Source organism: Paracoccus aurantiacus (assembly GCF_007993065.1).
GTDB classification, from domain to species: Bacteria; Pseudomonadota; Alphaproteobacteria; order Rhodobacterales; family Rhodobacteraceae; genus Paracoccus; species Paracoccus aurantiacus.
This window is the reverse complement of the sequence record NZ_VOPL01000004.1, coordinates 111,143-165,309: the sequence shown is the minus strand read 5'-3', so window position 1 is coordinate 165,309 and position 54,167 is coordinate 111,143. Positions and strand designations below refer to the sequence as shown.

Here is a 54,167-nt window from a genome sequence, read left to right as displayed (position 1 = left end):
ACCGCCGCAAGCCCTGCCATTGCAACGACCATGTGAATCACGGTGGCGATGGTGCAGCCGACCGAGGCCCAGAGCCCGGCGCGGAAGCCGCCGCCAAGCGTGGTCGACAGCGTATAGACAACACCGATCCCCGGCGCGAGGCAGACAATGAAGGCAGTCAGAAGGTAATCCCAGCTCATTCATTCAATCCCTTGTAACCCGGCAGCGCGGAAATGCGCTGGATCCAGTGATTGATGCCAGGAAAGCGGCTCATGTCAAACCCGCCGCGTTCGCCCGCCGTATGCGTGTAGCCGTAAAGGCAGATATCGGCGAGCGTCATGTTATCGCCCGCCAGCCAGTCATGGTCGGCCAGCCGGTTTTCCATGATCTGCAGATTAGCGTGACCGCTGGTCAGCAGCTCGGCCATCCGTTCGGGCGTCGCAAGATGGCGGCGTTGGGGATAGAAGCTGAGCGCGGCACGCACGGCGACGGTTCCTTCATGCTGGTTCTGTTCCCAGAACATCCAGGACAGCATCTGCGCATGGACATAGGGGTCAGTCGGGACGAAATCGGTGCCCGCGCCGAGGAAGCAAAGAATTGCATCGGATTCGGGCAACAGCCGGCCATCGTCCAGTTCCAGCACCGGCGCCTTGCCGAAGGGAAGACGACCATCCGCCTTGGCGCGATCCAGCGCATCGGTCTGGTATTCGACATCAAGAATCTCGGCGTTGCGGCCCAACAGCGCCAGCAGCAGGCGCACCTTGTAGGAATTGCCGGAAGACGGCATCGAATACAGCTTCATCGCGTTCACCCCTTTTGTCCAAAGCGGACTCGGGCGCGATAAGGCCCGATCAGGCGGGTTCGCGCAAGACGCGCGGGACCTTGAATTCGACATTTTCCTGCGCCGTTTCCACGATCTCGACTGTCACGTCGAAACGGGCGCGGAAGGCGTCGATGACCTCGTTTATCAGCACCTCGGGCGCGCTGGCACCGGCGGTGACGCCGACGGCACTGATGCCTTCCATGGCGCGCCAGTCGATTTCATCGGCGCGCATGACAAGCTGCGAATAATCGCAGCCGGCGGCCTTTCCGACCTCGACCAGACGGCGGGAATTGGAGCTGTTGGGCGCACCGATCACCAGCAATGCGTCGATCTTGGGGGCAACCGCCTTGACCGCCGCCTGCCGGTTGGTGGTGGCATAGCAGATGTCTTCCTTGGCCGGGCCGATAATGGCCGGAAAGCGTGCCTGCAGGGCGGCGACAATGGCGGCGGTGTCATCGACCGACAGCGTGGTCTGGGTGATGAAGGCCAGCCGCGACGGATCGCGGGGTGCGATGCCCGCCACGTCGTCGACGGTTTCAACCAGCAGAACCTCACCTTCCGGCAATTGCCCCATGGTGCCCAGCACTTCCGGGTGGCCGGCATGGCCGATCATCACCATCTGCAGGCCGTCGGCGTGATGACGCTCTGCCTCGACATGGACCTTGCTGACCAGCGGGCAGGTCGCATCGACAAAGATCATCTCGCGCCGCTTCGCCTCGGTCGGGACGGCTTTCGGCACGCCATGGGCGGAAAAGATCACCGGGCGGTCGTCGGGGCATTCGTCCAGTTCCTCGACAAAGACCGCGCCCTTGTCGCGCAACCCGTCCACGACGAATTTGTTGTGCACGATCTCGTGGCGGACATAGACCGGCGCGCCCCATTTCTGCAGCGCCATTTCCACGATCTTGATGGCGCGATCGACGCCCGCACAGAAGCCGCGCGGGGCGGCGAGATACAGCGTCAGGGGGGGCTTTGCGTGTTCCATGGCAGGGACGTAGCGCGCCCGGCGCGAAAAATCCAGTGGACCCGATGCGCGACCCAAGGCGTTGTGATGACCAAGACCAACGCGACGTTCAGATATGGAGACGACATATGAAACGCCTTCTCTCGACAAGTGCCGCCGCGATTCTGGCCGCAACTGCCCTGCAGGCGGAGCCCGTGGCGCAGGGCGCGCCGAATACCGATTATCAGCCCGCCAGTCCCGATCAGACCCGCGCCGAGGCAATGCAGTCCGGCGTGACGCTGAAGGTTGAACCTGTGGTCGAAGGGCTTGCCCACCCTTGGGCGGTGGAACTTCTGCCCGACGGATCGGCGCTGATTACCGAACGTCCGGGTCGGTTGAAGCTTTACAAGGACGGCGCCGTGACCGAGATCAGCGGCCTGCCCGAAGTGTCCGCCGATGGCCAGGGCGGACTTCTGGACGTGGCGCTTGCGCCCGATTTCGAAAGCTCTCGCACCATCTTCCTCAGCTATGCCGAACCGCGCGAAGGCGGCAATGGCACGGCGGTCGCGCGTGCCACACTGGCCGAGGACGGCGCGTCGCTTGGCGATGTGCAGGTGATTTTCCAGCAGCAGCCGACCTATGACGGCGACAAGCATTTCGGCAGCCGGATCGTGCCGAACGACGACGGAACGCTGTTCGTGACGCTTGGCGAACGCTCGGACGTGCCGATCCGCGATACCGCGCAGGAGATGTCGCATCATCTGGGCAAGCTGGTCCGCATCAGCGCGAACGGAGAAGTCCCCGCCGATAATCCCTTTGTCGGCCAGGACGGGGTGATGCCGGAAATCTATGCCAGCGGGTTGCGCAATGTGCAGGCTGCGGCGCTGGATGCGGATGGCGCGCTGTGGACCATCGAACATGGCCCCAAGGGCGGGGACGAGTTGAACCACGTCGAAGCGGGCAAGAATTACGGCTGGCCGGTGATTTCCTACGGCGTGAATTATGACGGCTCGCCAGTGAATGAAGGGATCACCGCGCAAGACGGGATGGAGCAGCCGGTTTATTACTGGGACCCGGTCATCGCCCCGTCAGGTGCCGATTTCTACGAGGGCGAGCTGTTCGGCGACTGGCAGGGCGACCTGCTTGTCGGGGCGATGCGGCCCCCGGCCCTTGTCCGGCTGCACCTTGAGGGCGGCCGCGTTACCGGGGAAGAGCGGCTTGACCCCGGCATCGGGCGCATCCGCGACGTCAAGGTCGCCTCGGACGGCACGATCTGGGTCGTCACTGATGAAGATCGTGGCGGGCTTTATCGTCTGTCCCCCGAGGGCTGAGCCCCGAGGTATCGACGAAAGGCGCCCGCCCGGCCTCCTCCCTCCTGACACTGACCCTTCCGCGTGCGGCGGAAGGGCATTCCTTGATGTCAGGTATCGCGTGTCGGCGGCTGCGTGTTGTCGCGCGGCGGCTGGGTGCCTTCGCGCGGCGGCCGACCGATGATGTCGCGCAGTGCCTCAAGCTCGATGAAGTTGTCGGCCTGACGACGCAGGTCGTCCGCGATCATCGGCGGCTGGCTGCGGGTCGTCGACACGACCGAGACGCGAACGCCCTGACGCTGCAATGCCTCGATCAGCGGGCGGAAGTCGCCATCGCCCGAGAACAGGACGGCGTGGTCCAGCCGCGGCGCGAGTTCCATCGCATTCACCGCCAGTTCGATGTCCATGTTGCCCTTGATCTTCCGACGCCCCATCGCGTCGGTATATTCCTTCGCCGGCTTCGTCACGAGCGCATAGCCGTTATACTGAAGCCAATCGACCAGCGGACGGATGGGGGAATATTCCTCATTCTCAAGCAGCGCGGTATAGTAGTAAGCCCGCAGAAGTTTTCCGCGACGCTCGAATTCCTGACGCAGCAGGCGGTAGTCAATGTCAAAACCCAGCGATTTTGCCGCCGCATAAAGATTAGCACCATCAATGAACAGTGCGAGCCGATCGTCCTTGTAGAACACGAAATCTCCCTCGACGCGTCCCCGTCTGCGCGTCAAATGTTAAACCCAAATGCTGGAAACGATTATCGAAACCAGAATGCACAACCTATCCTTCATTGCCCTCGGGTCAAACTTGTCTTCTTCGTCAGGTTCGTCCCGGCAGACCATTCAGGCGGCGCTGAAACGCCTGTCCGCAACGCCGGAGCTGTCCTTACAGTCTGTTTCACGCTTCTACCAGACACCTGCATTTCCGGCCGGCAACGGGCCGGATTATGTCAATGCCTGCGCAGCCGTCGAAAGCGGGTTGGCGGCTGGCGAATTGCTGGCGCTTCTGCACGGGATCGAGGCCGATCTGGGCCGCGTTCGCAGCACCCGTTGGGCGGCGCGTGGCATCGACCTTGACCTGATCGCGACGGGTCAACAGGTGCTGCCGGATGACGCGGCGCAGGATCGCTGGCGCGCGCTGCCGCCACAGCGCCAGCTGATCGAGACGCCGGACCATCTTGTTCTGCCCCATCCGCGCCTGCAGGACCGGGCCTTCGTTCTGGTGCCGCTCAGCGATATCGCACCGGGCTGGACGCATCCGCGCACCGGCCTGAGCGTCGTGCAGATGCTGGAAAATCTGCCGCCCGAGGACCGCGCTTCGCTGCGCGTTCTGCTTGACAATGCGCCAAAGACTGACCACATAACCGCTTCCCGCCCCGTTTCTGATTCGAACCGATAGGTGATTCATGGCCCGCGTGACCGTCGAAGATTGCGTCGATAAAGTCCCCAACCGCTTCGACCTCGTGATGCTCGCTTCGCACCGCGCGCGCGAGATCGCGACCGGCAGCCCGTTGAGCATTGAGCGCGACAACGACAAGAACCCGGTTGTTGCGCTGCGCGAAATCGCCGACGAAACCCAGCAGGTCGATGACCTGCGCGAGCGGATGATCGAATCCAGCCAGACCCAGATCGAGGTCGACGAGCCTGAAGAAGACGCGATGGCGCTGCTTCTTGGTGCGGAAGTCGACCGGCCCAAACCGGCCGACGAAGAATCTGAGGAAAAGATGCTTCGCATGATGCTGGAAGCCAACCAGCGCTGAGGAATGTAGCGAGGTCTTCGATTGGAAAAATTCGACGTCGAAGACCTTCTCGCGCTTATCCGGAACTATAACCCGCGCACCGATGAGAAGCTGATCCGCGAGGCCTATGAGTATGGCCAGCGGATGCATGAGGGTCAGTTCCGCCACTCGGGCGAGCCCTATTTCACCCATCCCGTCGCAGTCGCCGCCATTCTGACCGAAATGCGGCTGGATGATGCGACAATCGTCACCGCGCTGCTGCACGACACGATCGAGGACACGCGATCGACCTGGGGCGATGTCTCGCAGAAATTCGGCCGTGAAATTGCCGATCTGGTCGATGGCGTCACCAAGCTGACCAATCTTGAACTGTCCGGCGCGCATTCGAAGCAGGCCGAGAACTTCCGCAAGCTTTTCATGGCCATGACACGCGATCTTCGCGTGATTCTGGTGAAGCTGGCCGACCGGCTGCACAATATGCGCACGATCCGCGCCATGAAGCCCGAAAAGCAGGTCAAGAAGGCGCGCGAAACGATGGACATCTATGCGCCGCTGGCCGGGCGCATGGGGATGCAGTGGATGCGCGAGGAGCTTGAAGACCTCGCCTTCAAGGTCATCAATGCCGAAGCGCGCAATTCCATCATCCGCCGTTTCCTGACGCTGCAAAAGGAATCCGGCGACGTCATCGCGCAGATCACCAAGGACATCCGCACGGAACTGGACCGCGAGGGCATTGAGGCGAACGTTTACGGCCGGGCCAAGCGCCCGTTCAGCGTCTGGCGCAAGATGCAGGAAAAACAGCTGACCTTTTCGCGGCTGTCAGATATTTACGGCTTCCGGGTCATCGTCGGCACGGAAAGCGAATGCTATCGCGCGCTTGGCCTGATCCACCGCCGCTGGCGCGCGGTGCCGGGGCGGTTCAAGGATTACATCAGCCAGCCCAAGGCAAACGGCTATCGCTCGATCCATACGACGGTGACAGGGCGCGACGGCAAGCGGGTCGAGGTTCAGATACGCACCCGCCAGATGCACGAAGTGGCTGAAGCCGGGGTCGCCGCGCATTGGTCCTACCGCGATGGCGAACGCTCGACAAACCCCTTCGCGGTCGATCCGGCGGAATGGATCGCGCAACTGAACGAACGTCTTGGTGGCGAGGATCACGACGAGTTTCTGGAACACGTCAAGCTGGAAATGTATTCGGATCAGGTGTTCATCTTCACCCCGAAAGGTGACGTGATCCAGCTTCCGAAAGGCGCGACCCCGATTGATTTCGCCTATGCGATCCATACCCGGATCGGAAACGGGACCGTCGGCGCCAAGGTTGACGGCATCCGCGTGCCGCTGTGGACGCGGCTGAAGAACGGTCAGGTGGTCGAAATCATCACCGCGGCCGGGCAGCGTCCGCAGGCCGCATGGCTTGAAATCGTGCAGACCGGCCGCGCGAAGGCCGCGATCCGCCGGTCGCTTCGCGAAGAGGACCGTGCGCGGCTGATCCGGCTGGGGGCGGAACTGGTGCGCATCAGTTTCGAACATCACGGGCGGCGCGTGACCGACAAGGCGCTGCGCACGGCTGCCGCGAAGCTTGCCCTGCCCGATGCAGACGAGTTGCTGGCCCGGATCGGCTGCGCCGAGATGTCCGCGCAGGAAGTCCTGACAACGCTTTACCCCGAACTGGAGGCCAGCAAGGAAACCGTCGATCCGACCCGGCCCGTTGCCGGGCTTGAAGCGGATCAGACGCTTGCCCGCGCCCATTGCTGCCAGCCCCTTCCGGGAGAGCGGATCGTCGGGATCACCTATCGCGGGCGCGGCATCATCATTCACTCCATCGACTGCCCGGCCCTTGCCGAACTGGACAGCGAGGACGACCTGAAGCGTTGGGTCGATCTGCACTGGCGCGAGGGGCGACACCCCGCCGCCTATCCGGTCACGATCTCGATCACCATCCGCCACGATTCGGGTGTGCTGGGCCGGATCTGCACGCTGATCGGCACGCAGGGGGCGAATATCTCTGATCTCGTCTTTGCTGACCGCAAACCCGATTTCTACCGCCTTCAGATAGAGGTGGAGCTGCACGGGATGGACCAGCTTCACGCGCTGCTGACGGCACTTGAAGCCGAATCCGACGTCGCGCAGGTGACGCGCCTGCTGCGCCCGGAACTTGCACCGTGACGCGTTCGTTGTTGGAAGATCGTAACCAGTCCTGATCTCACCTTATCAGCCAGCCGATGTTCAAGCGCCGCAAACCACGAAGTTATTCCCAGATCGCGACCGAGATGATCTATCCACGCGGCGGCTGGATGAGGGCGGCGCAATATGTGCTGTACCGCGTGCGCCGCCTGCCCGATCAACCGCACAAGATAGGGCGCGGGGTCGCTGCGGGGGTGTTCATCTCGTTCACGCCGCTGCACGGGTTTCACTTCCTTGCCGCCGCGGGAATTGCCTGGGTCATTGGCGGCAACATCCTTGCGGCCCTTCTGGCCACCTTCGTCGGAAACCCGATCACCTTTCCCTTCATCGCTTATGGATCGACCTGGCTGGGACGAGAGATCCTTGGCACGCATGGCAAGCTGTCGGCGAAGATGATCCTGAACGAATTCGCCGACGCAACGACCCAGGTCTGGCACAATATCGGCGCGATGTTCGGCCCCGGCGTCGCGCATTGGGACCGGCTCAGTTCGTTTTTCCGCGACATCTACCTGCCCTATCTGGTCGGGGGGATGATCCTTGGAACGATTGCGGGGATCGTTGCGCATTACCTGACGGTTCCGGTCATCCGCGCCTATCACCGCCGCCGCGCGCGCAAGCTGGCCCAGCGGATCGAAAAGATCCGCGTCGGCAGCGCCCCGCGCCCGCCCGTCGCGCCGGCCCCGCCCGACGCCGGCGACCCGCCTGCCCCGGACCAGCCGGACCGACCGAATTAGGGCTTTTCATCGTGGCAAGTGATTGTATAGTCAGCGCCATGACCCGGACGCGACACATCTCTGGCACCCGCAACGCGCAGATTGGCGCGCGTTTTGCCGTGAACCTCCGCGGTCTGCTGCTTCTTACGCTGCGCTGAGCGGGTCCTGCCGGGCCGCCGCTCAGTCAGGCCAGGCGCCCGGCTTCAGAACCGAATTCAGCAAGAAGAAGCACAGCAATGACTGACAAGAACCGCGTCTATATTTTCGACACCACGCTGCGCGACGGCGAACAATCACCCGGCGCCACCATGTCCCATGCCGAGAAACTGGAAATCGCGTCCATGCTGGACGAGATGAAGGTCGATATCATCGAGGCAGGCTTTCCCATCGCATCCGAAGGCGATTTCGCCGCCGTCAGCGAGATCGCGAAGAATTCGAAATACAGCGTGATCTGCGGGCTGGCCCGCGCGCAGCTGCCCGATATCGACCGCTGCTGGGAGGCCGTGAAGCATGCCGCGCGCCCGCGCATTCACACCTTTATCGGCACCTCGCCGCTGCACCGGGCGATCCCTAATCTGGATCAGGACCAGATGGCCGAGCGGATCGAACAGACCGTCACCCATGCCCGCAACCTGTGCGACAACGTCCAGTGGTCGCCCATGGACGCCACGCGGACCGAGCATGATTACCTGTGCCGGGTCGTGGAAATCGCCATCAAATGCGGGGCGACGACGATCAACATTCCCGATACCGTCGGCTATACCGCACCGCGCGAAAGCGCCGATCTGATCCGGATGCTGATCGAGAAGGTGCCCGGCGCGGACGAGGTCATTTTCGCGACCCATTGCCATAACGATCTGGGCATGGCGACGGCGAACTCGCTGGCGGCGGTCGAGGCCGGCGCGCGCCAGATCGAATGCACCATCAACGGTCTGGGTGAACGCGCCGGCAACACCGCGCTGGAAGAGGTCGTAATGGCCATGCGGGTGCGCAACGACATCATGCCTTTCAGCACCGAGATCGACACCACCAAGATCATGAACCTGTCGCGTCGCGTCGCGCAGGTGTCCGGTTTCCCTGTGCAGTATAACAAGGCCATCGTCGGCAAGAACGCCTTCCTGCACGAATCCGGCATCCATCAGGACGGCGTGCTCAAGAATATCGAGACCTTCGAAATCATGCGCCCCGCCGATATCGGCCTGAACGAAAACAACATCGTTCTGGGCAAGCATTCCGGTCGTGCCGCGCTGCGTTCGAAGCTGGCCGATCTGGGTTTCGAGGTGGGCGACAACCAGCTGAAGGATGTTTTCGTCCGCTTCAAGGCGCTCGCCGACCGCAAGAAAGAGGTCTATGACGACGATCTCGTCGCGCTGATGCAGGACAGCAGCGCCAACACGGTCGAGGATTATCTGCAGGTCAAGCATCTGCGGGTCATCTGCGGCAGTGACGGGCAGTCAGCGGATCTGACGATGATCGTGGATGGTCAGGAAAAGACCGCCTCGACCACGGGCGACGGGCCGGTCGATGCGGTATTCAATGCGGTCAAGCAGATCTATCCGCATGACGCCGTGCTGCAACTGTATCAGGTCCATGCCGTGACCGAAGGCACCGACGCGCAGGCGACGGTTTCGGTGCGGATGGAGGAAGAAGGCCGCATCGCCACCGGGCAGGCCGCCGATACCGACACGATCCTTGCCAGCGTCAAGGCCTATGTCGGCGCGCTGAACCGTCTGCGTGCCCGTCGCGAGGCGATCGGCAAGGACGGCGACGCCAAACAGGTCAGCATGTATTCGCACTGACCCGACCTGTCGGAACCAGACATTGGGGCGGCTTTCGGGCCGCCCCTTTGCTTGATCCGATATGTCCCCGGAAATCATGGGAACGGCGCGACAAATACCAATAATTTCATTGCCTAGCGGGGACTCTGCACCACACAACAATGAAGCCTTGGCAGCCGATGCGCAAAATGGGAATGCGCCACGACTCGCACGCAGCATTTCATTCGGCGCACAAACGCAGGGGAACTGTGGCGCGGCCAAGCAAATCCACGCCATGCCCTGCATGAGAGGGGTTCCGATGGGCCGCGTCAGCCTCTATACGGGGCGGCATCCTGCTGTCCGGGGCGACTCGGGCAGCGGGGATTGGTTTGACAACAAGCCGGCGCAAGTCCGGTATCCAAGGGTTAGGCAGGATGGCATTCTTCGGGCTGTTTTCGACGGATATTGCAATCGACCTCGGGACGGCGAACACGCTTGTCTACGTGAAGGGCAAGGGGATCATCCTGAATGAGCCCTCGGTCGTGGCCTATCATGTGAAGGACGGCAAAAAGCAGGTCCTGGCCGTGGGCGAGGACGCCAAGCTGATGCTGGGCCGGACGCCCGGTTCCATCGAGGCGATCCGCCCGATGCGCGAAGGCGTCATCGCGGATTTCGACAGCGCCGAGGAAATGATCAAGCACTTCATCAAGAAAGTGTTCAAGCGCACCAGCTTTTCCAAGCCAAAGGTCATCGTCTGCGTGCCCCACGGCGCGACCCCGGTCGAGAAACGCGCGATCCGCCAGTCGGTCCTGTCGGCAGGCGCGCGCCGCGCCGGCCTGATCGCCGAACCCATTGCCGCCGCGATTGGCGCTGGCATGCCCATCACCGAACCGACCGGCAGCATGGTTGTCGATATCGGTGGCGGCACGACTGAAGTTGCGGTCCTGTCGCTGGGTGACGTGGTCTATGCCCGCTCGGTCCGGATCGGCGGCGACCGCATGGACGAGGCGATCATCAACTATCTGCGCCGCAACCATAACCTGCTGATCGGCGATCAGACGGCAGAGCGCGTGAAAACCAGCATTGGCACCGCCCGCATGCCAGACGACGGGCGCGGCGCCACCCTGCCCGTGCGCGGCCGCGACCTGCTTAACGGTGTCCCGCGCGAGCTGGAGATCACGCAGGCGATGGTGGCCGAAGCCCTTGCCGAACCCGTCCAGCAGATCTGCGAGGCGGTGATGGTGGCGCTGGAAGCGACGCCGCCCGATCTGGCGGCTGACATCGTTGATCGCGGCGTCATGCTGACTGGCGGCGGCGCGATGCTGGGCGAGCTGGATTTGGCGCTGCGCGAACAGACCGGCCTGTCGATCTCTATCGCCGATCAACCGATGAGCTGCGTGGCGCTTGGCACCGGCAAGGCGCTGGAATTCGAAAAGCAGCTGCGCCACGTCATCGACTACGACAGCTAAGCCGGGAAGGGCGCGATGGCGCGCAAGGGTTACGACTTCGCCACCCCTGTCCGCCGCATCCTGATCGGGTTGCTGGCCCTGTTCCTGTTCGCGCTGTTCCTGTTCTGGCGCATCGACAGCCCGCGGGCCGAGGCGATGCGGTCCGAATTCGTTGATCGCTTCGTGCCCGGCTTCGAATGGGCGATGACGCCCTTGACGCAGGTCACGCGGATGGTGTCCAGCCTGCAAAGCTATGCGCGGATCTACGAACAGAATCAGGAGCTTCGCCGAGAGCTGCAGAAGATGGAGGCCTGGAAAGAGGCCGCCGTTCAGCTGGAACAGGAAAACGCCAAGCTGCTGGCGCAGAACAATGTGCGGCTGGACCCCTCGCTGACCTCGATCACCGGGCAGGTGCTGACCGACAGCGGCACAGCCTTCCGCCGTTCGGTTCTTCTGAATGTCGGACGTCGTGACGGCGTGGTCGATGGTTGGGCCGTGATGGATGGTCTTGGTCTGGTGGGGCGCATCTCGGGCGTGGGCAGTCAGACAAGCCGGGTGATCCTGCTGACCGACCCGTCATCGCGAATTCCGGTCGAGATCCAGCCGTCGGGCGAGGATGCGCTTCTGACAGGCGACAACTCGACCCTGCCGACGCTGGACTTTATCGAACGCCCGGAAAACGTCCGCCCCGGCGACCGGGTGGTCAGTTCTGGCGATGGGGGGGTGTTCCCGCCCGACATTCTGGTCGGTCAGGTCGCGCAGGATTCCGAAGGCCGGTTGCGGCTGCGCATGGCGGCAGATTACAGCGGACTGGAATTCCTGCGCGTGCTGCGCAGCCACCCTGCGGAACGGCTGGAAGATGGCGGCGCACTGGTGCTGCCGCCCGAACCCGGCCTGATCGGCCCGCAGCTTCCCCCGGCACCCCAGCTGCGCCCTGAAACGGCAACGGAATGAGCAGGCTGCTGTCGCGCCACCGGATCGTCGGCACGGCGGCCTATGTCGGCACCGGGCTGGCGATCATGTTTTTCAAGCTGATGCCGCTGTCGCCGGGCGAGGCGCGCCTGCCCGGACCGGACCTGATGATGTGCATTACGCTTGCATGGGTGCTGCGCAGGCCCGACCAGCTGCCAGCCGTCATCATCGCCGCACTGGCGCTAATCGGAGATCTGATGCTGGGCCGTCCCTTCGGCTTGTGGAGCCTGATGGTCCTGATCGCGACCGAGTTGCTGCGGCCCCGCGCGCAGCGTTGGGCCGATCAACCTTTCTTGTTCGAGTGGCTGCGCGTCGCCGTGCTTATGGGCTTGATGGTGATCGGTAACAGGCTGATCATGGCGCTGTTCTTACTGCCCTTACCGGCACTGGGGCCGATCATGCTACAATGGCTGGCAAGCGTCATGGCCTACCCTCTGGTGGTGGCGGCGGTCAGGTCGCTGGGGGTTCGACGGCTGAGCGCCGCGGAACTGGAAATGATGGGAAGCTGATGCGCAAGTCACCCAAGGACATTACCGACAGCGCCCGTGTCGTTTCGCGCCGGGTCGTGATGCTGGGTGCGATTCAGGCGGCAGTGATCGGCACGCTGGGATGGCGGCTGCGTTCGATGCAGCTTGAACATGCCGACGAATACCGGCTTCTGTCTGACGGCAATTCGATCAAGATCCCGCTTCTGCCGCCGGTGCGCGGGCTGATCCATGACCGCAACGGCGTCGTGATCGGTGGGAACGAACAGAATTATCGCGCGACCATCACTCGTGAACTGGCCGGAAATGTCAGCGACGTGATCGCCAAGCTGCGCCATCTGGTTCCGCTGACCGACGAAGAAACCGCGGATATTCTGGAAGATGTGAAGAAGCGGAAGGCCTCGACTGCGGTCAGCATCGGCGATCACCTGACGTGGAGCGAGTTCAGCTCTATCGCGGTGAATGCCCCCGCCCTGCCCGGCGTCAGGCCCGAATCGGTGCTGTCGCGAGTCTATCCGCGCCACGGCGATTTCGCGCATGTGCTGGGCTATGTCGGGCGGGTGTCTGACTACGACCTTTCGAAGATGGAAGATCCCGATCCGGTCCTGATGCTTCCGGGCTTTCAGTTCGGAAAGGTCGGGATGGAAAACAAGCTGGAAGACATTCTGCGCGGCAAGGCCGGGAACCGTCGGATAGAGGTGAATGCGGCAGGTCGCGAAATGCGCGAGCTTTCGCGGCAGGAAGGCCAGCAGGGTGCCACCGTGCAGACGACGCTGGATGCCGGCCTGCAGAACTATGCCGTGCAGCGCCTCGGCGACGAATCTGCCGCCGCTGTGGTCATTGATGTCACGAATGGCGATATCATGGCGATTGCGTCGAACCCGGTTTTCGACCCGAACCTGTTCGTGCGCGGAATCTCGGGGCCGGATTACCGCGCGCTGATGGAACACGACCACCGCCCGCTGGCGGACAAGACGGTGCAGGGCGTCTATCCGCCGGGCTCGACCTTCAAGATGGTGACGCTTCTGGCCGGTCTCGAATCTGGGCTGGTGAATGAAGGCACGAGCTTCTTCTGCAACGGCGCGCTGGAGGTGGCAGGTCGCAAGTTCCACTGCTGGAGCCGGGGCGGGCATGGCCATATCAGCGCGGTCGAAAGCCTGATGAAGTCATGCGACGTCTATTATTACGAACTCGCCCGCACCATCGGCATCGACCGCGTCGCGGCAATGGCGCGCCGCTTGGGGATCGGTGTCGAACATGACCTGCCAATGTCGGCCGTGGCCACTGGAATTGCGCCGGACCGCGCCTGGAAAGAGGAGCGCTACGGCAAGCCCTGGGTGGTCGGCGATTCGCTCAACGCGTCTATCGGACAGGGTTTTGTTCTCGCCTCGCCCCTGCAACTGGCGGTGATGACCGCGCGTGTCGCAACCGGACGAGAGGTCAAGCCGCGCCTTGTCCGCGCGATTGACGGCATCCCCGAACCGGTCCCGGAATTCGCCGAACTCGGCCTTGATCCGCGTAACCTGCGAACGGCGCAGCGCGGGATGGATGCGGTGATGAACGCGACCGGCGGCACTGCGGCGAAGTCGCGCATCGTGACCGAGGAATGGCGCATGGCCGGAAAGACCGGCACCAGCCAGGTCCGCAATATCACCGCCGCCGAACGCGCCCGTGGTGTGACCCGCAATGAACAACTGCCGTGGGATCGCCGCGACCACGCGCTTTTTGTCTGCTTTGCGCCTTTTGACGCCCCGAAATATGCGGTGTCGGTTGTCGTCGAACATGGCGGCGGCGGCTCTGCCGTAGCCGCCCCGGTGGCGCGTGACATTCTGCTTTACGCGCTGTCGGGCGGCGTGCCTCCGCTGTCCGCCTATCCCGACAGCCAGCGCGGCGCGATCGAGGAGATGCATCGCAATATGCGCCTGATCGCCCCGGTCGCGAATAACAGCGGCGGCAGGACGCGGGCATGAGCTATCTCGACTATAAGGTCGCCGAGACACCGCGCGGAATTCGCAAGTTTCTTTCGCTGAACTGGCCGCTGGTCTTCCTGCTGGCCGCTGTCGCCTCGACCGGGTTCCTGATGCTCTATTCGGTTGCCGGCGGTGACATCGACACCTGGGCGCGCCCCCAGATGGAACGCTTTGCCGTCGGCATGGTCCTGATGATCGCGCTTGGCTTCGTTCCGATCTGGTTCTGGCGCGGCATTTCGGTATTTGCCTATGTGATCTGCGTCCTGCTTCTGCTGGCCGTTGACCTGATCGGGCATGAGGGGATGGGCGCGCAGCGCTGGCTGGATCTTGGGCCGGTCATGCTGCAGCCGTCCGAACTGATGAAGGTCGCGCTCGTCCTGATGCTTGCGGCCTATTATGGCTGGCTCGACATCAGCAAGATCTCGCATCCGGTCTGGGTTCTGATCCCGGTTCTGCTGATCCTGCTGCCCACGGCGCTCGTGCTGCAACAGCCCGACCTTGGCACCTCGCTTCTGCTGCTGATGGGCGGCGGCATCGTGATGTTCGCAGCCGGTGTCAGCCTGTGGTATTTCGGCGCCGTGATCGCAGCGGGCGTCGGGCTGGTCTGGACGGTGCTGGAAAGCCGCGGCACGCCCTGGCAATTGCTGCATGATTACCAGTTCCGGCGCATCGACACGTTTCTTGACCCGTCGACCGATCCGCTTGGTGCCGGATACAACATCACGCAGGCGCAGATCGCGCTCGGTTCTGGCGGCTGGTCGGGCCGCGGCTTCATGGAGGGGACGCAGTCGCGCGGCGACTTCCTGCCAGAGAAGCACACCGACTTCATTTTCACCTCGCTTGCCGAACAGTTTGGCTTCGTCGGTGCCAGTTCCCTGCTGGTCCTTTACGCGCTTATCATCGGGTTCTGCATGTATTCGGCGCTGACCAATCGCGACCGCTTCGCCAGCCTGCTGACCATCGGGATCGCCGGAACGTTCTTCCTGTTCTTTTCGATCAATATGGGAATGGTGATGGGGCTGCTTCCGGTCGTGGGCGTGCCGCTGCCGCTTGTCAGCTATGGCGGAACAGCCATGATGATCCTGTTCATGGCATTCGGCATGGTCCAGTCAGCCCATGTGCACCGGCCGCGCTGACGCCAGAACGGGCTTTCCCTTCCCCCTGTTCCGGCGCTAGTCGTCGCTTGTGGCCCGCGTCGGTCCGCAGCCGGATGGAGGAATCATGCGCGTTCTGTTCTCTGCACCCGACTGGGCACGCTGGCAACCGGCGCTTGAGGCCGCCTGCCCGGAAGCGCAATTCGTGCGCGACGCCCCGGCCGAAAGCGTTGACGCGATTATCTATGCACCGGGCAGCGGAATCGAGGATTTCACCCCGTATCGCAACGCCCGTCTGGTGCAAAGCCTGTGGGCCGGCGTCGAACGGATCGTCAGCAATCCGACGCTGACGCAGCCCCTTGCGCGCATGGTCGATCCGGGGCTGGCGCAGGGGATGACCGATTACTGCACCGGCTGGGTCATGCGCGCGCATCTGGGGATGGACAATTACGCGCAGGACGGAATCTGGCGAAACGGAACCGTGCCGCCGCTTGCACATGCACGGCGCGTCACCGTTCTGGGCGCGGGCGCCCTTGGCATGGCGGTCGCGCGCGCGTTGAAGGCGCTTGGCTTCGATGTGGCGACATGGTCGGCGTCGGGCCGTGGCACCGAGGGGATCGCGGCCTATCCGGGCAACGCGATAGAAGATGCGCTGCGGCGCGCCGAGATCCTCGTCACGCTGCTGCCCGACACCCCTGCGACCCGAGACATGATCGACGCGCATGCGCTGTCCTTGCTGCCGGAAGGCGCGACGATCATCAATCCGGGTCGCGGAACCCTCATCGTCGATGAGGACTTGATTGCGGCGCTCGACAGCGGGCATCTGCGCCACGCCGTGCTGGACGTTTTCCGTGTTGAGCCACTGCCGCCGGCGCATCCCTACTGGGCCCATCCCGCCGTGACCGTAACACCGCATATCGCGTCGGAGACACGGGTCGAGACGGCAGCGCAGGTCGTGGCCGAAAACCTGCGCCGCGCCATGCGGGGCGAGAAACCCCTGTTTCTGGTCGACCGCGAGAAGGGCTATTAGAAACGCAGGATCGGCGGCTTGTCGGGATCACTGCCGGGCGCTTTCGGGCCGCCTGTGCTGTCCGGGGTGTTGTCTGCAGCGGGCGGTTCCGGGCGCAGCACAAGCGCGCCTGCCGGCAAGGGTAGGTCAAAAGTCACGTCGCAGGTCTGCGGCAACGGCGGCAGAAAGGCAAACAGCTCGGCCATTGCCTTGGCGATGACCGGGCGGCGATCATCGTCAGCGCCCTCGATGACAAGCAGATGACCCTTTGAACCATCTGACCACTCTGCCGCCACCAGCGCCGCCCCGGTCAGCAGCCCCGACATATCCTGCAAGCGCGTTGCGACCGGCTCTGCCAGACGGGCCACCATCTCCTGCGATGGCGGGAAAAGGCGGGCGTGGCCGGCCTGTTCTTCAGCCGGGCGCGCGCTCAGCGCATCGGCCAGCCAGCCAAGCGTGCCGGGCCCGAGCAGCATTTCCGAACCGGCACCCGGATTGACCATCAGCGTGACGTCCTCGGCCGCGAGCATCGCGGCAAGCACCCTGCCCGGCATGGCGATATGCCCGGTCGGCGCATCGAAGAACCCCGCCAGCCGCTCTTCCAGATCGGCAGCAATGGCGAGTTTGCCGTCCGGCAGATCGAACAGCCTGAGCTTTGCGCGGTCGCCCACCGGATCGGATTCGAGCGCGACGAAAAGCTCTGTATCGGCAAGCCGGTTCAGCACGCGCGCGCGCGCCGTATCGGGCAGTTCGTGAAACGGCGTCTCGCACAGCGCGTCAAGCGGGGTCATTCAGCACCTCGTGCAGTCGTTCGCGCAGGACCGGCAGCAGCTCGTCCGCAAACCAGTCGTTGCGCTTCAGCCATCCGGTATTGCGCCAGGACGGATGAGGCAAGGGAAAGACGTCGGGCGCATGATCGCGCCAGCGTGCGACAGTGTCGCGCACGCTGCCCCGCGCCCCCAGATGCCAGCGTTGCGCATATGCCCCGATCAGCAGGGTCAGACGCGGGTTCAACGCCTCCATCACGCGGGCGCGCCACGTCGCCGCGCAGATCGGGGGCGGCGGCAGATCGGCACCGTTCTTGTCATATCCCGGAAAACAGAAGGCCATGGGCACAATGGCGATGCGGTCGCGGTCATAGAAAACCTCGGGCGTGATCCCCATCCAGTCGCGCAGCCGCTGCCCCGACGCATCGTCGAAAGGCTTGCCGCTGGCATGGACGCGTGCGCCGGGCGCCTGGCCGACGACCAGAATACGGGCCGAGGGCCGAAACCATACGACCGGCCGCGGCATATGGGCCGTCGCTGTCGCGGCGAAACGATCTGCGCAAAGCCGGCAGCCGGAAATCTCGGTCATCATCCGCGTCATGTGAGGCATGGCCGCAAGATAGGACGCGCACCGCGCGACAAAAAGCCCGCCTTGCGCAAAAATGCACCGCAATCTTCACACTTCCTCAACCATCAATGCACGGATAGATGGACTTCGCGCGGACCGCTGCCTATTTTCGGCACCGGGCCGGGCGACTTCGCCGCCGGGCCGGTGCTTGTTATGGACGTAGTGGATGCTGGAATTCGATAATGTCTCGAAATCCTTCTGGACCGGGACACAGCGCAAGGTGATCCTGGACCGGGCATCGTTCCGGGTTGAACTTGGTCGATCGCTTGGCATCCTTGCACCGAACGGCACCGGCAAGACCACGATCATCAATATGATGTGCGGATTGGAAAAGCCGGACGAAGGCACGATCCGGCGCGACGCGCGCATTTCTTTCCCGCTCGGTTTCATGGGCGGCGTCGTGTCGAAGCACAGCGCGAACGAAAACGCGCGCTTCATCGCTCGGATCTATGGCCTCGACCCGGACTATGTTGCGGCATTCACGCGCTGGCTGACCGATATCGACGAATATTTCGACATGCCCGTAGGCACCTATTCGGCCGGAATGCGGCAGCGCTTCGTCTTTTCTCTGCTTCTGTCGCTGGAATTCGATATCTACCTGATCGACGAGGGGATGCCGAACGCGACCGATGTCGAATTCAACCGCAAGGCCGGGCAGGTTCTGACAGAGCGGCTGAAAAAATCGACCGTCATCATGGTTTCTCACCAACCCGAAATTCTTGAAAAATTCTGTCGAGAGGCGGCCGTCCTGCGGGACGGGAAGCTTTATATGTTCGAAACGCTGGACGAAGCGAAGCAATATTATGACTATACCGCCTAAGGTTCGTATCTATCATACCAAGCGCCGCCGCGCCAATGCAGCCGGACAGGACGCGGATGCACAGACCGCGCGTCCCGGCGGGCAACCAGATGCAGCGGACACGAACAGCACCGCTGGCAATGTCGCAGGCGGCCCCGCGAACCATTCCCTCGCCGAGCGGATCGTGGAGGTCAAGCGCGAGGAATTGACTGCACGTCAGCTTCGTCTCGCCCGGCGTATTGCCGCCATGCACGGCATCGACACCGAAAGCGACGAGGAAGCGGTCGTCTTGCTGCGTGATCGCGGCATCGACCCCTTCCATCGTTCGTCACTTGCGCAACTGGTCGCCAGTGCCGGTCGCGACGCGGCAAACCCGGCCGGCGCATCCGGTGCTGCCAGCCCCGGAAATCAGATCGCGGTTCTTCGCGCTCCGGCCACGCCGCAGCGCGCCACGCCCATCGGTCAGATCGCGCCGGCGCAGATCCCCGCCGACACGAAAGACCGCGATCTGCCCTCGCGCGAGGCACTGACCGAGGAAAAGCGCGCGGCAGAAATCTATCGCATCCAGCGGGACATTGCACGGCGGCGACGCGTCCGGCAATTCTGGCTGGCCTTCCGTCTTGCCCTTCTGGTGGTGCTGCCGACGATCATCGCGGGATGGTATTATTTCCGCCTGGCGACCCCGCTTTATGAAACCGAATCGCAATTCATGATCCAGCAGGCCGATACGGCCATGGTCGCCAGCGGCAACTCTATCCTCAGCGGCATCCAGCTGAACCCGGATTCGGTTGCGGTGCAAAGCTATCTGACCTCGAAAAACGCCATGCTGCGCCTTGATGAAGAGGTCGGGTTCAAGCGGGCGTTCCAGGACCCGTCGCTTGATCCACTGCTGCGTCTTGATGCCGATGCCACGGATGACGCCGCCTACAAGACCTACAAGAACATGGTGACGGTGGGATATGATCCGACCGAGGGCGTTCTGAACATGCAGGTCGTCGCCCCCGATCCCGTACTGAGCGAGGAGTTTTCGCGCGCGCTCATCCGTTATGCCGAAGGGATGGTCGACGACATGACCTCTCGGGTGCGAACCGATCAGATGGCCGGCGCGCAGCAGACCTATACCGATTCCGAAACCCGCGTCCGGGAGGCGCAGGCGGCCGTTCAGGCGCTGCAGCAACGCCTGGGCATTCTTGACCCGGCATCGGAAAGCGGCCTTGTGATGAGCCAGATTACGCATATGCAGACCGAGCTGACCAACAAGGAACTGGAGCTGGCGCAGCTGATGTCGAACAGCAACCCGAATGCCAGCCGCGTGGCTGGTGTGCGCGGCGACATCCAGCGCCTGCAGGAAATGATTACCGCACGCCGTGCCGAACTGACCGAAGGCGCCGACGGGCGCGACTCGCTGGCGCAGGTGACGGGCGAGCTGCGCATTGCCGAAGCCGACCTCCAGACCCGTCAGGCGCTTCTTGCTTCGGCGGCTGAACAGCTTGAAATGTCGCGGATCGAGGCGAATAAGCAGGTTCGTTACCTGTCGCTCTCTGTCGCCCCTGTGCCGCCGCAAAGTGCGACCTATCCCAAAGCCCTCTCGAACACGATTGTCGCTTTCCTTATATTCATGGGGATTTATCTGATGCTGTCGCTGACGGCGTCCATTCTGCGCGAACAGGTATCCACATGAAGCATGTCCAGATCGGCAACCTCACCTGCGGCAACGATCTGCCGCTGACCATCATCGCCGGCCCCTGCCAGCTGGAAACGCTGGACCACGCCCTGATGATCGCCGAAGTGATGGCCAAGGCCTGCGCCGATGCGGGCGCGGGCTATGTCTTCAAAGCCAGCTATGACAAGGCGAACCGGACTTCGCTGAAGGGAAAGCGCGGGCTTGGGATCGACGAAGGGCTGCGCATGCTGGAAACCGTGCGCGACCGGATCGGTTGCCCCATCCTGACCGATATCCACGACCCCGAACAGGCGCGTGCGGCAGGCGCGGTGGTCGATGTTATCCAGATCCCGGCATTTCTGTCACGGCAGACAGACCTACTGCTTGCGGCGGGCGAAAGCGGCGCGGTCGTCAACGTCAAGAAGGGCCAGTTTCTGGCACCATGGGACATGACGAACGTCGCCGAAAAGGTCGCCTCGACCGGGAACGACAAGATCCTGCTGACCGAGCGTGGCGTTAGCTTTGGTTATAACACGCTGGTCACCGACATGCGGTCGCTGCCGATCATGGCGCAGACCGGCTATCCTGTGATCATGGATGCCACCCATGCGGTGGCGCAGCCGGGCGGTCAGGGCGCGTCGTCAGGCGGTCAGCGCGAATTCGCTCCGGTCATGGCGCGGGCAGCGGTGGCGCTTGGGGTTGCGGGGGTGTTCATGGAAACCCATCAGGACCCCGACAACGCGCCGTCAGACGGGCCGAACATGATCTATCTGGACCAGATGCCCGCGCTTGTGGCCAGCCTGATGCGCTTCGACGCGCTGGCGAAATCCGACCCGGTGATGCCTTCGTGAAACCTTCGCCCGGCCTGTTTGCAGTCCTGCTGGCCGCTCTGCTTTGCCTGCAGCCGCTTGTGCTGGCCGCGCAGGACACCGCAGGCCAGCCCGAGGGCACGATTGCCGTCACCCCCGACGCGCGCACTGATCAGGCGATCCGCGAGCGGATCGAGGATATTCTGTCGGGCCTCGACGGATATTCCGATGTGACGGTCAGCGTCGATGCCGGGATCGTGACGCTTGGCGGCACGGTTCTGGATGGCGCGGCGCAGGAAAGACTGGACCGGCTGGTCTCTCGGGTCGACGGGGTCGTCGAAATCCAGAACGATGTGCGCGAGAATACCGATCTCGGCGCACGGCTGGCCCCGGTCGCGCAACGCTTCCGCGACCGGCTTTTCCAGCTTGTCGCGTTTCTGCCCCTGCTGGCCGTCGCGCTTGTCGTTGCAGCACTGATCGGCTGGCTTGGCAATGTGATCGCGCGCATGCGCCAGCCTTGGGACCGTATTGCCGCGAATCCGTTCATCGCGGAAATCCTGCGCACCGCGATCCGGCTGGGTTTCTGGGTCGCCGCCATTGTCGTGGCGCTGGATATTCTGGGCGCGACGGCGCTGCTGGGGACATTCCTTGGCGCTGCGGGGATCATCGGGATCGCGCTTGGCTTTGCGGTGCGCGACACGGTGGAAAACTTCATTGCCTCGGTCATGCTGTCGCTGCGCCAGCCATTCCGCCCGAATGACCTTGTCGAGATCGAAGGCAGCACCGGGCGCGTCATCAGCCTGACCAGCCGCGCGACGACCCTGCTGTCACTGGACGGCAACCACATCCGCATTCCCAATGCGACCGTCTTCAAGGCGGTCATCACCAATTACACGCGCAATCCTGAACGCCGCTTCATTTTCGATCTGGGCGTCGATGCCGGGTCGGACCTGAATGCCGTGCGCGAGCTGGGCCTGAAGACGCTGCAATCGCTGGACTTCGTTCTCACTTCACCCGCGCCTGCGGTCTGGGTGGATAATGTCGGTGATTCGAATGTGGTGATGCGCTTCTCGGGCTGGGTCACGCAGGTCGGGGCAGAGTTCAACAAGGCACGCGGCGAGGCGATCCGCATCGTCAAGGAGATGCTGGAATCCGAGGGATATGGCCTGCCAGAGCCGATTTACCGCGTTCGCATGGAACAGATCGACGAAGCGCCCCCCCACCCCGCGCCGGAACCGGTCGAGGAACCGAAGCCGAAGCCCGCGCCAGAACTTCCCCCGTCTGAAATCAAGCCGGACAAGGCGCTCGACAAGATGGTGGAGGCAGGCAAGCACGAGGGGGAGCGCAACCTGCTGTCCGAAAGCGCCCCGCGCGAATAGCGATCAAAGCACCTCGTCCAGCACCGCCATCGGCCTGACCAGCCGCGTGCCCTTCGGCCCCGCAACGATGGGACGGTTCAGCAGAATCGGATGCGCCTCGATCGCGTCCAGCAGCTGATCGTCGCTCAGCGCGGGATCGTGAAGGCCCAGTTCGTCATAAGGCGTTTCCTTTTGCCGCAGCAGGCCGCGCACCCCCAACCCGCTATCCTTCGCAAGCGTGCGCAGCATGTCGCGCGACAATGGGGTTTTCTGATAATCGACCACCTCTGGCTCGATCCCGCGCGCCCGAATTTCCGCCAGCACATTGCGCGCGGTCGAACAGCGCGGATTGTGATATAGTGTAACGGTCATGACTTTCCTTCCTGCGTCGCGCTGCGGGCTGGAAGCGGCACGGCTTCTGCCCTATATAATTCACCAACATTACGGGAATACGCGCATGGACGACAATCTGCAGGAAGGCGAGCCGCTGATCCGGCCCTCGACCGTCGAGCACCCGCTCTACGACCAGGTGGTCGAAGCGTGCCGGACCGTCTATGACCCCGAGATTCCGGTTAACATCTATGATCTCGGGCTGGTCTACACGATCGATATCGACAATGAAGCCTTGGTGAAAGTCATCATGACGCTGACCGCCCCCGGCTGCCCCGTTGCGGGCGAGATGCCGGGCTGGGTTGCCGATGCCGTCGAATCCGTTCCCGGCGTGCGCGAGGTCGATGTTGAAATGACCTTCCAGCCGCAATGGGGCATGGACATGATGTCCGAAGAAGCTCGGCTGGAGTTGGGCTTTATCTGACCTGCCCGCCCCTACCAATGCGGCGGCTTCTGATCGGCCAGCGGGATTGAACTGCTGTCCGCAACCTCTCGGTCGGCTTCCCGTTCCAGCAACATGCCGACGCGCGATTTAAGCCGCACGATTTCGCGTTCCTGACGGGCCACCACGTCCGACAATTCCTCAACCGTGCGGGTCAGATGGGCGATGCCCTCTTCCAGACGCTGCAACTTGTCCATTCCGTCCATCTCCGCTAAGTCCGACCCCGAGACTGGAGACAGGTTCCATGCCGCAGGACAAGAAGAAAAATCCCCGCCCGAAGGCCGAGACGCCAAAGGGTTTCCGCGACTATTTCGGCGCGGAAGTGACCGAACGCAAGCAGATGCTGGATCGGATCGCCGAAGTCTATCATCTGCACGGGTTCGAGCCGCTGGAAACTTCGGCTGTGGAAACGGTCGAGGCATTGGGGAAATTCCTGCCTGACGTGGACCGTCCCAATGCCGGCGTGTTTGCGTGGCAGGAAGAAGACGTGCCCGGCGGCGGTCGCGGCGACTGGATGGCGCTGCGCTATGACCTGACAGCACCCTTGGCGCGCGTGGCGGCGCAATATCGCAACGACCTGCCCTCGCCCTATCGGCGCTATGCGATGGGGCCGGTCTGGCGCAACGAAAAGCCGGGGCCAGGACGGTTCCGGCAGTTTTATCAATGCGATGCGGACACGGTGGGCAGCGCATCCGTCGCTGCGGATGCTGAAATCTGCGCAATGCTGGCAAATGCGCTGGAAGCGGCGGGGATCGAGCGCGGCGATTATCTGGTGCGCATCAACAACCGCAAGGTGCTGAACGGTGTACTTGAGGCCGCAGAGGTGCGCGCCGATCAGGCCGATGACGTGCTGCGCCAGATCGACAAGTTCGACAAGGTGGGCGAAGACGGCGTGCGCCAACTGCTGACCACGGGCCGCACGGACGACAGCGGCGCAGAAATCGAAGGTGTGGGGCTGAGCGATCAGCAGGCGCAGCCGGTGCTGGCCTTCCTGACCTCGAAAGGTGCGGACAATGCTGCGACGCTGGCCAATCTTCGCGCTGCGGTTGGCGGTTCGGTCATCGGCGGCGAAGGCGTCGACGAGCTTGCCCAGATCGCCGACCTGCTGGCCAGCCTTGGCGTGGGCGAGGATCGCGCTGTAATTGATCCGTCCATCGTGCGCGGCCTTGGCTATTACACCGGCCCCGTATTCGAGGCCGAACTGACCTTTGAAATCCTAGATGAAAAGGGGCGCAAGCGGCAGTTCGGATCGGTCGCGGGCGGCGGACGCTATGACGGTCTGGTCGAACGTTTCACCGGCCAGAAAGTCCCCGCGACCGGGCTTTCCATCGGCGTTGACCGCCTGCTTGCGGCTTTGCGCGCCAAGGGGCTGACCGGGGGCGACGCTGCCGGACCGGTGGTCGTCACCGTCATGGACCGCGACCGCATGGGCGACTATCAGGCGATGGCGGCGGAGCTGCGCGCCGCCGGTATCCGGGCCGAGGTCTATCTCGGGAACCCCAAGAACTTCGGCAACCAGTTGAAATATGCTGATAAGCGCGCGGCGCCCATCGCCATCATTCAAGGCGGGGACGAGGCGGAACGCGGTGTGGTGCAGATCAAGGATCTGATCCTTGGCGCAAAGCTGGCATCCGAGGTCAGCCACGAGGAATGGAAATCCCAGCCAGCCCAGACCGAGGTCGCGCGCGAGGGTCTGGTAAACGCCGTGCGCGAAATGCTGGCCAGATGGTAAGCAAATCCGCCAAGCAGGTGATCGGCCAGCGGCTGCTGTCGGCATTTCGCGATGCAGGCGCGGTCGAGGTCGCGCCCGACATCCTGCTGGACGCCGCCACCCTGCTGGATCTTTACGGCGAAGACATCCGCGCCCGCGCCTATGTCACCACCGATCCGGTCCGGGGCGAGGTCGTGCTGCGCCCCGACTTCACGGTCCCGGTCGTGCGCGCCCACATGGAAAACGGGGCCGAGCCGGCCCGCTACTGCTATCTGGGCGAGGTCTTCCGCAAGCAGGACCACGGCGACACCCGCCCCGAACAGCCGCGCGACAACGAATATCTGCAAGCGGGTTTCGAGGTTTTCGCCCGCGACCCCGCCGCCGACGCCGAGGTGTTCGCGCTGTTTCACCGCCTGCTGACGCCGTACGGCCTGACCGCAATGATGGGCGATATGGACATCCTTCTGGATGCTGTCGCGGCCCTGCCCGTCAGCGACGCCCGTCGCGCGGCCCTGCTGCATCACATCTGGCGGCCGATCCGCTTCTCGCGTCTGCTGGCGCGCTTTTCTGCCCCCGCCACTTTGCGCCCGCTGTCCGAAAGCACAGCGCCATGGACCGGCCTGCGCACGGGATCCGAAATGGAATCGCGGATCGCGACGCTGAACGCCGAGCCGGATGAGCCCCCATTGCCAGCCGAATGGACGGACAGGCTGACCCGGCTTTTCGCCGTGGACGCCCCTGCTCCGCAAGCGCTGGCGCAGCTTCGCGAACTTGCACGCGAAATCCCCGCAATTGTCGAGGCCGTGGACCGGCTGGCCCTGCGCATCGACCAACTGGCAGCGCTTGGCGTCGATCCGGCGCAGGTCCGCTTTGCCGCCAGTCACGGGCGCGAGACGATGGAATATTACGACGGCATGACCTTCACCTTCACCGCCGATCAGGCGGGCTGGCCGCCCGTCGCGTCGGGTGGGCGCTATGACGCGCTGACGGCACAACTTGGCGCGGGCCGCGCCATCCCCGCCGTCGGCGGCATCATCCGCCCCGGACTGCTGGCGGAATTGGAGGCAGCATGCTGAAGCTGGGTGTGCCGTCCAAGGGGCGCTTGATGCAGGATACGTTCGGCTGGTTTGGGGCCCGCGGCATTGCCCTGTCCCGCACCGGATCGGACCGCGAATATGCCGGCCGGGTCGAAGGCGCGGATCTGACGCTGGTGCTGCTGTCGGCCAGCGAGATACCGCGCGAACTGGCCTCTGGCCGGATCGACCTTGGTGTGACCGGGTCCGATCTGGTCCGCGAAAAGCTGGCCGGCTGGCGGTCCGACGTGCGCGAGGTCGTGCAGATGGGCTTTGGCCATGCCGATCTGGTGCTGGCCGTGCCTGCCTGCTGGCGTGACTGCGAAAACCTTGACGATTTCGCCGCGATTACCCGCCAGTTCCGGGGCGATCACGGTTTCCGGCTGCGCATCGCCACGAAATATCACCGCCTTGTCAGGGCCTTCCTGTCCGAACACGAAGTCGCGGATTACCAGCTGGTCGACAGTCAGGGTGCGACCGAAGGCACCGTCGCAAATCTGACGGCCGAGGCGATTGCCGACATCACCAGCAGCGGCGAGACGCTCCGCGCCAATCACCTGAAGATCCTGCCCGATGCGCTGATCCATGCGAGTCAGGCGACGCTGTTCGCCTCGCAGAAGGCGGATCAGGCCGAGGTGGACCGCTTCGCCCGCCGTTACCTGGGCGGGATCGACGCCTGAATCTCGTCGTCGTAACAGAAAGAAACGCCGCGCGATTGGTATCGCGCGGTGTCGTTCAAACATCAGCATCCATACCGGGTCACTTCGCGGCGTCGAACACCGGTTGATAGATCTTTTCCAGCCGCGCCATCGCATCTGCGGGCGAGATCTCCTCGGACTCTCCCGAACGGCGCGAGGTCAGTTCGACCTTGTTGTTCTGCAAGCCGCGCGGCCCCACCGTGATCCGCCACGGCAGGCCGATCAGGTCCATGGTCGCGAATTTTGCGCCCGCGCGTTCGTCGCGGTCGTCGTAAAGCACCTCGAAGCCCTTGGCGGTCAGTTCGCGATACAGCGCCTCGCAAGCCGAATCGACAGACGCGTCGCCCTGTTTCAGATTGACGATGCCGACATGGAACGGGGTCACGCCTTCGGGCCAGATGATGCCCTTGTCGTCGTGGTTGGCCTCGATAATGGCGCCGACAAGGCGAGAAACGCCGATGCCGTGGCTACCCATATGGACCGGTGTGCGCTGCCCGTCGGGGCCCACGACTGTGGCGCCCATCGGTTCGGAATATTTGGTGCCGAAATAGAAGATCTGACCAACTTCGATCCCGCGCGCGGTGCGGCGACGTTCTTCGGGAACCTTGGCGAAGACGGCTTCGTCATGGGTTTCATCGGTGCGCGCGTAACGGCTGGTGAATTCCTCCAGCACGGCCTGGCACTGTTCCACGCTGTCATAGTCGATCTCGCGGTCACCAAAGCGCAGATCGGTGATTTCGCTGTCATAAAACACTTCGGATTCGCCGGTATCGGCCAGCACCAGAAACTCATGCGTGTCGTCGCCGCCGATCGGACCGCTGTCGGCGCGCATCGGGATCGCTTGCAGGCCCATGCGTTCATAGGTGCGCAGATAGCTGACCAGATGCCGGTTATAGGCATGCAGCGCATCTTCCTTGGTCAGATCGAAGTTATAGCCGTCCTTCATCAGGAATTCGCGGCCGCGCATGACGCCGAAACGCGGGCGCATCTCGTCCCGGAACTTCCACTGGATGTGATACAGCGTCAGCGGCAGGTCCTTGTAGCTGTTCACGTTGGAACGGAAGATGTCGGTAATCATCTCCTCATTCGTGGGCCCATACAGCATGTCGCGCTTGTGGCGGTCGGTGATGCGCAGCAATTCGTCGCCGTAAGCGTCATAGCGCCCGCTTTCGCGCCACAGATCGGCTGATTGCAGGGTCGGCATCAGGACCGGGATGTGACCGGCGCGCTGCTGTTCTTCATGCACGATCTGCTCGATCCGGCGCAGAACCTTCTGGCCAAGCGGCAGCCAGGAATAGATGCCCGCCGCCTGCTGCTTGACCATGCCGGCGCGCAGCATCAGCCGGTGGCTGGCGATCTGGGCCTCGGACGGAGTTTCCTTCAGGACGGGCAGGAAATAGCGCGACAGACGCATGGCAAGGCCTTTATCAGCAGGGTTTGGCACGGGTTATCCCAAACCCCCGCGCGGGGCAAGAATGCGCCTTAGCTGTCGCGCCCGATCCGGCCCAGATGGGTGAAGCGGAATCCGTCCGCCGTTTTCAGCCCATAGCTCAGCATCCGGTCGAAACCCGAATGCGCGAACCATAGCCCGCCCAGCTCCAGCAGGGTCGAGCTTCCGCTGACGCTTCCCAGCATCAGCAGCACCAGCCCGAACCCGTATTGATGCACGAAGTTGTAGCAGAAGGCCCCGAAGCGCGGGCCTGCCGCGTAAGCCGCGAAAGACAGGTCCGGGGCGAAGAAAACCAGCACCAGCACCCACCACGGCATATGCCCGCCAAGGGCGTTATAGACCCAGATGCCGGTCAGAAAGATTAGCGCGCCCTCGACCCGCTGCCAGATGATTTCGGATTTCATGGCACGCCCCTTATCAATCCCTGCCGCCCGTTCTACTGTCGCGGGCAGCGCGGCACAATTCGCGCTGACCAGGGGGCAGATGAGCGACAAAGCGCAATTCTCGGACGGCTTTACGCCGCAGCATGATGTGGCGGTCGTGGTGGCATGCGATGCGAATTACCTGCCCTATGCTGCGGTCGCGGCGCTGCAACTTGCCGGGCGCGGTGAATATGACGTGCTGATCGGCGGGCCAGAGCCGCTGTCCCTGCCCGCTTTCCTGCAGAATGCTGAGATCGGGCATGTTGCTGCGGTAGATCGTGAAATCCTCGACGCGCTGCCGACGGATGCGCGCCGGTCCATCGCCACCTATATGGAGCTGTTCTTCGCCCGTGCGCTTCACGGCATCTATCGCCGCATTCTGGTGCTGGACAGCGATGTGATATTCGAACGCGGCGATCCGGGGCGGCTGCTGCGCGCCGATATGCTGGGTCATGCGGTGGCAGCCGTGCGCGACAATCGCCAGTGGCGGACGCCAAAGCGTCGGGTGCGAGAGTTCCGGCAGCTTGGCCGCCCCGCCGCGCCCTATTTCAATGCCGGCGTAGTGATGATTGATACCGATGCATGGGCGCAGGCTGGGCTGACCGCGAAGGCCGCCGATTTCGCGCGGAACCACCTTGCGGGGCTGGGGCGCGATCAGGCGCTGATGAACGGGATGCTGTATGGCGACTGGGCAGAGATCAGCCCGCTTTGGAACTGGCAGTTCACGTGGTCCTCGGCCCAGTTGATGGCGGTGGCCGATCCCTGCATCGTGCATTTCATCGGCCCGCATAAACCGTGGCTGGACAGCGCCGACGGGATCGTGCCGTTACGGCTGCGTCAGGACTATGCGCGCATCCTGCCCGCGCATTTCCCCGATGCGCCGCGCGGCGCGAGGTTGGGCCTGCGGAACTTGCCGGACAGGCGCGATCTGGGCAAGTCGATGTTCAAGCAATGGCGCGCGGTCGGTCCGATGCTGGACTATCTGAACCGGTTCCCAGATGAATATACGTTGCTAGAGCCCTGATTCAGCGCCATTTGTCAGCGATCCACGTCGCTGGCAAATAGAAATGCCGCAGGTGCTTTGACAGGCTCTCACGGCGGCGGCCGTCGAAGGTCGCCTTCAGATGATCGCCGGGCGAACGCACCGGGTCATGCTTCGACCATTGCCCCAGCACGGCATCGTCAGGGTTCAGGTGACCTGCGAAAATGACCACCTTCGTGCCCTTGGGAATGCGCGGCGGGATCATGTAGTTCATCGGGAAAGGCGGGATGCAATGCAGCCGGAAATGACTGACCCATCCGCGCGGCCAGAATTTCACCCCGCCCGGCGCGTTATGCGTCACGAAGCGCTGTTCATAGCGATACTTGTCCGCCGCCGCCTGCGGATCGGCGCGAAAGACATCCTGCATCGGCTTCAGCTTGCCGACCTGCATCCGATAGATCGAGGTCTGGGCCATGCGTTCAAGCGGCGTGTTCGGGTTCTTCGCGGTGATCGTGTCCTCGGGATCGCCATATTCGAAAAACCCATCGATGTTCCCCGTGATGATGATGTCCAGATCCATGAACAGCACCGTGCCGGTGATATCGCCCAGATCGCCCCAAAGCTGCGACTTGGGCCATTTTCCAGGCGTATTCTTGGGCATCACGAAATCGGGTTCAGGCAGGGGACGCACGACGATATCGGGATGAAAGCCCGTCCCGTCATCGGTAAAGCAGATCACCCGGAAAGGCGGCGTGATGTTCCGCGCCACCATGTTATAGAAGCGGTTCACATATTCGGGGCCATATTTCGTGCCCCATTTGATGCAGATGATCTGTTTCATGCCTGCCTTTCTGCCGTGTCTTCTGCAACGCGGCAAGGGCTGTTGACTCTGCCGCTGTCCCGGCTATAAGCGCCGCTTCATTGGTGTTGGTGGACCCCGCAAGGGGAAGCCTGTCGGGGGAAACCCAAAGGACAACGCCCTTTTGAAACACACAAAAGGAGATCAGCCGTGACCAAACGCACGACTGCCAAGTACAAAATTGATCGCCGCATGGGCGAAAACATCTGGGGCCGCGCGAAATCGCCGGTCAACCGTCGCGAATATGGCCCGGGCCAGCACGGTCAGCGCCGCAAGAACAAGCTGTCGGACTTCGGTACCCAGCTGCGCGCCAAGCAGAAGCTGAAGGGCTATTACGGCGATCTGACCGAAAAGCAGTTCCGCCGGATCTACTCGGAAGCCGAGCGCGTCAAGGGCGACACCGGCGAAAACCTGATCGGCCTGCTGGAGCGTCGTCTGGACGCCGTCGTTTACCGCGCGAAATTCGTGCCGACGATCTTCGCCGCGCGTCAGTTCGTGAACCACGGCCATGTCGAGGTAAACGGCAAGAAGGTGAACATCGCGTCCTACCGCGTGAAAGAAGGCGACGTCGTGTCCATCCGCGAGCGTTCGCGCCAACTGGCCATCGTTCTGGAAGCCGTCCAGCTGACCGAGCGTGATGTGCCGGATTATCTGGAAGTCGACCACAACAAGATGACCGCGAGCTTCGTTCGCACCCCGGCCCTTGGCGACGTGCCCTATGCCGTGCAGATGGAACCGAACCTGGTCGTCGAATATTACGCGAAGAACTGATCTTCTCCGCGTCAGGATTTCAAAAGGCCGTCCTTCGGGGCGGCCTTTTCATTTGGCGCGAGAGATGAGCTCCAGATCGAGATCAGGCGGGCCGTGCATATGGACCAACCCCCAGCCCGCGACATCAAGCATCACACCCGAGGCGAGACTGGCCCAATCCTCTCGGCTGTAGCCCGGCGAAAACTCGTCGTGATCAATCGAAAACACGACCACGCCCGGACGTCCCGACATTGATACGCGGTCGCCCATGCGAATGTCGTGACCGCTGTGATAGCGCATCGTTACCACATGGTTTCTGCGGCACGCACGGGCCATTCGCGGTCATAAGCATCCCCGCCGACTTCGCCATCGGTCATCCCCGAAAGGATCTTTCCGGGACTTGGCAGGCCGGTGCTGTCATCTTCACCCGTCCAGAGCCCGGCGCGGATTACTGCTCGGGCGCATTGGAAATACACTTCTTCAATGCGAACCACGACCACGGTTCGCGGCTTTTTACCGTCGCGTTGAAAGCTTCCACACAGTTCGGGGTCGTCGGTGATCCGGGCGCGACCATTGATGCGGATCACCGTGATCGAGCCGCGGACCATGAGCATCAGGCTCACGCGGTCGTCACGGGCTATGTTGTTCAGGCTGTCCACCCGGTCATTGCCGCGCCAATCAGGCATGGCGAGTGTTTTTGGATCGATTTCGCGCAGAACCGGCCCGTCATCCCCACGCGGGCTACCATCCGTGCCCTCTGGGCCGACAGTTGTAAGAACGCAAAACCGCGCCTTTTCAATAAAGGCGCGGTAGGGTTCGGTGATCCGATCCGCGACCTTGCGCGTCGCAGCAAGCGAAGGCTCCCCGTAAATCTGTTCAAGATCTTCGGGGGTCAGCCAACGCATTCGCTCAGTCCTTCTTCACCAGACCGGCAAGCGCCGCTGCAAACGGGTTGTCCGGGTCGATCTTCTTTTCGGCACGCGGCGGGCGAGAGGTAAAGTTCTTCGGCTTGTCACCGCCGCGATCATTGCGGTCGCCTTTCCCGCGCGGCTTGCCGCCCTTGCCTTGCTTGCCACCCCTGAAATCGCCCTGCGGCTTCTTGCCTTGCCGCCCGTCTGCACCCTCGGCACGCGGACCACCCTGACGGCGATTTCCCTGCGGACGCTGCCCGCGCGGCTTCGGCGCCCAACGGAAGGTGTAGAAGGTTTCGACCTCTGGCGCGGCATCCTCGGTCGCATCAGCGGTCTCGCCTTCGGTCTGCGCCTCGCCAGCGGCAGCGGCGGCCTCGGATTCGGCCTTTTTCTTCTCGGCCTGTTCGGCTTCCCATTTGGCGCGGGTTTCAGCGGCCAGCACCGATTCTTCCTCGGTCAGCGGGTGCTCGTGATCGACCTCTGCCGGGGTTTCTGGTGCAGGCGCAGCCTCCGCCTTGGTCTTGGGTCGCTCGCCCTTTTCGGCGGCATATCCCAGACCTTCCATCAGATTCGCAAACTGCTCCAGCGTCATGCCGGTAATGGACAGCATGTCCGCATTCGCCTCGAACCCCGCGCGGGTGTCCTGCGCACGCAGCATGTCGGCAAGACGCTCCAGCATGTCGATGCGAATGGCACGATCACCGGCGGGACGATAGCCCGACAGCGTATAGACCTGCGCCGGCAGGTCCGGCAGGTTCGGGATCGTGACCAGACCGGGCGGCGGGCTTTCGGGGAATTCGTCCAGACCCTGCCACAGGCCCGACAGCACCAGACGCAGCCGCGTCGGCGCGGGCTTCAGCAGCGCCGGCATGAAAATCGTGAACTGGCCAAAGCGAACGCCATGCTTGCGCAGCAGGCCGCGCGCGTCCTGATCCAGATCCTTGACCTCGGCCGCAACCTCTTCACGGCGGATGATGCCAAGCGCCTCGATCAGTCGGAATGCAAAGCCACGGGCCAGACCACTCAGCGTCTCGTCCTTCTGCATCGCCAGCAGGGGTTCGAACAGCGTCGCCACCTTGCGGTCGATGAAATGCTGCAGACGGCGGGTTACCTTTTCGGCGATCTCCGGGCCGGCCTCTTCATCGACGAAAGCCTGCACACCGGGCTTAAGCGGATCGCCGCCCTTGACCAGCTTGCCGACGGCGGCATTGCCCCACATCAGCCCGCCCTGCTCGGTGAAATCCAGTTCGGTATCGGGCGCGTTATAGAAACGATCCGCGCGCAGATGGAATTCGGGCCGCAGCGCCTCGTAGGATGCGCGGTTCAGCATCCGCGCCTCGTCCGGGTTTTGCGTCCGGTCAGCCCGGAAGCGGAACCCTTCCAGTCGCCCGGCGAATTCGCCTTCGACGCTGACTTCACCCTTGTCATTCACCTCGGCCACGAGGGTCTCCTTCTGCTTGAGCCGGCGCATCAGCACAGAGGTGCGCCGGTCCACAAATCGTTGCGTAAGCGCCGCGTGCAGCGCATCTGACAGGCGGTCTTCTACCGTGCGCGTCGCCTCGCGCCAATACGATTCGTCCTGAACCCAGCCAGAGCGTTGCGCGACATAGGTCCAGGTCCGGATAAAGGCCAGCCGCTTGGACAACGCATCAATGTCGCCCTGGGTCCGGTCAATCCGTTCGATCGCACGCGCCAGCCACTCATTCGGGATCGCGCCTTCCTGAAGAAAGGTGAAGATGCGCAACAGCAGGCTGGTATGTTCGGCAGGCGAAATGCTGCGGAAATCGGGAATCCGGCAGACATCCCACAGCAGGCGGACATCGGGCGCAGTGGTGACGCGGTCGCGGATTTCGGGCATCTCGCGCAGGGTTTTCAGTGCCGCAAGGTCGTCCGCCTCTCGCCCCCGGCCCAGCCATTCGTTGTCGGGCGCGGCCTCAAGGCTTTGCACCAGACGGTCCATCGTGCCGAATTCCAGCCGCGGATTGCGCCAGATCAGACGGCTGATCGGCGCGAAGCGATGGTTTTCAATCGCGTCGATCAGCCCCTCATCCAGCGGGCTGGCCTCACCCGTGACGCCGAATGTGCCGGGTTCCGTGTGCCGCCCGGCACGTCCGGCGATCTGGCCCATTTCATGCGGGAAAAGCTGCCGCATCCGACGGCCGTCGAATTTGACGGTCGAGGAGAACGCCACATGCCGTATATCCAGATTCAGCCCCATGCCGATCGCATCGGTCGCGACCAGATGGTCGACCTCGCCCGACTGATACATCTCGACCTGCGCATTGCGCGTGCGGGGCGACAATGCCCCCATGACAACCGCGGCACCCCCCTTCTGGCGACGCAGCAGTTCGGCAATCGCATAGACGTCATCGACCGAAAAACCGACAATCGCCGAACGCGACGGCATCCGGCTTATCTTCTTTGATCCCGCCCAGCTCAGCGTCGAGAAGCGTTCCCGCCGCATGAACTGCACCTTGTCGAGAAGCGCATTGATGGCAGGCCGCATGGTGTCCGATCCCAGCAGCAGCGTCTCGTGCAGCCCGCGCGCACGCAGCAGACGTTCGGTAAAGACATGGCCACGCTGGGGATCTGCGGCCAGCTGAATCTCATCGACGGCGACGAAATCGGCGGCGACTTCGGGCATCGCCTCGGTCGTGGCGACCCAATATTGTGCCCGTGGCGGCACGATGCGTTCTTCGCCGGTGACAAGCGCCACGACCGAAGGGCCGCGCGCCTTGACGATCCGGTCATAGACCTCACGCGCGAGCAGGCGCAGCGGCAGTCCGATGACGCCGGTGCGATGGGCGAGCATGCGTTCGATGGCGTAATGGGTCTTGCCGGTATTGGTCGGGCCCAGCACGGCCGTGATACGTGACATGCCTGCCCCTTCACTTACACGCCGTCAGATGTTGGTGCCATTGTCCTCGGCTTCAAGACGTATGGCTGCGTCGATTGCGTCCTGCTGGTGCGGATTGATCTCCAGGCTGCGGCGAATGGCTTCGGCCGCGCGCTCGTGATCGCCAAGCTCTTCCAGCATGGAGCCGAGCTGAGTCAGGGCCAGATACTGCTTCGGCTCCAGTTCCAGCGCGCGGGCAAGATCGGCTGCTGCCGGTCCGTAATCGCCGTTCAGCCAATAGGCCATGCCGCGAAGTTGAAACCCCATCGCGTGATCCGGGGCGTGGTCCGTAAGCGCTGTCAGATGCCCTATCGCGGCGGAAAAGTTTCCTTCATCCAGCGCGGTTTCCCCGCGAAGCTGGATCATGTTCAGCGCCTGAGAGCCGGTATCTTCCCACGCCGACAGGATCTGGGTCTCTGCCTCCATCCACGCGTCGCCCTGCATCTGCGCCAACCGGTCGAAAAGCAAAGGATCGGCCTTGCCCGCAAGCGCAGGAACCGCCAGAAGAGACAGCGCAAGTGCCGTGACGGCATGATGGAAAAAAAACGAAGGCCGGACCATATATGCCTTCTAACCCGACTGGCTGGCGGCATACCAGCCAACAGTGAGGAGATATTCATGAGCAACGTAATCGAATCGGCCGTCGCCGCATTGAACGAAAAGATGGGTGGCTTCGCCGACGGCACCGCCAAATTCGTCATCGAGGACGAAGGCGCGATCATGGTTGACGCCGATGGCGCGCGGGCCGGCGACGATGAGGCCGACGTGACCCTGACCGCCAATCGCGAAACCTTCGAAGGGCTGCTCGACGGATCGGTCAACCCGACCATGGCCTATATGAGCGGCAAGCTGGCAATCGACGGGAATATTGCGCTGGCAATGAAGCTCGGCTCGGCACTTTCGTAAGTCACTGTCGGATCAGCGCTTTCAAAGATCCTGTTTTCTGTTTACGAGTTCACGCAATGAACCTTTCGCCCGCCCCCTTTCACCAATTCGCCGATGGCCGTGAACATCCGGCAGAGGCCTATTGGCTGCGAAGCGACGATGACGTTCGCCTTCGCGTCGCGATGTGGCGGGCGAAAGATGCCGATGCGACCGTGCTGCTGTTTCCCGGCCGCACCGAATATGTCGAGAAATATGCCCCCGTCGCCGAGGTTCTGGTTCAGAACGGGCTGGCAGTGATGGCCATCGACTGGCGCGGTCAGGGCATGGCCGACCGATTGCAGGACGATCCGCGGCCCGGCCATATCGACGAATTCGTGCAATATCAGCTTGACGTTGTTGCGATGATCGAGGCGGCGGCAGCGCTGGAGTTGCCCGAACCGTGGCATCTTCTTGCGCATTCGATGGGCGGCTCTATCGGGTTGGCGGCGCTGCTGAACGGGATGCCGGTCGAAACGGCGACGTTTTCGGCACCGATGTGGGGCATCAACCACGCACCGATGCCACGCGGGGTCGCGATCGGTATTTCGCGCTTGGCGGCACGCCTTGGCCGCGGCGGTCGCGCGGCCTTCGGAACCGGCGGCGACGGCACCTACGTGCTGGATGAGCCGTTCCGCAACAATATGCTGACCGGCAATGCAGAGGCCTGGGGACGCATGATCCACGAGGCGGACGCCTGGCCCGAACTGACCCTTGGCGGGGCAAGCTACCGCTGGGTCAATCAGGCCCTTGCCGAAAGTCAGCGCCTTGCGGCAGAGCCGTCGCCGGATATTCCGATGCTTGTCACGCTCGGGTCACGAGAGCTTATCGTGTCTGCCTCTGCGATCCGGGCGCGCGCGGCTGAATGGCCCGGCTGCGATCTGCTGGAGCTTGAAGGCGGCCATCACGAGGTCATGTTCGAGATCCCGGATTTGCAGGCCCGCTTCTACGAGGCGTTCCTGTCGCATGTCCGTCACGGACAGGACCATCGGCACGGCGTCGCTTCCGGGGCTTGAACCGGCGGGCCGCAGCCTGCACATCAGGGGCAACAGAAAGGAAGCCCCGATGCGCTTTGACCGCGAGATTGCCCGCGACACCACCCTGACCGCCACCAAGACCGATTTCGGCGACCTGCCCGACTGGGACCTGACCGACCTTTACCCTGCCCCCGATGCGCCGGAACTGCGGGCCGATCTGAAGGCACTGGAAGAAAAGGCCGCAAGCTTCGCTGCCGATTACGAGGGCAAGCTGGCGACGCTGGACGCCCCCGCCATGCTGGAAGCGATCCGCCGGTACGAGGCGATTGACACTCTTGCCGGTCGCATCATGTCCTATGCCGGTCTGCGCTATTACCAGAACACGATGGACCCGGCCCGAGCCAAGCAGATGTCGGACCTGCAGGCGCAGATCACCGACATGACCACGCCGCTGGTTTTCTTCAGCCTAGAATTCAACCGCATCCCGGATGATACCTATCAGGCAGTATTCACTGCGCCTGACGGCCCCGCGCGCTATAGGCCCGTTTTTGACCGTATGCGCGCGATGCGTCCCTATCAGCTGTCGGACGAGCTGGAGAAATTCCTGCACGACAATTCGGTTGTCGGTGCCGCCGCATGGAACCGTCTGTTCGATGAAACCATGGCCGGTCTGGAATTCGATGTCGACGGCGAGACGATGCAGCTGGAAGCCGTGCTGACCCTGCTGACCGATCACGACCGCGCCAAGCGAGAGGCCGCCGCCCGCGCATTGGCTGAGGTTTTCCAGAAGAACGTCAAGCTGTTCGCGCGTGTTCACAACACACTCGCCAAGGAAAAGGCGGTCGAGGACAAGTGGCGCAAGATGCCCTCGCCGCAGCATGGCCGCCATCTGTCGAACCATGTCGAACCCGAAGTGGTCGAGGCGCTGCGCAATGCCGTGACCGCCGCCTATCCGCGCATCTCGCACCGCTACTATGCGCTGAAAGCGCGCTGGCTGGGGCTGGACAAGCTGCAGGTCTGGGACCGCAACGCCCCGCTGCCCACCGAAACCCCGAAGACCGTGGGCTGGGACGAGGCGAAGGCGACCGTGCTGGACGCCTATGCCGGCTTTTCGCCCAAACTCGCCGAACTGGCAGAGCCGTTTTTCAACCTCGGCTGGATCGACGCGGCGGTGAAGCCCGGCAAGGCGCCCGGTGCCTTTGCCCATCCGACCGTGACCACCGTGCATCCCTATGTGATGCTGAACTATCTGGGCAAACCGCGCGATGTGATGACGCTGGCGCATGAACTGGGCCACGGCGTCCACCAGCGACTGGCGGCGGCGCAGGGCGAACTGTTGGCCTCGACCCCGCTGACGCTGGCGGAAACGGCCAGCGTATTCGGCGAAATGCTGACCTTCCGCAAGTTGCTGGCCGAAACCACTGATCCGGCGCAGAAAAAGGCGCTGCTGGCCGGCAAGGTCGAGGATATGATCAACACCGTCGTCCGCCAGATCAGCTTCTATGATTTCGAGGTGCGTCTGCACGCCGCCCGCGCCGAAGGTGAACTGACGCCGGACGACATAAATGCGATCTGGATGGACGTGGCCCGCGAAAGCCTTGGCCCGGCCTTCGAATACATGCCGGGCTATGAAACCTTCTGGTCCTATGTGCCCCATTTCGTGCATTCGCCCTTCTACGTCTATGCCTATGCTTTCGGCGACGGATTGGTGAATGCGCTTTATGCCGCCTACGAGGCCCAGCCCGAGGGTTTCCAGCAGAAATATTTCGACATGCTGGCTGCCGGCGGGTCCAAGCATCACAAGGAATTGCTGGCCCCCTTCGGCCTTGACGCGTCCGACCCCGCCTTCTGGGACAAGGGCCTGTCGATGATCGAAGGTTTCATCGACGAGCTTGAGGCGATGGAAGACTGAAGCCACAGCGGGCGCAGGTCATCCCTGCGCCCATATGACTGCGCCCCGTGAAAGGGATCGAATGATAACCCTGTCGCATGTCCCTGCTGACCGACTGCACGAACTGACCCATTTGCAGCAGCATCCGGGTCAATACGCGAATAACGGCGCGCAGATGATCCTTGACGACACGCCCGATCTCAGCTTCCACGCGATCCACGCGGACGGAGAGCTGGTGGGCATGTTCAAGCTGGACCCGCTTTATGCGCAACGGCATGATTTTGCAAAAGAAACCGATCTCGGGATGCGAGGCGTGCTGATCGACATGGCTCATCAGGGCAAAGGCTTCGGGACCGCCGCGATGGCGGCCCTTCCCGCCTATGCCGCGCGGCAATACCCGGACAAAGGTCGGCTGGTGCTGACCGTCAACCTGCTGAACCCGGCCGCATATGCCGCCTATCGCGGCGCAGGTTTTCGTGACGAAGGCGGGATCTATGCTGGCGGATCGCGCGGACCTCAGCATATCCTCTGGGCAGACCTGCCATTGACCGGGACGGCCCCATGCTCCGCAAGATCCTCTACGTCCTGATCGGCCTGATCGTTGTCGCGGCAGTCTTGTTCTTCACCTTCGCCCCGGCATACGTCGAGCGCGGCCTGAACCCCTTGACCACGCCCGCCGAAGGCTGGCCCGTCAGCGCCGAGGCGCAGGCCCTGCATGACCGGCTGGTCATCGGCGACTGGCATTCCGACGCGCTTTTGTGGGATCGCAATCTGCTGAAGCGCGTGGATCGCGGCCATACCGACATTCCCCGCCTGCAGGAAGGCAACGTCGCGGTGCAGGCCTTTACCACTGTGACGAAAAGCCCCGCCGGCCTGAATTATGGTCAGAACAGTGCCGAGGCGCCCGATCAGATCACGAAGCTGGTGATGGGCCAGTTGCGCCCGATCCGCACCTGGTCCAGCCTGCTTGAACGCGCGCTCGATCAGGCCGCCCGCCTGCGCCGCATGGCCGAGAGCGACCCCGAAGACCTTCGTCTGATCCTGACGCGCGACGATCTGCAGGAGGTGCTGGCCAAACGCCAGACCGGCGCGCGGACAATAGGTTCCATCCTCGGGACCGAGGGCGGGCACCCGCTGGAAGGCGATATTGCCAATCTCGACCGTCTCTATGATGCCGGGTTCCGGCTTGTGGGGCTGACGCATTTCTTTGACAACGAACTCGGCGGATCGCTGCATGGCGAAAGCGGCGCCGGGCTGACGGATTTCGGGCGGCAGGTCGTCGAGGGGCTGATGTCGCGCGGTATGGTCATCGACCTTGCGCATGCCAGCCCGCAGCTTGCCCGCGACGTGCTGGCGATCGAGGGCACGCGCCCGATCGTCAGTCATACCGGCGTGCGCGGCAATTGCGACACGCCGCGCAATATTCCCGACGATCTGATGCAAGATATCGCTGCAAAAGGCGGCGTTATCGGCATCGGCTACTGGTCGGACGTCAATTGCGGCAGCACGCCCGGCGACATTGCCCGCACGATCAGCGCAGCGATTGACCTTGTGGGCGAGGACCATGTTTCGCTCGGGTCGGACTATGACGGTTCGGTCGATGCGCCATTCGATACGGCCGGCCTTGCAGCGCTGACGCAGGCGCTTCTCGATCAGGGGCTGACTGACGATCAGGTCGCGAAAGTCATGGGCGCGAACATGATGCGCTATCTGGCAGAAACCCTGCCAGAGCGCTGAGAGCCGCTACCAGAGTATTTCTTCCATCGGGTCATACCAGGCGGCGTGCTGTCCCCATACCGCGCGCGACAGCAGGCGGGGACGGTGGTGCAGCTTGGCCAGTTCTGCCTTCGTGACCCAACGCGCGCGATTCACCACACCTTCGGGATCATCCAGCACGATCTCGTGTCCATCTGTCAGCGTTGCCCGGTGGATCAGATCGACCTGGTGAAAGCCCTTGTCGGAATCGCGGAACTCATTCACGAGGATGATCGCGCCGACGCGGATTCGCAGGCCGGTTTCCTCCCATACCTCGCGCTCCAGATTCTCGGGCAGCGACTGGCCCGGCTCTGCCCCGCCGCCGGGAAGGCACCAAAGCTCTGACTCGTAGTCCGGCGGATAGGCATTGACCATCAACAGCCTGTCGTCGCGCAGGATCGCCGCGCGGACCGCCAGCCTGGGCCGGGCCATTTTCATCCTGTGATCCGGTTTACATGGCCCATCTTGCGGCCCGCGCGCGTTTCGGCCTTCCCATAGAGGTGAATCTGGCAATTCGCGCTTTTCAACAATTGCGGAAGGCGGTCCATGTCGTCGCCAATCAGGTTTTCCATCACCACATCCGCATAACGCTGCCCATCGCCAAGCGGCAGACCGGCAATCGCGCGGATATGCTGTTCGAACTGATCGACAGCACAACCGGCCTGCGTCCAGTGGCCCGAATTATGCACGCGCGGCGCGATCTCGTTGACCACCAGCCCAGCCTGCGTCACGAACAGTTCGACCCCCATCACCCCAACATAATCAAGCGCGCCAACGATCTTGGCGGCCAGAAAGATTGCGTCGGTAACAAGCGTCTTCGGAAGGCCGCTTGGCACGGTCGTGGTGCGCAGGATACCCCCTTCATGCAGGTTCATTCCCGGGTCATAGGCCGCGACCGCCCCATCAAGGCCGCGCGCCACGATGACGCTGATCTCACCGGAAAAATCCACAAAACCTTCAAGCACGGACGGCGCGCCTGTCCAGTCGCGCTGCGCGGGATCGGCGAACCGGATCTGCCCTTTGCCATCGTAGCCCATGCGACGGGTCTTGAGGATCGACGGCGCGCCGATCTTTTCAAGCGCCGAGGGCAGATCGGCCTCGGTTTCGACATTGGCGAAAGGCGCGGTCTTCAGCCCCAAACCAGACAGGAACTCTTTCTCGGTCAGCCGATCCTGCGATACCGCAAGCGCCCGGCGGCTGGGGCGAATGGGACGGATCGATTCCAGCAAATCCAAAGATTTAGCCGGCACATTCTCGAATTCATATGTGATGACGTCGACGGCTTCAGCGAATGCGCGCAACGCGTCGGCATCGTCATATTCAGCCGTGGTCACCGCATGCGCGACGTCGGATGCAGGTGCGGCCCCCGGCTCATAGATATGGGTCAGATAGCCAAGCCGCGACGCGGCGACCGACAGCATGCGCCCCAACTGACCGCCGCCGAGTATCCCGATGACCGCGCCCGGCGGCAGTGGTTCAGTCATCTGCCGGCTCCTCGGGGATGGAATCTGACAGTGTCGCCCGCCAATCGTCCAGCCGGGCGGCCAGTTCGGGATCAGAAAGCGCCAGTATGCCCGCCGCCATCAAGCCTGCATTGGCAGCGCCCGCCGCGCCGATCGCCATGGTCGCGACGGGAAATCCTTTCGGCATCTGAACGATGGAATAAAGCGAATCGACCCCGGAAAGCGCCCTTGTCTGGACCGGAACACCGACCACAGGCAGGCGCGTCTTCGATGCCATCATTCCCGGCAGATGCGCCGCACCACCCGCACCGGCAATAATCACCTTCAGGCCGCGCTTTGCGGCGGTCTTGCCATAATCCCACAGGCGGTCCGGGGTGCGGTGGGCACTGACGATCTTCGCCTCATAGGCGACGCCCAGTTCATCCAGAATCGCCGCGGCTTCTCGCATGGTCGGCCAATCGGACTGGCTGCCCATGATGATTCCAACCGGCACGCCCGCTTGATCGCTCAGATCCATATCGCCCCCATCGCAGAAAGCCCGCACTATATTCAGAACGTCGCTGGACGCAATTCTTAGCGAGGCCTAGGCGATGATGTCCGGGGTCAATTCATCCTCCAGCCGCGTGATCCGGTCCTTCAGCGCCAGCTTCTGACGTTTGAGGCGCTGCAGGCTAAGCGACGAGACAGCAGGCTGGGCAACAAGCGCAGTGATCTCGTCGTCAAGCTCGCGATGTTCGCGGCGCAGCACCGCAAGCTCGGCGCGGGCGATTTCCTCGTGACTCATCTCGGGCTGGAAGGTCATTGAAGGCTCTGCATGACTGGCGATGAAGGATTATATCCAGCGCCGGACGAAAGTTAACTGATTCCTCGCATCTTGTTCGCGTGACCGCGCGACCACATATTGATGCCACAGGTCGCCGCGATCGGGGCCTGCACATAACGACGAGTCGCTGCACAAGGGCTTGAGAGAGATGACGAAACTTACACTGGCTTCACACCCCCACCTGCTTGGATTCGACCAGATCGAGCGTCTGGCTGAGCGCGCGGCGAAGGGTGCCGAGGGCAATCCGCCCTATAACATCGAACATCACGCGCCCGATGGGTTCACCATCACGCTGGCCGTGGCTGGGTTCACCGACGAGGATCTCAGCGTGTCGCTGGAAAACCGTCAGTTGACTATCAGCGGACGGCAGCCTGAAGCCCCCGATGACAGGGTATTCCTGCATCGCGGCATTGCCTCGCGCGCGTTCCAGCGAAGCTTTGTGCTGGCCGACGGCGTCGAGGTTGCGGGGGCGAAGCTGGAGCATGGCCTTCTTGCAATCTCACTGAACCGCAAGCCGCAGCAAAGCGTTGTACAGACAATACCGATCAGCCGAAAATGAAGGGGATCGCCATGAATACCAAATATGAAAATATGCCCGAAGCCGAGGGCAATATCGTTTACGTTCGCCGCGTCGCAATGGACAGCCTGCCGGACGAGGTTCGCGAGCAGGCGCCCGGCCTTGACAGCCTGTATGCCGTTCACGGCATCGACGGAGAGCGGCTGGCGCTGGTAAAGGACCGCCAGATGGCGTTCTTCCTTGCCCGCCAGAACGACCTGAGCCCGGTCAGCGTTCACTGAACAGAATTGCGCCGTCCGGACCACGAAACTGGCCGGGCGGCGCTTTGCGACCTGATCGCGCATCCGCGTAGGCATGTAAGGTATCGCCAACACGCCCGCTTAGGCTTTTCCCAGAATTCAGCCGGTTTCCGGCCAGCCATATTCCGCAATCATCGCGGCCACGGCGCGATCATTGCCTCCGGTGCCCAGATTGGTCGCGCGCAGGTTCTGCGCCTGACTGCCCGGCCATTCGATCACCCGAAATCGCCCGCCGATCTTTTCTGGGGCAGAACCGTTCATCCGGTGCATCCAGTAAAACCACACATCATCCGCCGAGGGCGCAAGGCGCATGAACTTATTCGCATCCGTCACGTCAGGGTGGAACACCCCCGGCGCATAAAGCACCCCGCCAACGCCGGTCGGGAAGATCAGCGGACCGGCAGCCGGCGCAGTGATATTCCGGTTCCAGTCGTCATAGACGCGCGGCAACCCGCCCTGCATCGTGATCTCATGCGCGCGGTGGCAGACCGCCCCGGAACCGGCCTTGGCCGTCAGCCCTTCCAGCCAGTTCGGCCCGTAATAGACATCGTCGTCTGCCGTGACGATATAGGCGTCGGGCGCTTCCAGCAGGGTCGGGACCAGCTTCTTGTAGGACTTCCAGTCGGGGCAGACACGGATCTCGGCCCCGCTCTCGGCCACCTCTGGCGGCAACCGGTCGCGATCGGCCTTATCCAGCCACAGGATCACCCGGTCTGCACTGACTGTCTGGCGCAGCAAAGATGCAATGACCTTGCTCACCGTGGGCAGCCGCGGGCCATAGCTGGTCAGGCTGACGATCAGGGGCGCATCCAGGCCGTGGGGACGCGGATTAAAGCTGCGCGCCGCAATCTCTGCCTCGAACGCTCGGATGCGGCGGGCGTGTTTCCAGCGCCGGAACGCGTCGGCAATCATCCGGCCCATGCCTTGCGCAGCCAGTCGATATTGCCGATGCGGCGATACCATTTGCCGCCCCGGCCCGCGAAGACATCCTCCATCTTCGGATTGCCGGCAAACGCCACGATCTTCGCGCCCTCTGGCAGTTTCGGGTCGCTGAAATAGCTGAGCAGATTGCGCGGGACGCAATCATTCTTGAAGCTGACGACCCAGCCTTTCGGCCAATAGTTCAGATGCCCATGCTTCGCCAGTTGCGCGGACTGGAACTGCTGGCTGATCTCGAAATTCGAGGTCGCAGCCTTGGGGTCGGCCAGATAGGCGTCAAGAATATACGTATGATCGCCCACCACATAGCGAAAGACCGAGGAATTGCCGACCGAATGCAGGAACCGGTCTCGTTCCGGGTTCACCTTGCGCAGGGGCTTGGCGCGGAAAAGATCGTCGTCGCGGATAATGAAATAATCGCCCGGCAGATCGAAGAATGGCGACAGGTCATCGACGACAACCAGATCAAGGTCCAGAAAAAGCGCCACCTGCCCGGTCATGCCGCCCAGATCGCGCCGGAACAGTGCCAGCTTGCGCCAGCGGGTATCGCCATGGCCTTCCGGCAGGCCCAGTTCTGGCAGGGGCTGGCAATCGACGCCCGGATCAACGCCTTCCGAATCGTCGGTGAAGCAGACGAAGCGATGCGGTCGGGCGAGGTTGCGTTTCACCTGGGCGTAGAGCCGGTTCACGTCATCCGCACCATACATGGTGCCCCACTTGATGCAGATGATATTGACGATTTCGGACATTCCACCCCCGGATATGCGAACGCCGGGCCATCATGGCCCGGCGCGCGTTTCGGTTCAATTGCCGGCTTACTTGAGGCCGATCAGCCCCATCTGTTCCAGCTTCAGCAAGACCTGATGGGCGGCATTATCGACATCAATATCGGTGGTGTCGACGCGCAGTTCGGGCGATTGCGGCTCTTCGTAAGGGTCCGAAATCCCGGTGAATTCCTTGATCTTCCCCTCACGCGCCAGCTTATACAGGCCCTTGCGGTCGCGGCGCTCGCATTCCTCGATCGGGGTTGCGACATGGATTTCCACGAAGGCACCGCCGGCCTCGACCATTTCACGCACGGCGCGGCGGGTCGCGGTATAAGGCGCGATTGGCGCACAGATCGCGATACCGCCATTCTTGGTGATTTCCGATGCGACATAGCCGATGCGCTTGATATTGATGTCGCGGTGTTCCTTGCTGAAACCAAGCTCGCTTGACAGGTGCTTACGCACAACGTCGCCATCCAGCAGCGTCACGGGGCGGCCACCCATTTCCATCAGCTTGACCATCAGCGCGTTGGCAACGGTCGATTTGCCCGAACCCGACAGGCCGGTGAAGAAAACGGTGAAGCCCTGCTGCGCGCGCGGGGGCGAGTTGCGGCGCAGTTCCTTGACCACCTCGGGGAAGCTGAACCATTCCGGGATGTCCAGACCTTCGCGCAGACGGCGGCGAAGCTCGGTCCCAGAGATGTTCAGGACGGTTACACCTTCTTCGATTTCATCGGCGGGTTCGTACTGGGCGCGTTCCTGCACATAGACCATGTGCTTGAAATCGACCATTTTCACGCCGATCTCGTCCTCATGCTCGCGGAACATTTCCTGCGCGTCATAGGGACCATAGAAATCCTCGCCCGCGCTGTTCTTGCCCGGACCGGCATGGTCGCGACCGACGATGAAATGCGTGGCGCCGTGATTGCGGCGGATCAGACCGTGCCAGACCGCCTCGCGCGGGCCAGCCATGCGCATGGCCAGATTCAGAAGCGAGAGCGTGGTGGTCGAGGACGGATACTTGTCCAGCACCGCCTCGTAGCAGCGGACGCGGGTGAAATGGTCGACATCGCCCGGCTTGGTCATGCCGACGACCGGGTGGATCATCAGGTTCGCCTGAGCTTCGCGCGCGGCGCGGAAGGTCAGTTCCTGATGGGCGCGGTGCAAGGGGTTGCGGGTCTGGAACACCACGACCTTGCGCCAGCCCAGCTTCTTGAACATCGCGCGCAGTTCATTGGGCGTGTTGCGACGTCCGCGGAAGTCGTAATGCGTCGGCGACTGCAGACCCTTGACCGGGCCGCCCAGATAGACCGGGCCGGCCTGGTTGTGCAGATAGTTCACAGCGGGATGGGCCAGATCGTCCGCGCCAAAGACCTTTTCGGCCTCGCGCGACTTGTTCGGCACCCATTTATCCGTCACCGACATGACGGCCAAAATGACGCCTTCCTGATCGCGCAGCGCGATATCGGTGCCCGGCTCCAGCCCTTCCGCGAATTTTTCCGACACGTCGAGCGTGATCGGCATCGGCCAAAGGCTGCCATCGGCCAGTCGCATGTTTTCGACGACCCCGTCATAATCGGCCTCGGTCAGGAAGCCTTTCAGCGGGTTGAAGCCGCCATTCATCAGCAGTTCAAGATCGCAGATCTGGCGCGGCGACAGGTCCCAGCTTGGCATGTTGCCGGCGTCGTGTTTCAGGCTTTCGGCGGCTTCGGGCGAAACGTAAAGTTCGGGGATCGGATTGTGGTTCTCGGTCATCTCGGGTTGCTCGGTCAGTTCGGAATGTGGGTAAGCGCCACAATTCCCTGAGGATGCGACGCGGCTTTAGGCCGCGCATAGCCCCCTACGCACTGACAATCAACTGCAGGCTTGGGCTTTTCATCACAAACGCGCGCAAGGCGGCAATTCGGCCAGTGCATGGCAGTCACCCCAAGGCAGGGGAAGACGCGGAAGCGGCAGGTCATCCAGTTCCCGACGCGGCATGCGCCTTATCTCGGGGTGGTCGATCGTGTCAGGAACAGGCGATTGCGCGTTTTCGCGAATGGCTGCGCGCCGAACTCGCCGACATCTCACGCCAAAGCGCATAGGCGCGATCCAGCCATCTCGCGTCTCTGTCATATGCGTATGCGGGATGCGGTGCTATCATCGCCACTCATTTTCATCGTCAAAGAGGCCGCTCATGACCGCCGATCTCGACACCAACGAGATTCTGATCTTCAGCCTCGATTCCAGTTCCCCGGAAAGCGGCACGAATGCCCGCCGCGCACCCGTTTTTCATCAATACGGCCGCCTTGCCATTGCAGATTTTCCAGGCGATGTCGCCCAGTCCCCCGCTCCTCCATCCGGGACCGATGCCGGCCTGACCCTGACCGAGGAGCTGGGCCGGCGCGGATTTGAGCGGCGCAGTTCCGCTGCCATGCGCGACGCCAAACGCGACCGGCCCTATCAGGGCTTGTCCTGGCACGGCGCGGACGGACCCGGCCCGATCCACCCGCCGGGCGAGGCCATTGTCTCCGCGCCGTCAGACGCGCGCGCCCCGATCCCCGGCGTGCCATTGTCTGCAAGGCTGACCGGACGGGTCGCCGTTGGGCTTGTCATCGTCAGCGGACCCGACCCGAAACTGCGTTTCACCGAAGCCGATCAGATCCTGGTCGTGTCCGAGGTGCAGAACGGCCTGTCATTTCTGGCCAATGAGGCACCGCGCAAAGACGTGACCTTCGTTCACGACATCGAGGTCATAACGGTCGATGCAGCCGAAGCGCCACCCGGATCTGGGTTCGATGCGTATGAAGCGCCCTGGCGCGACGAGGCGCTTGCCCAGCTTGGCCAGCCGCCCGGCGACGAAGGGGTTGCGCGCCACGCCGAATCGCTGCGCAGCAAGCATGGCACGGACTGGGCCTATGTTGCCTTCTTTACCAAATACAGGCTGGGTCACTTCGCCTATGCGCGTCTTGGCGGTCCGCGACTGGTGATGCATTTCGACAATGACGGCTGGGGGCCGGACCAGATCGACCGCGTCTTCGCGCATGAGACCGGCCATATCTTCAACGCGCCCGACGAATATGCCCAGTCCGGCTGCGATTGCGGCGGCGCATGGGGCCATTTCGGCGAACCGAACCGGAACTGCGCCAGCTGCGCACCAGACGGTGGCGTCAAATGCATCATGCAGTCGAACGACTGGGCGATGTGTGATGCGACGCGACTGCATCTGGGCTATGATGGCCTTCCTGACCGAACCGAGGGAAAACCCGTGGCATGAGCGAAGATGTCCTCATCTACGTCATCGACCCTTCACCCGCGTCGCCTGCGCTTCGGGTAACGCTAAAGGCCGCACGCCAGACCTCGGGCGGGCACCTGTTCATCGTGCCGAACGACGCGATCGCCATGCCGGACGGGACACAGACAGAGGGCGCGCGTGTCATCCGTTCGCGCCGCGACCTTGCCCCGATTGCCGCGACGCTCAGTGCCTCGGACAGTCTGTTCGCGAGCGCGTGGTTTTCCGGGAAAGATGCAAGTGACCGCGCGGGCGATGGAGAAAGCTGGGACGCCAAAGGGTTTGAGTGCCCGTGAGAGCGGGGCGGCCAGTCCCGAACCTGTGACGGCGATCGTTCAGCGGCGCGTTTGACCGTAAGAATGTGGGGGTAGCTCCGCGCGTCGCGATGAGAGCGGCGCTAGATCTTCCTGCTGTCATAGGCCCAGTGAAGCAAGGCCTGCCGCTGGCGCGGGCGGCAAAACAGATCACCGGCATCACAGGCTTTGCGAAGCTGGCCGACATGGCGGCGAATGCCGCGCCAGCGTGAGATCTGACGGTCATCATCGTCGTGGCGGCGACCCAGATAATACCGGCAATACCACTGGAACCAGCCGCGCGGATCGTCCTGATGCAGCCAGCCCTTGCGCCGCCATTCCGACAAAGGCTGACTGGCATTGATGCCAAAATAATTCAGCGACGGGTCCGCTTTTCCGGGCGAAAGCTTCGCATCCTTGAACCAGGCCGCCGGAAACTCATCGCGGCAATCCGTCATGTAGCAGCCGCCGAAAACGCCTAGCTTCAGCATCTCGGCCGGGGTCAGATCGGGGTCGAAGCCCTCGTCGAAATCCCGGCCGGTTCGCGCGCTCAGCTCGTAGCCATAGCCGCTTTGCATACTGTCATCGACATCTATCCGGCGGCCCACCGGCTCAGACCGCGACTTCTTCGATCTGGGCCGCATCCGGCGCGGGCTCTCCCGCCTCGTCATGTTCCGCCAGATAGCGTTCCGCATCCAGCGCCGCCATGCAGCCCATGCCGGCACTCGTCACGGCCTGTCGATAGACGTGGTCCGTCAGGTCGCCTGCTGCAAAGACGCCGGGGATCGAGGTGCGTGTCGAGCCGGGCTCGACCTTCACATAGCCGCCGTCCAGAAGTTCCAGCTGACTTTCTACCAATTCGGACGAGGGCGAATGACCGATCGCGACAAAAACGCCTGATGTGTCCATGACGCTTTCGGCGCCTGTCTTGAGGTTGCGGGTCTTCACGCCGGTCACGCCAAGCGGATCGCTTTCGCCCAGGATTTCGACCACCTCGCTGTCCCAGAGGCATTCTATCTTGGGGTTTTTCATCAGCCGCTGTTGAAGGATCTTTTCGGCGCGAAGCTCGTCGCGGCGGTGGATCAGCGTCACTTTCGTGGCGAAGTTGGTCAGAAACAACGCCTCTTCCACGGCGGTATTGCCGCCGCCGATCACCACGACCTCCTTGCCGCGATAGAAGAAGCCGTCACAGGTGGCACAGGCCGATACGCCGAAGCCCTGAAACTTGTCTTCGGACGGCAAGCCAAGCCATTTCGCCTGCGCTCCGGTCGCAAGGATCACCGCGTCCGCCGTAATCACATCGCCTGAATCGCATTCGGCACGGAACGGGCGCTTACCGAGGTCCAGCTTGCGGACAGTGTCGAACTTTACCTCGGCCCCCATGGCTTTGGCGTGTTCTTCCATTTTCACCATCAGTTCCGGGCCCTGCACTTCGATCAGGCCGGGCCAGTTTTCGACTTCGGTGGTAATGGTCAGCTGCCCGCCGGGCTGCATGCCCTGAATAAGAAGCGGCTCCAGCATGGCGCGCGCGGCATAGACCGCGGCGGTATATCCCGCCGGGCCAGAGCCAATAATCAGAAGTTTGCGATGCTGTTCGGCCATCGGGGCCTCCTTCGGGAATGGCGTTGCGTGTCTCGCATTAGCTAGTGCAGCCGGGCCGCAGCTTCAATTCCCCCGTGCCGTGTGGTTCACCGCTTTCCTGACCGGCGGCACAGCGCGCGAAACATTATTGCGTGGAACATGGGGCAGGTGTAAGTTCGCGCAATCTGAACACAGGAAATGACATGCAAGGCCCGAAGCTTGACGAGATCGACCGCAAGATACTTGCAGAGCTTCAGGCCGATGGGCGAATGACCAATGTCGAGCTGGCGCGCCGGGTCGGCATTTCAGCGCCTCCATGCCTGCGCCGCGTCCGCGTGCTGGAAGAAGGCGGATATATCCGTGGATTCCATGCCGAAGTCGACCCCCGCTCGCTGGGATTCGAGGTGCAGGTCTTCGCGATGGTGCGCCTGCACAGCCAGTCCGAAAAAGACCTCGCCGCGTTTGAAGAGCGTGCGCGCGCATGGCCGTTCGTTCGCGAATGCCACATGCTGAACGGCGAGATCGACTTCATCCTGAAATGCGTCGCGCCCGATCTGCCAAGCTTTCAGCACTTCCTGACCGACCGGCTGACCTCTGCGCCCAATGTCGCATCGGTCAAGACATCGCTGGTCATACGCTGCGCCAAGGATGAGCCGGGCGTGCCCTTCGCGGAACATGAAACCGCGGGCGGTCGCTGACGCTGGGAATCGTCGCTTCCGTCAGCCCGGCAAGGCAATGGCCGAGATCAGACGACCGTAATCCGCCTCGGCGCGATGGGTCGTTCTGCGATATGAGAAGAAGCGATCCGGGTCCGCATATGTGCAATGCCCGATCCATGCGGCATCGACACCTGCCTCGCGAAGCCGCATCAGCCCGAAGCCGGGCAGATCGAACATCGGGCGGTCATTCGGGCCACCCGAAAAGAAGCGCTCATGATCGGGGTCGTCGGCGGTAAACGTCTCCATGAAATCCCAGCTTACCTCATAGGCCCGCTGAGAAATGGTCGGCCCGATCACCGCCTTGATGTCCTGCGCGCCAAGTCCGCGCATCCCATCGACCGTCGCCTCCAGCACGCCGCCAAGCGCGCCGCGCCAACCGGCATGGGCCGCACCGATCACGCCCGCAGCCGGATCGGCCAGCAGCACCGGCTGGCAATCTGCAGTCAGCACGGAAATTGCTAGCCCCGGCACATTCGTCACCATCGCATCGGCTTTGGCATCATGCGGCGAAGCATCGTCGGGAGCGGCGGTGATGATCTTCACATCGGCCGAATGCACCTGATGAACACCGAGAAGCCGGTCATGGGCCACACCCATCGCCTCGGCGACGCGGGCGCGATTCGTTTCGACAACGTCACGCTGGTCGTTCGATCCCCGGCCGCAATTCAGCCCGGCATACAGCCCCGAACTGGCACCACCCTTGCGCGTGAAGAAGCCGTGCCGGACGTCGTCCAGCAGGGGATGGGTCAGAATTTCCAGCGTCAATCTCATCGTCCCGTTTCTGTGTGCGCAGTCGGTCTATCGGCAGGCATGACAGCCTCAGCGCCCCTCATGGCGAGAAAGCCGGCGGGCGGCGGGGCAGTCTCGGGCCAGATTGCAAGCGCCTTGAACAACTGTCCCATTTCCGTCTCGTGGGTCAAGCGCCTCGCTGCCATAGCCACGCCTTTATCGCCGGCCGCGCTCAGCCGCGACGCCCGCGCCTCGATCCCGAGCGCCTGCAGAAGCGCGCCCTGCGTCGTATAGCCAACGGCACATCCGCGCGCGCGGGCGGCAGATGCCAAGGGGGCGAAATCGACATGGGCGGTCAGGTCGGCAGCGCCGGGGTTGGCCAGCGGATCGACCGAACGATGATCGGCAAGCGCCTGAAACGTGTCGCCCTGCCCGTTCCAGCCGCCATAATCCACCAGCAAGGCAACCCCGCCATGCGCCGCGATCCGCGCCGCGATTTCGTCAACGACATTGACGGCTGTGGGGCAACGCTCGATCACACAGCCCTCCGGGCCTAGCAGATCAAGCGGCATGACAGGCCCAAGCCCGAAAGACAGGCCGCCATCCTGCAATCCGATCAGACGCTCTGCCCAGCCGTCGGGGCCTTTCTGGAACTGATGGATCGGCAGCGCGTCCAGGAACTCGTTCGCGATCAGGAAAAGCGGCGCTTCGGGGAGGTCAGCTACAGTGTCGAGATGGGTGACATTGCCCAGACGATCCTGCTGCATACTGCGCAGGTGCGGCGATGCTTCGATAAGGTAAGGCTCCGCCGCGTCGGCCATGCCCGGCACGACACGCATCGCGCGCATCGCATCTGCCATCAATGTGCCGCGACCCGGCCCGATCTCCGAAAGCGCAAAGCGTTGCGGCGCGCCCTGATCGATCCAGGCCTGCGCCAGAAACAGACCCAACAGTTCGCCGAAAATCTGGCTGATCTCTGGCGCGGTGATGAAGTCGCCCGCGCTGCCGAATGGATCGCGGGTCGTGTAATACCCGTAGTCGGGATGCAGCAGGCAAAGTTCCATATACCGCGCGACCGAGATCGGCCCGGAGCTGCGGATCTCGTCCGCGATGAACTGGCCCAGCCTGTTCATCGGGCCGGCAGGCGGATCGCGCGGAAGATGAAGAAAATGCCAAGCGCCAGCATGGGCAGCGACAGAAGCTGGCCCATGCTCATCCCCAGCGCCACGCGCCCGAGCGGATTATCCGCGGTGATGAACTGCGCGTCGGCCACGCGGAAGAATTCGACAAAAATCCGCGCGCAGGCATATCCGGCCAGAAACACCCCCAGCAGAAGGCCGGGGCGCCGCAACCCGCCGCGCCTGACCAGCAGGAACAGGACGAGGCCCAGCAACAAGCCCTCCAGCGCGGCCTCGTAAAGCTGACTGGGGTGGCGCGCGCATGAACCGGTGATGCCGGGGCAGGTCTGTGCGGCATCGCCCGGAAAGATCACGCCCCAAGGCAGATCGGTCGGGCGGCCCCACAGCTCTGCATTGATGAAATTGGCGATCCTGCCAAAGAACAGCCCGATCGGCGCGGCAACCGCCAGTGCATCCGCAAGGCGCAGCGGCGCGACCGCGTTTCGCCGCGCCCAAAGCCAGGCCGCGATGACCACCCCGGTAAAGCCGCCATGAAATGACATGCCGCCCTGCCAGACCTTCAGGATCGCAAGCGGGTCAGCAAGGTAAAGCTGCGGCTCATAGAACAGCACAAACCCCAGCCGGCCCCCGATGATGACCCCGCCGATGATCCAGGTCAGCAGATCCTCGACCTGATCGGGACGCATCGGCGCGCCGTCGCCCCATATCCGGTCGGATTTCATCAGCTTCCAGACCGCCCATGCCCCCAGCACAAGTCCGACAAGATAGGCGACCGCATACCAGCGGATCGGAAGGCCCTCGCCGACGGGGATGGTGAAGATGACAGGCGAGATATCGGGGAAGGGGATCATGGCGGTCCTCTGGTTGCGCGCGCACGCTAGCCGTCATCGTCCCGGTGTCAACATTGAACACGGAAGCGACCTGCCCCATATAGGACGAAACCCCTGATTGGAGGGACATATGTCCTCGCAAAACAAGTTCTTCGACGACATGTCACGGATGATGACGAATGCGATGGGCGTGGCGCAGGGCGCCAAGTCCGAGGCGGAA

At 62.9% G+C, this 54,167-nt stretch carries 60 protein-coding genes (2 of these 60 running past the window's edge); 33 read left to right on the top strand and 27 right to left on the bottom strand.

What is annotated here, in order from left to right:
• The 3 genes in view from FQV27_RS11345 to ispH are tightly spaced (at most 49 nt apart) and all read right to left on the bottom strand, a layout consistent with a single transcriptional unit that may run on beyond the window.
• Positions 1-179, bottom strand: partial view of a LysE family translocator gene (locus FQV27_RS11345; protein WP_147098505.1) — the 5' portion only. 424 nt of this gene lie to the left of the window's left edge; only the first 179 of its 603 coding nucleotides appear in the window; its start codon is at positions 177-179; the stop codon falls past the left edge of the window.
• Positions 176-781, bottom strand: coding sequence for a glutathione S-transferase family protein (locus FQV27_RS11340; protein WP_147098502.1), 606 nt, complete (start codon positions 779-781; stop codon positions 176-178). The genes FQV27_RS11345 and FQV27_RS11340 overlap by 4 nt, the downstream gene beginning before the upstream one ends.
• Positions 782-830: 49 nt before the next feature.
• Positions 831-1,787, bottom strand: a complete 957-nt coding sequence (gene ispH, locus FQV27_RS11335) for a 4-hydroxy-3-methylbut-2-enyl diphosphate reductase (RefSeq protein WP_147098498.1) — start codon at positions 1,785-1,787, stop codon at positions 831-833.
• Positions 1,788-1,894: 107 nt separating this feature from the next.
• Here ispH and FQV27_RS11330 point away from each other — a divergent pair, with 107 nt between their 5' ends.
• The gene (locus FQV27_RS11330; protein ID WP_147098496.1) at positions 1,895-3,076 is read left to right on the top strand and encodes a PQQ-dependent sugar dehydrogenase; all 1,182 of its coding nucleotides are present in this window, start codon (positions 1,895-1,897) and stop codon (positions 3,074-3,076) included.
• Between the two features lie 89 nt (positions 3,077-3,165).
• On the opposite strand, the gene FQV27_RS11325 is transcribed toward FQV27_RS11330, so the two are convergent.
• The gene (locus FQV27_RS11325) at positions 3,166-3,747 is read right to left on the bottom strand and encodes a LabA-like NYN domain-containing protein (RefSeq protein ID WP_147098494.1); all 582 of its coding nucleotides are present in this window, start codon (positions 3,745-3,747) and stop codon (positions 3,166-3,168) included.
• Between the two features lie 49 nt (positions 3,748-3,796).
• Between FQV27_RS11325 and folK the strand changes: the two genes are divergently transcribed.
• The 11 genes from folK (at position 3,797) to FQV27_RS11270 (ending at position 16,446) form a co-directional block, all read left to right on the top strand.
• Entirely contained in the window at positions 3,797-4,450 is a 654-nt protein-coding gene (gene folK, locus FQV27_RS11320; RefSeq protein WP_147098491.1) for a 2-amino-4-hydroxy-6-hydroxymethyldihydropteridine diphosphokinase, read from the top strand.
• A gap of 7 nt (positions 4,451-4,457) precedes the next feature.
• The gene (rpoZ, locus tag FQV27_RS11315; RefSeq protein WP_147098486.1) at positions 4,458-4,811 is read left to right on the top strand and encodes a DNA-directed RNA polymerase subunit omega; all 354 of its coding nucleotides are present in this window, start codon (positions 4,458-4,460) and stop codon (positions 4,809-4,811) included.
• A gap of 21 nt (positions 4,812-4,832) precedes the next feature.
• Positions 4,833-6,959 (top strand): RelA/SpoT family protein, encoded by a 2,127-nt coding sequence (locus tag FQV27_RS11310; RefSeq protein ID WP_147098484.1) that lies wholly within the window; start codon positions 4,833-4,835, stop codon positions 6,957-6,959.
• Positions 6,960-7,015: 56 nt separating this feature from the next.
• Positions 7,016-7,711 (top strand): DUF2062 domain-containing protein, encoded by a 696-nt coding sequence (locus tag FQV27_RS11305; RefSeq protein WP_147098483.1) that lies wholly within the window; start codon positions 7,016-7,018, stop codon positions 7,709-7,711.
• Between the two features lie 215 nt (positions 7,712-7,926).
• A complete protein-coding gene (locus tag FQV27_RS11300; protein WP_147098481.1) occupies positions 7,927-9,489 on the top strand; it encodes a 2-isopropylmalate synthase in 1,563 nt (520 codons plus the stop codon).
• 392 nt (positions 9,490-9,881) lie between these two features.
• The gene (locus tag FQV27_RS11295) at positions 9,882-10,916 is read left to right on the top strand and encodes a rod shape-determining protein (RefSeq protein ID WP_147098479.1); all 1,035 of its coding nucleotides are present in this window, start codon (positions 9,882-9,884) and stop codon (positions 10,914-10,916) included.
• A gap of 15 nt (positions 10,917-10,931) precedes the next feature.
• A complete protein-coding gene (mreC, locus tag FQV27_RS11290) occupies positions 10,932-11,849 on the top strand; it encodes a rod shape-determining protein MreC (protein ID WP_147098477.1) in 918 nt (305 codons plus the stop codon).
• Positions 11,846-12,376, top strand: coding sequence for a rod shape-determining protein MreD (locus FQV27_RS11285; RefSeq protein ID WP_147098475.1), 531 nt, complete (start codon positions 11,846-11,848; stop codon positions 12,374-12,376). Before mreC ends, FQV27_RS11285 begins: the two co-directional genes overlap by 4 nt.
• Positions 12,376-14,322, top strand: coding sequence for a penicillin-binding protein 2 (mrdA, locus tag FQV27_RS11280; RefSeq protein ID WP_147098473.1), 1,947 nt, complete (start codon positions 12,376-12,378; stop codon positions 14,320-14,322). Before FQV27_RS11285 ends, mrdA begins: the two co-directional genes overlap by 1 nt.
• Positions 14,319-15,458 (top strand): rod shape-determining protein RodA, encoded by a 1,140-nt coding sequence (gene rodA / locus FQV27_RS11275; RefSeq protein ID WP_147098471.1) that lies wholly within the window; start codon positions 14,319-14,321, stop codon positions 15,456-15,458. Before mrdA ends, rodA begins: the two co-directional genes overlap by 4 nt.
• Before the next feature lie 85 nt (positions 15,459-15,543).
• Positions 15,544-16,446, top strand: a complete 903-nt coding sequence (locus FQV27_RS11270) for a 2-hydroxyacid dehydrogenase (RefSeq protein ID WP_147098469.1) — start codon at positions 15,544-15,546, stop codon at positions 16,444-16,446.
• On the opposite strand, the gene FQV27_RS11265 is transcribed toward FQV27_RS11270, so the two are convergent.
• A complete protein-coding gene (locus FQV27_RS11265) occupies positions 16,443-17,216 on the bottom strand; it encodes an SseB family protein (RefSeq protein WP_147098467.1) in 774 nt (257 codons plus the stop codon). The two genes, FQV27_RS11270 and FQV27_RS11265, sit on opposite strands and share 4 nt — an antisense overlap.
• Entirely contained in the window at positions 17,203-17,793 is a 591-nt protein-coding gene (locus FQV27_RS11260) for a uracil-DNA glycosylase family protein (RefSeq protein WP_147098990.1), read from the bottom strand. Before FQV27_RS11260 ends, FQV27_RS11265 begins: the two co-directional genes overlap by 14 nt.
• A gap of 193 nt (positions 17,794-17,986) precedes the next feature.
• Between FQV27_RS11260 and FQV27_RS11255 the strand changes: the two genes are divergently transcribed.
• Genes FQV27_RS11255 through FQV27_RS11240 form a run of 4 tightly spaced genes read left to right on the top strand, consistent with a single transcriptional unit; the run spans position 17,987 to position 22,470 of the window.
• Positions 17,987-18,640: an ABC transporter ATP-binding protein gene (locus tag FQV27_RS11255; protein WP_147098465.1), complete on the top strand. Its 654-nt coding sequence runs from the start codon at positions 17,987-17,989 to the stop codon at positions 18,638-18,640.
• Positions 18,624-20,300 (top strand): KpsE/RkpR family capsule polysaccharide export protein, encoded by a 1,677-nt coding sequence (locus FQV27_RS11250; protein ID WP_147098463.1) that lies wholly within the window; start codon positions 18,624-18,626, stop codon positions 20,298-20,300. The genes FQV27_RS11255 and FQV27_RS11250 overlap by 17 nt, the downstream gene beginning before the upstream one ends.
• Positions 20,297-21,133 (top strand): 3-deoxy-8-phosphooctulonate synthase, encoded by an 837-nt coding sequence (gene kdsA, locus FQV27_RS11245; protein WP_147098461.1) that lies wholly within the window; start codon positions 20,297-20,299, stop codon positions 21,131-21,133. Before FQV27_RS11250 ends, kdsA begins: the two co-directional genes overlap by 4 nt.
• Positions 21,130-22,470 carry a mechanosensitive ion channel family protein gene (locus FQV27_RS11240; protein ID WP_246133079.1) on the top strand — a complete coding sequence of 447 codons (1,341 nt, stop codon included), beginning with the start codon at positions 21,130-21,132 and terminating at the stop codon, positions 22,468-22,470. Before kdsA ends, FQV27_RS11240 begins: the two co-directional genes overlap by 4 nt.
• Before the next feature lie 3 nt (positions 22,471-22,473).
• Here the strand turns inward: FQV27_RS11240 and arsC are convergent, their stop codons facing one another.
• Positions 22,474-22,821, bottom strand: a complete 348-nt coding sequence (arsC, locus tag FQV27_RS11235) for an arsenate reductase (glutaredoxin) (RefSeq protein WP_147098459.1) — start codon at positions 22,819-22,821, stop codon at positions 22,474-22,476.
• 85 nt (positions 22,822-22,906) lie between these two features.
• Here arsC and FQV27_RS11230 point away from each other — a divergent pair, with 85 nt between their 5' ends.
• A complete protein-coding gene (locus FQV27_RS11230; protein ID WP_147098985.1) occupies positions 22,907-23,263 on the top strand; it encodes an SUF system Fe-S cluster assembly protein in 357 nt (118 codons plus the stop codon).
• 11 nt (positions 23,264-23,274) lie between these two features.
• Here the strand turns inward: FQV27_RS11230 and FQV27_RS11225 are convergent, their stop codons facing one another.
• Positions 23,275-23,478 carry a SlyX family protein gene (locus tag FQV27_RS11225; protein WP_377768792.1) on the bottom strand — a complete coding sequence of 68 codons (204 nt, stop codon included), beginning with the start codon at positions 23,476-23,478 and terminating at the stop codon, positions 23,275-23,277.
• A 47-nt stretch (positions 23,479-23,525) separates the two neighbouring features.
• Here FQV27_RS11225 and hisS point away from each other — a divergent pair, with 47 nt between their 5' ends.
• From hisS to hisG, 3 genes are read left to right on the top strand one after another with little or no spacing between them, the layout of a single operon-like run.
• Positions 23,526-25,013, top strand: coding sequence for a histidine--tRNA ligase (hisS, locus tag FQV27_RS11220; RefSeq protein ID WP_147098455.1), 1,488 nt, complete (start codon positions 23,526-23,528; stop codon positions 25,011-25,013).
• Positions 25,007-26,068 carry an ATP phosphoribosyltransferase regulatory subunit gene (locus FQV27_RS11215; protein WP_147098453.1) on the top strand — a complete coding sequence of 354 codons (1,062 nt, stop codon included), beginning with the start codon at positions 25,007-25,009 and terminating at the stop codon, positions 26,066-26,068. The genes hisS and FQV27_RS11215 overlap by 7 nt, the downstream gene beginning before the upstream one ends.
• Complete coding sequence (gene hisG, locus FQV27_RS11210) at positions 26,062-26,745, top strand: ATP phosphoribosyltransferase (RefSeq protein WP_147098451.1); 684 nt, start codon at positions 26,062-26,064, stop codon at positions 26,743-26,745. The genes FQV27_RS11215 and hisG overlap by 7 nt, the downstream gene beginning before the upstream one ends.
• A 79-nt stretch (positions 26,746-26,824) precedes the next feature.
• On the opposite strand, the gene proS is transcribed toward hisG, so the two are convergent.
• Together proS and FQV27_RS11200 are read right to left on the bottom strand one after the other, a co-directional pair.
• On the bottom strand, positions 26,825-28,177 hold the full coding sequence (proS, locus tag FQV27_RS11205) for a proline--tRNA ligase (protein ID WP_147098449.1): 1,353 nt from the start codon (positions 28,175-28,177) through the stop codon (positions 26,825-26,827).
• A 68-nt stretch (positions 28,178-28,245) separates the two neighbouring features.
• Positions 28,246-28,617 carry a DUF4260 domain-containing protein gene (locus FQV27_RS11200; protein ID WP_147098446.1) on the bottom strand — a complete coding sequence of 124 codons (372 nt, stop codon included), beginning with the start codon at positions 28,615-28,617 and terminating at the stop codon, positions 28,246-28,248.
• Between the two features lie 79 nt (positions 28,618-28,696).
• On the opposite strand from FQV27_RS11200, the gene FQV27_RS11195 reads away from it, so the two are divergent.
• The gene (locus FQV27_RS11195) at positions 28,697-29,659 is read left to right on the top strand and encodes a glycosyltransferase family 8 protein (RefSeq protein ID WP_186827285.1); all 963 of its coding nucleotides are present in this window, start codon (positions 28,697-28,699) and stop codon (positions 29,657-29,659) included.
• 1 nt (position 29,660) lies between these two features.
• On the opposite strand, the gene FQV27_RS11190 is transcribed toward FQV27_RS11195, so the two are convergent.
• Positions 29,661-30,458: a glycosyl transferase gene (locus FQV27_RS11190; RefSeq protein ID WP_147098442.1), complete on the bottom strand. Its 798-nt coding sequence runs from the start codon at positions 30,456-30,458 to the stop codon at positions 29,661-29,663.
• Between the two features lie 168 nt (positions 30,459-30,626).
• On the opposite strand from FQV27_RS11190, the gene rpsD reads away from it, so the two are divergent.
• Positions 30,627-31,247 carry a 30S ribosomal protein S4 gene (gene rpsD, locus FQV27_RS11185; protein WP_147098441.1) on the top strand — a complete coding sequence of 207 codons (621 nt, stop codon included), beginning with the start codon at positions 30,627-30,629 and terminating at the stop codon, positions 31,245-31,247.
• A 48-nt stretch (positions 31,248-31,295) separates the two neighbouring features.
• Here rpsD and FQV27_RS11180 read toward each other — a convergent pair whose 3' ends face one another.
• From FQV27_RS11180 to FQV27_RS11165, 4 genes are read right to left on the bottom strand one after another with little or no spacing between them, the layout of a single operon-like run.
• Positions 31,296-31,526 (bottom strand): hypothetical protein, encoded by a 231-nt coding sequence (locus tag FQV27_RS11180; RefSeq protein WP_147098438.1) that lies wholly within the window; start codon positions 31,524-31,526, stop codon positions 31,296-31,298.
• Between the two features lie 2 nt (positions 31,527-31,528).
• Positions 31,529-32,131: a pyridoxamine 5'-phosphate oxidase family protein gene (locus FQV27_RS11175; protein WP_147098436.1), complete on the bottom strand. Its 603-nt coding sequence runs from the start codon at positions 32,129-32,131 to the stop codon at positions 31,529-31,531.
• A gap of 4 nt (positions 32,132-32,135) precedes the next feature.
• Positions 32,136-35,015: a helicase-related protein gene (locus FQV27_RS11170; RefSeq protein WP_147098434.1), complete on the bottom strand. Its 2,880-nt coding sequence runs from the start codon at positions 35,013-35,015 to the stop codon at positions 32,136-32,138.
• Between the two features lie 24 nt (positions 35,016-35,039).
• Positions 35,040-35,594 carry a tetratricopeptide repeat protein gene (locus tag FQV27_RS11165; RefSeq protein ID WP_147098432.1) on the bottom strand — a complete coding sequence of 185 codons (555 nt, stop codon included), beginning with the start codon at positions 35,592-35,594 and terminating at the stop codon, positions 35,040-35,042.
• Between the two features lie 57 nt (positions 35,595-35,651).
• Here FQV27_RS11165 and FQV27_RS11160 point away from each other — a divergent pair, with 57 nt between their 5' ends.
• The 5 genes from FQV27_RS11160 (at position 35,652) to FQV27_RS11140 (ending at position 40,559) form a co-directional block, all read left to right on the top strand.
• Positions 35,652-35,939: an SCP2 sterol-binding domain-containing protein gene (locus FQV27_RS11160; RefSeq protein ID WP_147098429.1), complete on the top strand. Its 288-nt coding sequence runs from the start codon at positions 35,652-35,654 to the stop codon at positions 35,937-35,939.
• A 56-nt stretch (positions 35,940-35,995) separates the two neighbouring features.
• A complete protein-coding gene (locus tag FQV27_RS11155) occupies positions 35,996-36,970 on the top strand; it encodes an alpha/beta fold hydrolase (protein WP_147098427.1) in 975 nt (324 codons plus the stop codon).
• A 49-nt stretch (positions 36,971-37,019) separates the two neighbouring features.
• Positions 37,020-38,843 (top strand): M3 family oligoendopeptidase, encoded by a 1,824-nt coding sequence (locus FQV27_RS11150; protein WP_147098425.1) that lies wholly within the window; start codon positions 37,020-37,022, stop codon positions 38,841-38,843.
• Positions 38,844-38,904: 61 nt separating this feature from the next.
• Entirely contained in the window at positions 38,905-39,411 is a 507-nt protein-coding gene (locus FQV27_RS11145; protein WP_186827284.1) for a GNAT family N-acetyltransferase, read from the top strand.
• Positions 39,384-40,559: a dipeptidase gene (locus tag FQV27_RS11140; protein WP_147098421.1), complete on the top strand. Its 1,176-nt coding sequence runs from the start codon at positions 39,384-39,386 to the stop codon at positions 40,557-40,559. Before FQV27_RS11145 ends, FQV27_RS11140 begins: the two co-directional genes overlap by 28 nt.
• A gap of 6 nt (positions 40,560-40,565) precedes the next feature.
• Here the strand turns inward: FQV27_RS11140 and FQV27_RS11135 are convergent, their stop codons facing one another.
• From FQV27_RS11135 to FQV27_RS11120, 4 genes are all read right to left on the bottom strand, one after another.
• Positions 40,566-41,009, bottom strand: a complete 444-nt coding sequence (locus FQV27_RS11135) for an NUDIX domain-containing protein (protein ID WP_147098419.1) — start codon at positions 41,007-41,009, stop codon at positions 40,566-40,568.
• Positions 41,010-41,011: 2 nt separating this feature from the next.
• Positions 41,012-42,061: a 5-(carboxyamino)imidazole ribonucleotide synthase gene (locus FQV27_RS11130; protein ID WP_147098417.1), complete on the bottom strand. Its 1,050-nt coding sequence runs from the start codon at positions 42,059-42,061 to the stop codon at positions 41,012-41,014.
• The gene (purE, locus tag FQV27_RS11125; RefSeq protein WP_147098415.1) at positions 42,054-42,557 is read right to left on the bottom strand and encodes a 5-(carboxyamino)imidazole ribonucleotide mutase; all 504 of its coding nucleotides are present in this window, start codon (positions 42,555-42,557) and stop codon (positions 42,054-42,056) included. Before purE ends, FQV27_RS11130 begins: the two co-directional genes overlap by 8 nt.
• Before the next feature lie 66 nt (positions 42,558-42,623).
• The gene (locus tag FQV27_RS11120; RefSeq protein ID WP_147098414.1) at positions 42,624-42,842 is read right to left on the bottom strand and encodes a YdcH family protein; all 219 of its coding nucleotides are present in this window, start codon (positions 42,840-42,842) and stop codon (positions 42,624-42,626) included.
• A 169-nt stretch (positions 42,843-43,011) separates the two neighbouring features.
• Here FQV27_RS11120 and FQV27_RS11115 point away from each other — a divergent pair, with 169 nt between their 5' ends.
• Positions 43,012-43,422: an Hsp20 family protein gene (locus FQV27_RS11115; RefSeq protein WP_147098411.1), complete on the top strand. Its 411-nt coding sequence runs from the start codon at positions 43,012-43,014 to the stop codon at positions 43,420-43,422.
• An 11-nt stretch (positions 43,423-43,433) separates the two neighbouring features.
• Positions 43,434-43,661, top strand: a complete 228-nt coding sequence (locus FQV27_RS11110) for a DUF1150 family protein (RefSeq protein ID WP_147098410.1) — start codon at positions 43,434-43,436, stop codon at positions 43,659-43,661.
• A gap of 117 nt (positions 43,662-43,778) precedes the next feature.
• On the opposite strand, the gene FQV27_RS11105 is transcribed toward FQV27_RS11110, so the two are convergent.
• The 3 genes from FQV27_RS11105 to FQV27_RS11095 all read right to left on the bottom strand — a co-directional run bounded on the left by FQV27_RS11105 (position 43,779) and on the right by FQV27_RS11095 (position 47,140).
• Positions 43,779-44,642 (bottom strand): glycosyltransferase, encoded by an 864-nt coding sequence (locus FQV27_RS11105; protein WP_246133078.1) that lies wholly within the window; start codon positions 44,640-44,642, stop codon positions 43,779-43,781.
• Positions 44,588-45,367: a hypothetical protein gene (locus tag FQV27_RS11100; protein WP_147098408.1), complete on the bottom strand. Its 780-nt coding sequence runs from the start codon at positions 45,365-45,367 to the stop codon at positions 44,588-44,590. Before FQV27_RS11100 ends, FQV27_RS11105 begins: the two co-directional genes overlap by 55 nt.
• A gap of 66 nt (positions 45,368-45,433) precedes the next feature.
• Entirely contained in the window at positions 45,434-47,140 is a 1,707-nt protein-coding gene (locus FQV27_RS11095; RefSeq protein ID WP_147098406.1) for a bifunctional sulfate adenylyltransferase/adenylylsulfate kinase, read from the bottom strand.
• A gap of 421 nt (positions 47,141-47,561) precedes the next feature.
• Here FQV27_RS11095 and FQV27_RS11090 point away from each other — a divergent pair, with 421 nt between their 5' ends.
• Positions 47,562-48,641 carry a zinc metalloprotease gene (locus FQV27_RS11090; RefSeq protein ID WP_222611694.1) on the top strand — a complete coding sequence of 360 codons (1,080 nt, stop codon included), beginning with the start codon at positions 47,562-47,564 and terminating at the stop codon, positions 48,639-48,641.
• The gene (locus FQV27_RS11085; RefSeq protein ID WP_147098404.1) at positions 48,638-48,952 is read left to right on the top strand and encodes a hypothetical protein; all 315 of its coding nucleotides are present in this window, start codon (positions 48,638-48,640) and stop codon (positions 48,950-48,952) included. The genes FQV27_RS11090 and FQV27_RS11085 overlap by 4 nt, the downstream gene beginning before the upstream one ends.
• 101 nt (positions 48,953-49,053) lie before the next feature.
• On the opposite strand, the gene FQV27_RS11080 is transcribed toward FQV27_RS11085, so the two are convergent.
• Together FQV27_RS11080 and trxB are read right to left on the bottom strand one after the other, a co-directional pair.
• On the bottom strand, positions 49,054-49,593 hold the full coding sequence (locus FQV27_RS11080; RefSeq protein WP_222611693.1) for a hypothetical protein: 540 nt from the start codon (positions 49,591-49,593) through the stop codon (positions 49,054-49,056).
• Positions 49,562-50,551 carry a thioredoxin-disulfide reductase gene (gene trxB, locus FQV27_RS11075; RefSeq protein ID WP_147098402.1) on the bottom strand — a complete coding sequence of 330 codons (990 nt, stop codon included), beginning with the start codon at positions 50,549-50,551 and terminating at the stop codon, positions 49,562-49,564. Before trxB ends, FQV27_RS11080 begins: the two co-directional genes overlap by 32 nt.
• A gap of 182 nt (positions 50,552-50,733) precedes the next feature.
• Here trxB and FQV27_RS11070 point away from each other — a divergent pair, with 182 nt between their 5' ends.
• Positions 50,734-51,228 carry an Lrp/AsnC family transcriptional regulator gene (locus tag FQV27_RS11070; RefSeq protein WP_147098400.1) on the top strand — a complete coding sequence of 165 codons (495 nt, stop codon included), beginning with the start codon at positions 50,734-50,736 and terminating at the stop codon, positions 51,226-51,228.
• 21 nt (positions 51,229-51,249) lie between these two features.
• Here FQV27_RS11070 and pgeF read toward each other — a convergent pair whose 3' ends face one another.
• Genes pgeF through lgt form a run of 3 tightly spaced genes read right to left on the bottom strand, consistent with a single transcriptional unit; the run spans position 51,250 to position 53,968 of the window.
• Positions 51,250-52,014 carry a peptidoglycan editing factor PgeF gene (gene pgeF / locus FQV27_RS11065; protein ID WP_147098977.1) on the bottom strand — a complete coding sequence of 255 codons (765 nt, stop codon included), beginning with the start codon at positions 52,012-52,014 and terminating at the stop codon, positions 51,250-51,252.
• A gap of 2 nt (positions 52,015-52,016) precedes the next feature.
• The gene (locus FQV27_RS11060) at positions 52,017-53,111 is read right to left on the bottom strand and encodes a class I SAM-dependent methyltransferase (protein WP_147098398.1); all 1,095 of its coding nucleotides are present in this window, start codon (positions 53,109-53,111) and stop codon (positions 52,017-52,019) included.
• Complete coding sequence (gene lgt, locus FQV27_RS11055) at positions 53,108-53,968, bottom strand: prolipoprotein diacylglyceryl transferase (protein WP_147098396.1); 861 nt, start codon at positions 53,966-53,968, stop codon at positions 53,108-53,110. The genes FQV27_RS11060 and lgt overlap by 4 nt, the downstream gene beginning before the upstream one ends.
• Before the next feature lie 109 nt (positions 53,969-54,077).
• On the opposite strand from lgt, the gene FQV27_RS11050 reads away from it, so the two are divergent.
• Positions 54,078-54,167, top strand: the beginning of a protein-coding gene (locus tag FQV27_RS11050; RefSeq protein ID WP_147098394.1) for an accessory factor UbiK family protein. The gene runs 171 nt beyond the window's last position; 90 of the gene's 261 nt are visible here — the first part of the coding sequence; the start codon lies at positions 54,078-54,080; the stop codon falls past the right edge of the window.

What these genes read in the sequence shown, in the direction of transcription:
- FQV27_RS11110 (WP_147098410.1), top strand. Translation starts at nt 43,434, where the DNA reads ATGAATACCAAATATGAAAATATGCCCGAAGCCGAGGGCAATATCGTT.
- FQV27_RS11140 (WP_147098421.1), top strand. Translation starts at nt 39,384, where the DNA reads ATGCTCCGCAAGATCCTCTACGTCCTGATCGGCCTGATCGTTGTCGCG.
- FQV27_RS11340 (WP_147098502.1), bottom strand. Translation starts at nt 781, where the DNA reads ATGAAGCTGTATTCGATGCCGTCTTCCGGCAATTCCTACAAGGTGCGC.
- FQV27_RS11155 (WP_147098427.1), top strand. Translation starts at nt 35,996, where the DNA reads ATGAACCTTTCGCCCGCCCCCTTTCACCAATTCGCCGATGGCCGTGAA.
- FQV27_RS11330 (WP_147098496.1), top strand. Translation starts at nt 1,895, where the DNA reads ATGAAACGCCTTCTCTCGACAAGTGCCGCCGCGATTCTGGCCGCAACT.
- FQV27_RS11215 (WP_147098453.1), top strand. Translation starts at nt 25,007, where the DNA reads ATGGTAAGCAAATCCGCCAAGCAGGTGATCGGCCAGCGGCTGCTGTCG.
- FQV27_RS11145 (WP_186827284.1), top strand. Translation starts at nt 38,905, where the DNA reads ATGATAACCCTGTCGCATGTCCCTGCTGACCGACTGCACGAACTGACC.
- hisS (WP_147098455.1), top strand. Translation starts at nt 23,526, where the DNA reads ATGCCGCAGGACAAGAAGAAAAATCCCCGCCCGAAGGCCGAGACGCCA.
- FQV27_RS11270 (WP_147098469.1), top strand. Translation starts at nt 15,544, where the DNA reads ATGCGCGTTCTGTTCTCTGCACCCGACTGGGCACGCTGGCAACCGGCG.
- FQV27_RS11150 (WP_147098425.1), top strand. Translation starts at nt 37,020, where the DNA reads ATGCGCTTTGACCGCGAGATTGCCCGCGACACCACCCTGACCGCCACC.
- FQV27_RS11180 (WP_147098438.1), bottom strand. Translation starts at nt 31,526, where the DNA reads ATGCGCTATCACAGCGGTCACGACATTCGCATGGGCGACCGCGTATCA.
- FQV27_RS11250 (WP_147098463.1), top strand. Translation starts at nt 18,624, where the DNA reads ATGACTATACCGCCTAAGGTTCGTATCTATCATACCAAGCGCCGCCGC.
- FQV27_RS11285 (WP_147098475.1), top strand. Translation starts at nt 11,846, where the DNA reads ATGAGCAGGCTGCTGTCGCGCCACCGGATCGTCGGCACGGCGGCCTAT.
- FQV27_RS11300 (WP_147098481.1), top strand. Translation starts at nt 7,927, where the DNA reads ATGACTGACAAGAACCGCGTCTATATTTTCGACACCACGCTGCGCGAC.
- FQV27_RS11090 (WP_222611694.1), top strand. Translation starts at nt 47,562, where the DNA reads ATGACCGCCGATCTCGACACCAACGAGATTCTGATCTTCAGCCTCGAT.
- FQV27_RS11255 (WP_147098465.1), top strand. Translation starts at nt 17,987, where the DNA reads ATGCTGGAATTCGATAATGTCTCGAAATCCTTCTGGACCGGGACACAG.
- FQV27_RS11115 (WP_147098411.1), top strand. Translation starts at nt 43,012, where the DNA reads ATGACGAAACTTACACTGGCTTCACACCCCCACCTGCTTGGATTCGAC.
- FQV27_RS11120 (WP_147098414.1), bottom strand. Translation starts at nt 42,842, where the DNA reads ATGACCTTCCAGCCCGAGATGAGTCACGAGGAAATCGCCCGCGCCGAG.
- FQV27_RS11135 (WP_147098419.1), bottom strand. Translation starts at nt 41,009, where the DNA reads ATGGCCCGGCCCAGGCTGGCGGTCCGCGCGGCGATCCTGCGCGACGAC.
- trxB (WP_147098402.1), bottom strand. Translation starts at nt 50,551, where the DNA reads ATGGCCGAACAGCATCGCAAACTTCTGATTATTGGCTCTGGCCCGGCG.
- FQV27_RS11190 (WP_147098442.1), bottom strand. Translation starts at nt 30,458, where the DNA reads ATGAAACAGATCATCTGCATCAAATGGGGCACGAAATATGGCCCCGAA.
- hisG (WP_147098451.1), top strand. Translation starts at nt 26,062, where the DNA reads ATGCTGAAGCTGGGTGTGCCGTCCAAGGGGCGCTTGATGCAGGATACG.
- FQV27_RS11105 (WP_246133078.1), bottom strand. Translation starts at nt 44,642, where the DNA reads ATGGTATCGCCGCATCGGCAATATCGACTGGCTGCGCAAGGCATGGGC.
- FQV27_RS11230 (WP_147098985.1), top strand. Translation starts at nt 22,907, where the DNA reads ATGGACGACAATCTGCAGGAAGGCGAGCCGCTGATCCGGCCCTCGACC.
- folK (WP_147098491.1), top strand. Translation starts at nt 3,797, where the DNA reads ATGCTGGAAACGATTATCGAAACCAGAATGCACAACCTATCCTTCATT.
- FQV27_RS11070 (WP_147098400.1), top strand. Translation starts at nt 50,734, where the DNA reads ATGCAAGGCCCGAAGCTTGACGAGATCGACCGCAAGATACTTGCAGAG.
- arsC (WP_147098459.1), bottom strand. Translation starts at nt 22,821, where the DNA reads ATGACCGTTACACTATATCACAATCCGCGCTGTTCGACCGCGCGCAAT.
- lgt (WP_147098396.1), bottom strand. Translation starts at nt 53,968, where the DNA reads ATGATCCCCTTCCCCGATATCTCGCCTGTCATCTTCACCATCCCCGTC.
- rodA (WP_147098471.1), top strand. Translation starts at nt 14,319, where the DNA reads ATGAGCTATCTCGACTATAAGGTCGCCGAGACACCGCGCGGAATTCGC.
- FQV27_RS11170 (WP_147098434.1), bottom strand. Translation starts at nt 35,015, where the DNA reads ATGTCACGTATCACGGCCGTGCTGGGCCCGACCAATACCGGCAAGACC.
- kdsA (WP_147098461.1), top strand. Translation starts at nt 20,297, where the DNA reads ATGAAGCATGTCCAGATCGGCAACCTCACCTGCGGCAACGATCTGCCG.
- FQV27_RS11095 (WP_147098406.1), bottom strand. Translation starts at nt 47,140, where the DNA reads ATGACCGAGAACCACAATCCGATCCCCGAACTTTACGTTTCGCCCGAA.
- FQV27_RS11200 (WP_147098446.1), bottom strand. Translation starts at nt 28,617, where the DNA reads ATGAAATCCGAAATCATCTGGCAGCGGGTCGAGGGCGCGCTAATCTTT.
- FQV27_RS11160 (WP_147098429.1), top strand. Translation starts at nt 35,652, where the DNA reads ATGAGCAACGTAATCGAATCGGCCGTCGCCGCATTGAACGAAAAGATG.
- FQV27_RS11265 (WP_147098467.1), bottom strand. Translation starts at nt 17,216, where the DNA reads ATGACCCCGCTTGACGCGCTGTGCGAGACGCCGTTTCACGAACTGCCC.
- FQV27_RS11225 (WP_377768792.1), bottom strand. Translation starts at nt 23,478, where the DNA reads ATGGACAAGTTGCAGCGTCTGGAAGAGGGCATCGCCCATCTGACCCGC.
- FQV27_RS11260 (WP_147098990.1), bottom strand. Translation starts at nt 17,793, where the DNA reads ATGACGCGGATGATGACCGAGATTTCCGGCTGCCGGCTTTGCGCAGAT.
- FQV27_RS11060 (WP_147098398.1), bottom strand. Translation starts at nt 53,111, where the DNA reads ATGAACAGGCTGGGCCAGTTCATCGCGGACGAGATCCGCAGCTCCGGG.
- FQV27_RS11175 (WP_147098436.1), bottom strand. Translation starts at nt 32,131, where the DNA reads ATGCGTTGGCTGACCCCCGAAGATCTTGAACAGATTTACGGGGAGCCT.
- FQV27_RS11195 (WP_186827285.1), top strand. Translation starts at nt 28,697, where the DNA reads ATGAGCGACAAAGCGCAATTCTCGGACGGCTTTACGCCGCAGCATGAT.
- ispH (WP_147098498.1), bottom strand. Translation starts at nt 1,787, where the DNA reads ATGGAACACGCAAAGCCCCCCCTGACGCTGTATCTCGCCGCCCCGCGC.
- FQV27_RS11305 (WP_147098483.1), top strand. Translation starts at nt 7,016, where the DNA reads ATGTTCAAGCGCCGCAAACCACGAAGTTATTCCCAGATCGCGACCGAG.
- FQV27_RS11130 (WP_147098417.1), bottom strand. Translation starts at nt 42,061, where the DNA reads ATGACTGAACCACTGCCGCCGGGCGCGGTCATCGGGATACTCGGCGGC.
- proS (WP_147098449.1), bottom strand. Translation starts at nt 28,177, where the DNA reads ATGCGTCTGTCGCGCTATTTCCTGCCCGTCCTGAAGGAAACTCCGTCC.
- mrdA (WP_147098473.1), top strand. Translation starts at nt 12,376, where the DNA reads ATGCGCAAGTCACCCAAGGACATTACCGACAGCGCCCGTGTCGTTTCG.
- rpoZ (WP_147098486.1), top strand. Translation starts at nt 4,458, where the DNA reads ATGGCCCGCGTGACCGTCGAAGATTGCGTCGATAAAGTCCCCAACCGC.
- FQV27_RS11165 (WP_147098432.1), bottom strand. Translation starts at nt 35,594, where the DNA reads ATGGTCCGGCCTTCGTTTTTTTTCCATCATGCCGTCACGGCACTTGCG.
- FQV27_RS11080 (WP_222611693.1), bottom strand. Translation starts at nt 49,593, where the DNA reads ATGCGGCCCAGATCGAAGAAGTCGCGGTCTGAGCCGGTGGGCCGCCGG.
- mreC (WP_147098477.1), top strand. Translation starts at nt 10,932, where the DNA reads ATGGCGCGCAAGGGTTACGACTTCGCCACCCCTGTCCGCCGCATCCTG.
- FQV27_RS11295 (WP_147098479.1), top strand. Translation starts at nt 9,882, where the DNA reads ATGGCATTCTTCGGGCTGTTTTCGACGGATATTGCAATCGACCTCGGG.
- FQV27_RS11085 (WP_147098404.1), top strand. Translation starts at nt 48,638, where the DNA reads ATGAGCGAAGATGTCCTCATCTACGTCATCGACCCTTCACCCGCGTCG.
- FQV27_RS11100 (WP_147098408.1), bottom strand. Translation starts at nt 45,367, where the DNA reads ATGTCCGAAATCGTCAATATCATCTGCATCAAGTGGGGCACCATGTAT.
- purE (WP_147098415.1), bottom strand. Translation starts at nt 42,557, where the DNA reads ATGGATCTGAGCGATCAAGCGGGCGTGCCGGTTGGAATCATCATGGGC.